Below are 57,671 nucleotides of genomic sequence, written 5' to 3'. Positions count from 1 at the left end.
ACAGCCCCGCAGGCCGATGGGCCGAGCCGCTCAGGCGGATGGTGTGCAGCACTTCACCGATGCGGTCCTTTTGCTCGCCGCTCAGTTTCGCGCGCAGGCTGGCCCATACCGACTTGTCGGTCTTTTGTGCCAGTTCCAGGTTTTCGAACACGCTCAGGGCTTCAAACACCGTAGGCTTCTGGAACTTGCGGCCGATACCGGCCTGGGCGATCTGCACTTCGCTCATCTGGCGCAGGTCGAGGGTTTCGCCAAACCAGGCCTGGCCTTCACTGGGCCGGGTCTTGCCGGTAATCACGTCCATCATGGTGGTCTTGCCCGCGCCATTGGGGCCGATGATGCAACGCAGTTCACCGACACCGATATACAGGTTGAGGTTGTTCAGGGCCTTGAAGCCATCGAAGCTGACGCTGATGTCTTCCAGGGTCAGGATGGTGCCGTGGCGGGTGTTCAGGCCCGGCCCGGCGGCTTGCCCCAGGCCGATGGCGTCACGACTGCTGCCAGCGTCCAGCACGGGTTCGAGCATGAATTCGGCGGTCGGTGTGATTCTCATTGTTCGCCTCTTTTTTTCAGCAGACCAATCACGCCTTTGGGCAGGTACAGGGTCACGACGATAAACAGCGCGCCCAGGAAGAACAGCCAGTATTCGGGGAAGGCCACGGTAAACCAGCTCTTCATGCCGTTGACCACACCGGCGCCCAGCAACGGCCCGATCAGGGTGCCGCGCCCGCCGAGGGCGACCCATACGGCGGCTTCGATGGAGTTGGTCGGCGACATTTCACCCGGGTTGATAATGCCCACCTGCGGCACATACAAGGCCCCGGCCAGACCGCACAACACCGCGCTCAATACCCACACGAACAGCTTGAAACCGCGCGGGTCGTAGCCGCAGAACATCAGGCGGTTTTCTGCGTCGCGCAGCGCCGTCAGCACTCGGCCGAACTTGCTGCGCGCCAGCCGCCAGCCAAGGAACAGGCTGGCCACCAACAACAGCACGGTGGCGAAAAACAGCGCGGCGCGGGTGCCCGGTTCGGTAATGCCAAAGCCCAGGATGCTGCGAAAGTTGGTAAAGCCGTTATTGCCGCCAAAGCCGGTTTCATTGCGAAAGAACAGCAGCATCCCGGCGAAGGTCAGGGCCTGGGTCATGATCGAGAAATACACGCCCTTGATCCGCGAGCGAAAGGCGAAAAAGCCGAACACCAGGGCCAGCAGGCCGGGAGCCAATACCACCAGGCACATGGCCCACCAAAAATGCTCGGTGCCGACCCAGTACCACGGTAATTCAGTCCACGATAAAAAGGTCATGAAGGCCGGCAGTTCATCGCCCGAGGCCTGGCGCATCAGGTACATGCCCATCGCGTAGCCGCCCAGGGCGAAGAACAGGCCGTGGCCGAGCGACAGTAGCCCGGCGTAACCCCAGACCAGATCCAGCGCCAGGGCGACAATGGCGTAGCAGAGGATCTTGCCCACCAGCGTCAGAGTGTAGGCCGAGACCTGTAACGGGCTGTCGGCGGGCAGCAGCGACAGCAGCGGCAGGGCCAGCAACACCAGCAACACCAACGCACCCGCCAGCGTAGTTACAGTGGGCCCGGCCTTTTGTGCAGCAGTGACCATCAGAGGCTGATTCATCAGTCGATCACCCGTCCTTTAAGCGCGAAGAGCCCCTGCGGACGCTTCTGGATAAACAGAATGATCAGTCCCAGAATCAGGATTTTGCCCAGTACGGCACCGATCTGCGGTTCAAGAATCTTGTTGGCAATGCCCAGGCCGAAGGCTGCATACACGGTGCCGGCCAATTGGCCGACGCCGCCCAGCACCACCACCAGAAACGAGTCGATGATGTAGCCCTGGCCCAGGTCCGGGCCGACGTTGCCGACCTGGCTCAGGGCCACGCCGCCGAGCCCGGCAATTCCCGAGCCGAGGCCAAAGGCGAGCATGTCCACGCGCCCGGTGGGCACGCCGCAGCAGGCGGCCATGTTGCGGTTCTGGGTAACGGCGCGCACGTTGAGGCCCAGGCGGGTCTTGTTCAGCAGCAGCCAGGTGAGCACCACCACGGCCAGGGCGAAGACGATGATCACCAGGCGGTTGTACGGCAGCACCAGGTTGGGCAGCACTTGCAGGCCGCCCGACAGCCAGGCCGGGTTGGCCACTTCGACGTTTTGCGCGCCGAACAACACACGCACCAGCTGGATCAGGATCAGGCTGATGCCCCAGGTGGCGAGCAGGGTTTCCAGCGGGCGGCCGTAGAGGTGGCGAATGATGGTGCGCTCCAGCAGCATGCCCACGGCTGCGGTGACGAAGAACGCTACCGGCAGGGCCAGCAGCGGGTAGAACTCGATGGCGCCGGGGGCAAAGCGCTGGAACAGCAACTGCACGCAGTAGGTGGAATAGGCGCCGAGCATCAGCATCTCGCCGTGGGCCATATTGATGACGCCCAGCAGGCCGAAGGTAATGGCCAGCCCCAGGGCCGCCAGCAGCAGGATCGAACCCAGGGACAAACCACTGAACGCCTGCCCCAGCAAATCGCCGATCAGCAGTTTGCGTTTGACTTGCACCAGGCTGGTTTCGGCGGCGGTGCGCACCCCAGCATCGGCTTCTGCGCCCAGTTGCAGCAGGTTTTCGAGACGGGTACGGGCCAGCGGCTCGCCGGTTTCACCCAGCAGGCGCACGGCTGCCAAACGCACGGCCGGGTCGGGGTCGACCAGTTGCAGATTGGCCAGCGCCAGGCTCAGGGCGCTGTGTACATCGCTGTCGGTTTCGCCGGCCAGTTGTCGGTCGAGGAAGTGGAGTTGTGCCGGTTTGGCGGATTTTTGCAGTTGCTGCGCGGCGCTTAAACGCAGTTTGGGATCGCTGGCGAGCAACTGATGGCTGGCCAGTGCCGTGTCAATCAGGCCGCGCAGGCGGTTGTTCAGGCGCAGGGTTTTAACCTGACCGTCTACTGTGACCTGGCCCTGTTGCAGGCTGTTGATCAGCTCTACGCGGGCGGGAACCGGTTGGGCCGCCCAGCTTTCCAGCAGTTGGGCCTGTGCGGAATTGTTGGCTGCTGCGAAGTCGCTGGCGTCATCGGCGAAGACGGCCAATGGCAGCAACAGCAGGCAACTGAGGATAAGACGGTAAAGGGCAGTGGGCATAATCATGGCCTTGCACAGATAGAAGCAATTCAACACACCTGTGGGAGCGTGCTTGCTCGCGATTCAGGCAACGCGGTCTTTCAGTGAAACCGTGTTGCCTGAATCGCGAGCAAGCCCGCTCCCACAAAAGCACAATGATGCGTCAGGCTTTAGTTACTCTTCACCGCGTAATCGGGCTTCTTGTCGTTACCCGGGATATAAGGGCTCCACGGCTGGGCGCGGATCGGCCCTTCGGTCTGCCACACCACGCTGAACTGCCCGTCGGGCTGGATCTCGCCGATCATCACCGGCTTGTGCAGGTGGTGGTTGGTCTTGTCCATCGTCAGGGTGTAGCCCGACGGTGCGGCAAAGGTCTGGCCAGCCAGCGCTTCGCGCACCTTGTCGACATCGGTGGACTTGGCTTTTTCCGCCGCCTGGGCCCACATGTGAATGCCCACATAGGTGGCCTCCATCGGGTCGTTGGTCACGGCCTTGTCAGCGCCCGGCAGGTTGTGGGCCTTGGCGTAGGCCTTCCAGTCGGCGACGAATTTGGCGTTGACCGGGTTTTCCACCGACTGGAAGTAGTTCCACGCCGCCAGGTTGCCCACCAGCGGTTTGGTGTCGATGCCGCGCAGTTCTTCCTCACCCACCGAGAATGCGATGACCGGCACGTCGGTCGCTTTCAGGCCCTGGTTGGCCAGCTCTTTATAGAAGGGCACGTTGGAGTCGCCGTTGACCGTGGAAATCACCGCGGTCTTGCCACCGGCCGAGAACTTTTTGATATTGGCCACGATGGTCTGGTAATCGCTGTGACCAAACGGGGTGTAGACCTCTTCGATGTCCTTGTCGGCGACACCCTTGGAATGCAGGAACGCCCGCAGGATCTTGTTGGTGGTGCGCGGGTACACGTAATCAGTGCCCAGCAGCACAAAGCGTTTGGCGCTGCCGCCATCTTCGCTCATCAGGTACTCCACCGCCGGGATCGCCTGCTGGTTCGGTGCGGCGCCGGTATAGAAAACGTTGGGCGACATCTCTTCGCCTTCGTATTGCACCGGGTAGAACAGCAAGCCGTTGAGTTCTTCAAACACGGGCAATACCGACTTGCGCGACACCGAGGTCCAGCAGCCGAACACCACGGCGACCTTGTCCTGGGTCAGCAACTGCCGGCCTTTTTCGGCAAACAGTGGCCAGTTGGAGGCCGGGTCCACGACCACCGCTTCAAGCATCTTGCCGTTGACGCCGCCCTTGGCATTGATCTCGTCGATGGTCATCAGCGCCATGTCTTTGAGCGAGGTTTCGGAAATGGCCATGGTCCCGGACAGCGAATGCAGAATCCCCACCTTGATGGTCTCGGCGGCTTGTACCGTCCAGGTCATACCCATGGCGGCAATGGAGGCAGAGAGGGTGAAAGCCTTGAGCAAGCTACGACGCTTCATGGTGCGATCTCCGGGAACATGATGTTTATCAGGGGCAGATACGAACGGTACCGGGGCTTTTGCAAGGGCTGTGCCGAGACTGCGCAACCGCTCTGTGTCGTGGCTTTGCGCGAAAATCTGGCGTTTTGATGCCCCAGTTTGGGGCTGCAGATGCCAGCAAGGTGCGTTGCGCGCTCCGCCGTGGTGCCGGGCACCTTTAAACAGGAAATATTTAAATACCGCAGCAGGCAGGGGGATCCGGGCAAGGATGCAGGCAGGCCATGTACCCGCCATTCCTTTTAACCGAACGAGATCACGCCCATGCAACAGCCACAAGCCACCCTGCAAGGCTGGGCCCAGCCCAATGTGTTCATTGAATTGCCCACCCTGAGCCCGGCGTTTTTGAGCGCGGACGATGCGGCGCGCTTTGCCCATGAGTTGATTGGCGATCACCGTGATGTGCAATACGGCGGGGCAATATTGAAAAACAATCTGGAGCAGTTTTTTGCCACGCGCCCGGTGACGGGGCATGGCGCGCTGTTCAGGCCCGAGCGGGTCATGTCGACCAATCAGTCAGGCACGTTCAAGCACCCGCCGGGCTACACCTGCGTTGCCTTTTATCACTCCCATGCCGATATCTATGAGCAGGTCCAGACCCTGTACGAAGGCTGGCCGAGCGAAAGCCTGTTTGCCCGGGTCAACCTGTTCTCGCCGATCGATATCTACACCATGATGCTTATGCAGCCATTTGTGGCGGTCAGCTATTTGTCGGGGCTCAATGGTTCGCTGATTAAATACGAGTGCAGTGGCTCGGATGAGGAAAAGCACTTCACCCAGTTGCTGGGCAACGCCAGGGAGCGCTCGGTGGAGACGATCGACTCCCCGCGCAAGGCTGCGCTGATCCTGATAAAGCTCGGCACGCTCAGCGTGATCCAGTCCAGTGAGTGCTGGGACAAAAAGGTCGGTGCGCTGGATGGCTCATTTACCCCCTGGACGCCCCAGAGCCTGCTGGATATCGAGCGCGTGATTATCCAGCGCCCGGCCTTCGGCCCGATTGTGAGCACTGAGGCGCTGGCCCTGCAATACGTGCGCAGCCGTACTGATCAGACGCCCGACGAGCATTACGGGGTGATCCTCAGGCACAACGAACGCGACGAGTTCGTGGTGTCCGAACCGATCACCACGCACATGGATTTCTCCCTGAACCGGGTTTTTCTCAAGTCCCGGGAAGGGGTGCCGGTGCTGCTGCCGGGCTATCAGCTGCATGCCTTGTATGGCTGTGATGGCGAATACCGAGACCCCACGCTGATCCCGGCCGAGCAGGCCTCGCTGTACAAGAACTTCCTGCACCCGCAATCCCTGGAGAACGGTATCGTGGTCGCCCAACTGCTGGGCAGACCAGCGCAACGCCAGGCTTTACCCCTGTTTATCGCGACCCGTGATGGCGCGATGCTCAAGTATGTGTCCCGTTACTCGGCCGATGAAAAGACCCTGTTTGCCAAGTTGTCCGAAGCCGAAGGCGGGGGCATGGAGCTGATCCGCAACTTGCTGGCCGATGTTGAGCCGACGCTGTCGTTTATTCATCGGGTGGCCCACTGCGGTGAGTTGAGTGTGGTGCATAGCAGTGAACTGTGGAGCCAGGTTGGGCGGGTGCAAACAGATTGGCAGCCGTATCGGGGGTTTGTGCGGCGCAACCTGGGTCCGACGTTTATCACCGCCGACGATGCGGCCCGCCATGCCCATGAATTGATCGCCGGGCGTGTCGATGCGGTCTATGGCGGGCTGATCTACCAGGACCTGAACCACAGGTTTTTCGCCACCGAACCGCTGGCCGTTCACACCGAGATCTTTCATCCGCAGCGGGTTATCCCTCCTGAGATGACGAATCTGGCACCGCCCGGGGCCAGCGTGGTCGCGGCGTATCAGAGCCATCGGGTGCAGCCGCTGCAACTGTGGCGCCCGGCTAGCGAGGAACAGTTGATCCGCAATGTGTTTGAGCCCCACGAGCTGTACATGGCCATTCAGGACCGGGTCGAAATTGCTTCGCGCTACCTCTCGACCCAGGATGGCGCGTTGCTCAAGCTCACACCTCAAGGTACGGCGGACGAGTTGACGTTTATGGCCAGCCTGGCACCCCCGGCCGAGCACCCCGAACAGGTGCGCAAAAATACCCTGCAAATGCAGCTGCGCGCCAATGCCCTGATGCCTAGCGAGTATGTCGCCCGGATCAGCAAGGCCTGCGGTCTTCATGTGGTGGTGGGCAGCGCACTGTGGGGCAACCCGGGGCAAGTGACGCCCAAGTGGAAACCCTGCGAAGTACGCGCCGGAATTTACGAGGTCAAGGTGCAGCCGCCATTGAGCCCGATTTTTGCCCAGGCCCAGGACGCCATGCGTTATGCCCACGAGCGGATGGGCGAGCGTAAATACCGTCAGTTCGGGGTCATTCTGAAAAAAACCGACCGTGATGAATTTGTCGTCACCCACCCGGTTGTTGCCGGGCGCCTGGGCATGCAACTGGGGCGTATTTTTCCTCATCCCTTTGGCCTGCTGGGGTACAGCCTGCCCCGGGGGTTCAGCTTCCACGCGGTGTATATCGCCGCGCCCAGTGTGGCGAAAGATCAGGTGCCCGGTTCCGTCTACGCTGACTTTATCGCCCCTGTAGACCTGTCCCAAAGTGCGGTGCTGATGAGTACGGTGCGCGACCAGATACCGGGAACGTCGGTGTATCCGCCACTGTTTATCTCGACCCGCGACGGCGCCCTGTTGAGCTATCGCACCTTGAGCCTGGGCAAGCTGCTGGATCTGGAGGGGCCGTTTTCGTCTCAGAGCTCGATGCTGACCGGGTTGCTCAACGGCAAGATCAGCCCCACCGAATATGTGCGGCATATTGCTGGCATTGGCCAACTGGAGGTGGTGCTCAAGAGCAGCAACTGGGCAACCCTGGGGCGGGTGACTGAACAATGGCGGCCGGATGCCTTTGATGCGCAGCCCGTGGCGCCTTTGCCCAACGTGGTAGCCCTGGGGCCGGAGTTCGTGCATATCGACGATGCGGCGCTGTATTTCCATCGCCGGCTGGCCCGGCCGCATGTGGCCGAGACCCTGGGGGTGATTTTCCGTCGCGACTATTACGGCCGTTTTGTGGTTCAGGAACCGCTGACCAATGGGGTTTACGCCACGGCCCAGGAGCAGGTGCTGATAAACCCCGACCTTGAGCACAGCAGCGGCCGCATGCGGCCTCAGCCCGTGCTGGCGCCCCAGAGCACACCGTGGGGCCTGTGTTTTGCCCATCGCCCCGAGCCCCCGATTCTGGTTCGCTCGCGCATTGGCCAATGGATCGACCATAGCTTCTGGCCAATGGACATCTGCTATGTCACCAAGGGCCTTGTCGGTTTGGGCTTTACGATGAACATTGCCTACCTGAGTGGCAATGACGGTGCGTTGCTCAAATATGTGCGCGGCTCGAGCCGGGAGCTGGGTGTGTTGTGCCAGGCCCTGGGCGGGGCCGACTACGACGAAGTGCGGCGTTTGAACCGGCAATGGATCGACAGCGGGCTCGACAACGAAAGCCAGCACACTGCCAGGTTGCTCAAGGCCGGTGAGCTGGTGGTGGTGCATACCAGCAGTAACTGGCCACGCACCGGGTGGGTGACGCCTGACTGGAAAAACCAGCAGCCCGTTACGCGGATGCCGGTATTGCCGTGGGCACCTTCACCTGCAACGCGGGACAGGGACGAGCTTTAGCCGACCCATAACTGTGCCCGCCAGGGTCAGCGCTTGCGCATCAGGCCGATAAAGAACAACCCGCCGATTGCCGCCGTGGCCACGCCGATGGGCAGGTCTTCGGGGGCGATCAGGGTGCGCGCCGCCACGTCGACCCACACCAGGAACACACTGCCCAGCAAGGCCGAGACCGGCAGCAGGCGCCGGTGCTCGGCCCCCACCAGGCGCCGGGCAATGTGCGGGATCATCAGGCCGACAAAGCCGATCGAGCCGCTGATGGCCACCAGCACGCCGGTCATCAGTGAGGCGATCAGAAACACCCGCAAGCGCACGTTGCGTGCATTCAAACCCAAGGTTACGGCGGTCTGTTCGCCGGCCATCAGGGCGTTTAACGGGCGGGCCATGCCCAGCAGCAACACCAGCCCCAGCAGCACGCTGGCGCTGGGGATGGCCAGCAGTTCCCAGCGTGCCAGCCCCAGGCCGCCGAGCATCCAGAACAGCACTGCAGAGCTGGCACGGTGGTCGCCCAGAAACAGCAGGGTATTGGCCACCGCCATCATCACAAATGACACGGCAACCCCGCATAACAGCAGGCGGTCACTGTCGAGGCGACCGTGGCGGCTGGCGATGGCCAGCACCAGGATCATGCTCAGCAGTGCACCGATAAAGGCGGCGATGGGCAAGGTCAACAGGCCGACGATTTCACCCACATGCAGCACCACAATCACTGCGCCCAGGGTGGCGCCGCTGGTCACGCCCAGCAGGTGCGGGTCTGCCAGGGGGTTGCGGGTTACCGCCTGCAACACCGCGCCGATCAGGGCCAGCCCGGCGCCCACCAATGCGCCGAGCAGCATGCGCGGCACGCGGATCAGCCACACGATGTGCTCTTGCCCGGCGCTCCAGTTCTTGTCACCGATGCCAAACAGCTTGTTCAGCAAAATCTGCCACACCACGTCCACCGGCACCCGCGCCGGGCCAAAACCCAGCGAAACCACGCACGACACCAGCAGCAGCGCGCCAAGGGCAATCAGCAACAGGGCATAGCGGCGGGCGATCATTGTGGGTGAAAGCCTTTGGCCAGGGTTTCGATGGCGAGCACGTTGTCGATACCCGGCGTGGCCTGCACATAAGGGATAACGATAAAGCGCTGGTTGCGGATCGCGTCTACCGATTGCAGCGCCGGGTTGTTCTCCAGGAAGCGCTGTTTTTGCTCGGCGCTTACTTCGCTGTAGTCGACGATCACGATCACTTCGGGGTTGCGCTCGACCACGGTTTCCCAGTTGATACGGGTCCAGCTGGCGTCGATATCGCTGAGGATGTCGTTGCCGCCGGCAGCTTCGATCAGGGCGTGGGGGATGCCCAGCTTGCCCGAGGTCATGGCCCGATCTTCGCCGCTGTCGTACAGGAATACACGGGGTTTGGCAGCGGGCAGGGTCTTTTGTACGTCGGCAATTTTTGCCTGCATTTGTGCGATCAGCGCATTGGCGCGGTCCTGCACGTCGAAGATTTTGCCCAGGTTGCGCAGGTCGTTGTAGGTGTCTTCCATGCTGGCGGGCGGGCGTTTCATGACAAATGCGCAGGACTCGGTCAGCTCATACACATTGATGCCCAGCGGCGTCAGGGTTTGGGGTGTGAGGTCACCGCCCACGCGCATGCCGTAATCCCAGCCGGCGAAGAAGAAGTCGACATTGGCGTTGAGCAGGGTTTCCACCGACGGGTACTTGCTTGCCAGCTCCGGCAGGCCCTCCAGGATGACCTTCATTTGCGGGGTGACAGCCTTCCAGCCGCTGATTCCGCTGTAGCCGGCCATATGTGGTTTGAGCCCCATGGCGAGCATCATCTGGGTCATGTTGATGTCATGGCTGACCGCGTGTTTTGGCGCTTCATTGAAGGTCACGGCGCGGTTGCAGCTCTGCACGGTCAACGGGTAATGAGTGCTCTCGGCAAAGGCCAGGGGCGAGGCGAGCACGGCGCACAGGCCGAGGGCAAAACGGATCAGGTTCATGCTTGGGTTATCCAGGTAATGCGTGGGTAGCCGGACAGCGGATGGTCGTCGATCAGGGCTGCCACACCAAACACATCGCGTAGCAATTCGACGGTCAGCACTTCGCGGGGCGTGCCGCTGGCGATGATCTTGCCGTGGTCGATCACATACAGGCGGTCGCAAAAGGCGGCAGCCAGGTTGAGGTCGTGGATGCTGGCCAGGGTGCCGATATTCAGGCGCTTGACCAGTTGCAGCAACTCCAGCTGATAACGCGGATCGAGGTGGTTGGTGGGCTCGTCGAGGATCAGCAGTTCGGGCTGCTGGGTCAGGGCGCGGGCCAGGATCACCCGTTGTTTTTCACCCCCCGAGAGGTTGGCGAAGGCGTGGTCTTCAAAGCCCTGCAGGCCGACGGAAGCGAGGGCGTTTTTGACCAGCTGGCGATCGGCGTCGGTGTCGCCGTCGAACAGGCCCTTGTGCGGCGTGCGACCCATGGCGACCACTTCGTCCACGGTCAGGCCGAAGGTGTCGGGGAATTCTTGCAACACCACAGCGATGCGTTGCGCGCACCAGCGGGGTGATTGCTGCCAGAGGTTGTGCGGCCCCAGGTGAACCTGGCCGGCCTCGGGCTTGCTGAAGCGGTAGGCACAACGCAGCAGGCTGGTCTTGCCGCTGCCGTTGGGGCCGATCAGCCCCACAAACTCACCCGCCGCGACATGCAGGTTGGCATCACGCAGCTGGAACTGGTGATGGCAATGGCCGTGACCCAGAGGGGTCCAGGCGAGTTGATTGAGGGTGAGGCGGGTCATAAAATCCGGTGCATTTCCAGTGTGTGGGAGCGGGCTTGCTCGCGATGACATCGCCGCAGTCTGCCTGACAGACCGCGCCGCCTGCATCGCGAGCAAGCCCGCTCCCACAGGGTTAGAAGGTGTAATCGGCAGTCACGAAAAACGAACGCGGTTCGCCCATGATCCATTGCTGGCCGCCATTGTATTGGGTTACGGCGTACTGGCGGTCGAACAAATTGTTCAAACGCAAACCCAGGGTGGTTTTGGGCAACGCTTTCCAGCTCACAGTGGCGTCGACCACGGTGTAGCTCGGCAGTTCGACGTTGTTGGCCATGTCGGCATATCGCGAGTCAACATAGCGCACGCCGGCACCGGCACTTACATCATCGGTGATGGCCTTGCTCAACCACAGGTTGGCGGTGCGACGCGGTACGTCGGTGGGGCGGTTGCCTTTGCGCGAGACGCCTTCGTCGTCGAATTTGTCGTACTGCGCACGCACCACCGAGGCGTTGGCCTGTAACGCCCAGCGTTGCGGCAGTTGCAGGTCGAGGCTGGCTTCCAGGCCGCTGGAAGACTGCTCGCCCACTTGCAGCGAATTGCCCGGGATATTCGGGTCGGAGGTCAGCAGGTCTTTTTTGACGATGTGATACGCCGCCAGGGTCCACTCGCCGCGCTGGTCCCAGAACATCTGCTTGAAGCCGATTTCGGTCTGCCGTGCATGGGCCAGCTCGAAGTTTTGCTGCTTCTCGCTCAGGCTGATCAAGCCGCCCACGCCATCCACGCTGGTGGCTTGCTGGGCATAAATCGACATGTCCGGGGTCAGCTCGTAGACCAGCCCGACTTTCCAGCTGTTGGCCGACAGGCTGCGGTCGCTACGGGTAGCGTCGCCATTGGCGGCAAAGTCATCGCGGTCCAGATGCACGATATCGCGGCGCACGCCGGTCACCAGCGACAGTTGATCGCTCAGCTCGGTGCGGTTTTCTGCGAACAGTGAAACCTGTTGCGTGGTGGTGGTGTATTGGTCGCGGTACGGCGACTGGCTTTCGAATTCGCCACGATCCGGGTGGTACAAGTCGATGGGCTGACCGCCGGTGTTCACATCGGTGTAGGGCGAGTTGCTGTGCAGATTGAAGTGGATACGGTTGTAGTCTGCACCCACCAGGGTTTTGCTTTTGAGGCCGAACAGGTCGTGGTTGAGGGTGAAGGTCTGGCGGTCGCCGACCTGTTCCTGTTCGTGCTTGATGCTGTAGTAGCCGCTGCGCAGCAAGGTCTGCTGGCTTTCACTCCAGGCGTGGTTTTCGGCGTTCTGCCAGCGGCGCTGGGCCTTGAGGTAATACAGCTCGTTGTTGGCACTGAGGTCGTCGTTGATCTGCCATTCAGTATTGAGGCGCGTCCACTGGTCGTTGTAATGCAGTTTTGCATCACGCACGTTGTAGTTCTTGTCGCGCAGGCTTTCGTGATACCGGCCATTGATCAGCGGCACGCCGAAGTCGTTTTGCGGCTGCTGGTCGCCGTAGTCGTGGCTGAGGGTGAACGCCAGGTCGTCGCTGGCCTGCCAGCGCAGGGCAGCGCTGACAAAGGTGTTTTCGGAGTCGCCGTGGTCGATCCAGCCGTTGCTCTGGACGTGGTTGATGTTCAAGCGGTAGCTCAGGGTGTCGGTCAGCGAACCGCCGCTGTCCAGCGCCTGCTGGCGGGTATCGTAGGAGCCGTAGCCCACCCGCAGGTGGTTTTCGATGGCGCCGGTAAAAGGCTTTTTCGGGATCACGTTGATCACCGCGCCGGTGGCGCCTTCGCCATACAGTACCGAGGCCGGGCCGCGCAGTACGTCGATGCGCTCCACCGACCAGTCGTCCACCGGGAAAGTCACGGTGCCCGCGCCGCTGTACATGCGCACGCCGTCATAAAGCTGCATCACCGAACCTTCACCGACGAAGCCCCGGGCCGAGTAGGCCGAGCCACCGTTGCCCGGCGTGCCGGTATTGCTGATGCCAGTGGTGCGGGTCACGGCGTCCTGCACGCTGCGGTCGCCCCGGGCGCGGATTTGCGCACCGGTCAGGCTTTCAACGCTGGCCGGGGTTTCCAGGCTGTTGAGGTTCAGGCGTGAGCCGGCGCTGGTGGCGGTCTTGAGGTCGATGCTTTCGATTTCGACTTCAGGGGCGGTGATGCTCGCGGCCGGCAGCATGAGGGACGGGGCGGTGTCATCGGCCTGGGCGCTGTTCAGCGCCAGCAGGCAGAGGCTGGACAAAAAGTACTTGTTCATCGGGGCAGTGAGTCGCTTATTTCAGAGGGTGTCCCCGCTGCCTCCTGGCGGCGGGTGATGGAGCTTAACTTGTTTTGTTATACAGTAACATTAATTTCGGGCGTGTTACTGGCGTGCCATTATAGCCAAGGCTCTAGAATGCGCCTCTCGGATGCCTAATGCTGATTATGAGAGGCGCTCATGTGGCCGCAGTTTGCGGATCATCAGCAGTAACCGGTCGAGCCCCCACACGGCGATCAACGAGGCGCCCACCAGCGGGAACGCGATGGCCAGGGCGAGCATGATGGCAACGCCGGTTTTCCAGGTCGGCAGGTCGTGACGCAGCGGCGGTACCCCCAAACCACCTTGCGGGCGACGCTTCCACCAGATCACCAGGCCGCTTACGGAACTGAGCAGGATCATCAGGCACACCAGCAGCATCACGATCTGGTTGAGTGGGCCGAACAGTTTGCCTTCGTGCAGCATCACGCCCATTTCAGTGGCGCGGGCGACGTTGCCGTAATGCTGCCAGCGCACGTCGGCCAGCACCGTGCCGGTGTATTGATCGACATGCAGGGTGGCGTCATTGCGCGGGTCGTCGGCGAACACGGCTATGGTAAACACGCCGCTGGCGGTGGTCGGCAGGGTGATGCTGTAGCCGGGTTCGACCTGGCGCGCGGTGGCGGTGTCGACCACGGCTTGCAGGGTGATGCCGGGGGCTGCGGGGCCTGAACTGTGGGCGGCGTGGGCCATATGTTCGGCGTGGGCGCCGGAGACCGGCATCGGTGTGTTTTCCATTGCCCAGGGTACGGTCTGGCGGGTGGCGTTGTTGAGGCTGCGGGCCTCGATATCGGACTTGGGCACGTCGTTCCACATGGCCACCGGGAAGCGGTTCCACAGGTCGGCGTATTGCTTGCCCCAAAAACCGGTCCAGGTCATGCCGCTGATCAGCATAAACAGCAGCAAGGCCGCGCCCCAGAACCCGGTGACAACGTGAAGGTCACGCCACAGCACACGCCCGCGCCGGTTCAGGCGCGGCCATAAGATACCGGCCGCCGACTGCCCGCGCGGCCACCACAGGAACAGGCCGGACACCACCAGCACCACGCCCCAGCCGGCGGCCAGTTCCACCAGCCGGTCACCGAGGGTGCCGATCATCAGCTCGCCGTGCAGGGCACGGGCTACGGCTTGCAGGTTGAGCTTGGCATCCTGCTCACCCAGCACCTGGCCGGTGTAGGGGTTGATAAACACATTTAGCTCGTGCCCGGCGTTATTGATCACGAACTGGCCGCTGCGTTCGCGGTTGATCGGCGGCAGGTACTGGCTGATATGGCCCTGGGGGTAAGCGGTTTGCACGCGGCTGAGTTGCTCGTCGGCGCTGAGGCCGTGATGGGCCGGGGTGACGGTGAGCAGGTGGTCGTAGAGCAGGGGGTCGAGCTGGGGCTTGAACAGGTAGATGATCCCGGTCAGGGCCAGCAGGATCATGAATGGGGCGACAAACAGCCCGGCGTAGAAATGCCAGCGCCAGGCCAGGTTGTAGAAAGACGGTGTTGGTCGGCTCATGTGAGCGGCTCCGCAAGGTAGCAAGGTTTAGTGTTTGTTGTTTTGAGTGGGAGCGGGCTTGCTCGCGATGCAGGCAGCTCGGTCTGTCTGGCCGAGCGCGCTGATGCAATCGCGAGCAAGCCCGCTCCCACAGGGGCGACTGGTGTCAGAAACTCACATCCACCTTGGTCCACAGCGTGCGGCCCGGTTCATTGATGGCGCGCGGGTCGTTGGCCGGGTAGCCGTAACCGGCGTTGCCCGCCATGTTCAGATGCTCGCTGTAGTTTTTGTCCAGCAGGTTGTCGACCCCGGCGCTGACCTTGAGGTTTTTGTTGATGCGGTACGCACCGTTTAACGAGAACACGCCAAAGCCGGCACTTTTGTCGAAGTCCTTGCCCACCACGTTGCCCGCGTTGCGGTCGATGCGGTCCTGGCGCGCCACGATGCGCCACAGGGCACCGGCACTCCAGTCGTCTTGGCTGTAGGTCAGGCCCAGGCGGGTGTCCAGTGGTGGCATTTGCGGCAAGGCTTTACCGTCGCTGGTGTTCTTGCCCCAGGCGTAAGCCAGGGTGGCATCGGCTTTCCAGTTGGAGGTCAACTGGTACGCCGCGCCCAGCTCGCCGCCCATGACCCGGGCGTTGATGTTTTGCGCTTGTGAGGAACCTTTGGCGTAATCGAAGAGGATGTAGTCGCGGATCTCACCGGCGTACACCGAGGCCCAGGCCTCCAGAGTGTCGGTTTTGTACTGCAGGCCCGCGTCCAGCTGGGTGGTTTTCTCCGGTTTGATGGCATCGAACGCATTCACCGAACCGGCCGGGCCGGAACTCGGCGAAAACAGCTCCCAGTAATCCGGGAAACGCTGGCTGTGGCCCAGGCCTGCGTACACCGTGGTCGGGCTGTCGCTCAGGTCATGCTCGTAGCGCACGAAACCGCTGGGCAGGGTATCGGCACGGGTCTTGTCCAGGGTCGGGTTGGGCTTGCTCATCATCCCCGAGCCAAGTCGGGCGCGGTAATCCTTGGCGGATGCGCGGTCCAGGCGGGCGCCGGTAATCAGCCGGTCACGCTCGGCGGCGTACCAGGTCAGCTCGCCAAAGGCTCCGTAGTTGTGGAAATCGGCGTCCTTGCTCCAGTTTTGATCCTTATAGGTATCGATGCCCATGCCCGAGCGTTTGCGGTGCTCATTGGTCTGGGCATCAATGCCGCTGATCAACTGGTAGTCGGCCCAGCGCCAGGTGGCCTTGACCCGTGCGCCGAGGGTGCGGCGGTCGACGTTGGAAGCCATTGGGCCAGCCATCATGCCGGTGCCCGACGGGGTGCGCAGGGTGTAGTTGTCCATCACATGGTCGGCGTAGTTGTAATAGACCTGTGCTTCGATCTTGTCGAGAACGTCGCCGATATTGGATTTTTCAAAACGCAGGCCCAGGCTTTCGCGCTTGTACTGGCTGCCGTCCATGCCGCGTCCGGCCGAGCGTGCTTCGCCGTCGCCCTTGCCGGCGGTGAGTTCCAGCAGGGTGTCGGCATCCGGGGTCCAGCCCAGGGCGATGTCGCCATTCCATTTGTCGTAGCGCGAGGGCACGGTGTCGCCGTTGCCGTCCTTGTAGTCATCGGCATGGGCGGTGTTGCCGATAACCCGCACGTAGCCCAGCGGGCCACCGGCGGCGGCATCGATGGTTTTGTCGAAACGGCCGTTGGAGCCCGCCAGCAAGCTGGCATTGACCCGGGTGCCCAGTTCGCCGAAGTGCTCGGGTTCGCGCTCGAAGAGGATGGTGCCCGCCGAGGCGCCCGGGCCCCAGAGCACGGTTTGTGGGCCTTTGATCACGGTGAGCTTGTCGTAGGTTTCCGGCGAGATGTAGGAGGTGGGTGCGTCCATGCGCCCGGGGCAGGCGCCGAGCATTTCGCCGCCGTTGGTGAGGATGTTCAGCCGCGAGCCGAACATGCCACGCAACACCGGGTCGCCATTGGTGCCGCCGTTGCGGATCAGGGCGAAGCCGGGGATGGTCTTGAGGTAGTCGCCGCCGTCACTGGCAGGCACGGGCTGGCGTGGGTCCTTGGGGTTGGTGACGATGGTCAGCGGTGAGCTGGGGGCGATGGCGGTGATCACCAGCGGGCTCAGTTCATTGCTGTGCGCGGCATGTTCGTCGGCCACGGCGGTGGTTGCCAGGACGGCGCAGCACAGGGTGCTGAGGGCAAAAGGCAAACGGGAGGCAGCAGTAAAGCGGGACATAGACATTCCAATAGTCAGGCGAATACAACGCGGCCACGCACCTGCGGCTGTCTAAAGCAGCGCATGCAGGTTGGCCAGGTGATGTGTTGTGTCGGTGCTTAAAGGAATGCGGGAGGTGCGCGGGAGCGTGCCCCGGGGAAGACCGGTTGCCGGGCGTGGCCCAGGCGGGGGTTGGCGGCCAGGTAACTGTTGAGTTTAGGCGCGCCGTAAAGGGTCAGGTTCGGGGTGCCGGGCAGCGCCGGGCAACTGAACAGCAGGGTGCAGTAGCCGCACTTTTCCCAGATGGCATGATGGTCGCTGGCGGGGTGTTCATGATCCGCGTGCGCCGGCATGTCCATGCCCATTTCCATCGACATGGGCATTGGCATGGAGGCGTGATGGTCCATCGGCATCGCCTGGGAAATCAGCGGGCCGATAAAGATCATCAACATGGCAAACAGGCTCAGCCAACTGCCGCGAATATGCGACATGGAGTGCCTGGCGCGTGGTGCGCGCACGGGGGTCAGCAACCTTGGCCGTTAGTGGGCGTGCATGTGTTCCATGCTGTCTTCAGGTGCCTGCTTCTGCACATTGACCTCAACCGGCACGGCGCCGGCTTTTTCAAAATGCAGGGTCAGCGGGAAGTGCTTGCCGTCCTGCAGCAGGCTGCGGTCCTTGAGGCCGAACATCATCACGTGGTACGCCATGGGCGCGAAGGTGACGGTACCACCAGGCGGCACTTCGACGCTGGCCACGGGCAGCATCTTCATCAAGTCGCCTTCCATGATGTGCTGGTGCAGTTCGGCCTTATCGGCAATCGGCGTGTCGACACTGACCAGGCGATCGGCCGTGTTGCCGGTGTTGTGAATGATGAAATACGCGGCCACGGTTGGCGCATTGGGCGGCAGTTCCTGGGACCACGGGTGGGCGATTTCGAGGTCGCCGCTTTTGTATTCGTGGGCGTTGGCAAAACAGGCAGGCAGCAACACAGCCGCCGCAATCACGACGTGCTTGAACAGGGAAAGGTTCAACATGGCAATTCTCCGGAACGATTCAAAACGCAAAGGGGTTGCGAGGAAGAATCAGACCAGGGGCGATGCGCGGGGGTTGAGGCTGGGCCATTGCTGGCGCGGGGTGGGGCGCTTGAGATGATCGGGGACCAGGCTGTGGCCCCGCTCGATGGCGGCAAAGTAGAGCTTGGGAATATGCGCGGGCAGCGCCACCACCGGCGCGGCGCCCGAGCAGCACCAGCAATGCTGCATGGTGGAATGATCGTCAGGCTGGCTGTCGGCGGGCTCGAACTTGCCCAGCGATACGGCGACCATCTTGGTGCCGGTGGAGGAGCAGAAGCTGCTCCACATGAATTGTTCGGTGGGGCCACGCTCAGCGGATTGGGTCGCCCCGGCCATCGACATGGCGAGCATGTTGAACAGCACTGCAAAGCAGGCGATCCAGGCAAATGCAAACCGTTGTCGGGACATGACGAATTCCGTGAGTGGAGCGATCAAGGGGCTATTTAGCCTGAATGCTCGGCGTAAGTAAAAAGTGCGGGTGTGGCGAAGTGTCGCGACAGGGAAAGCACATTAATGCGCGGGCACCGCATGCACCTCGATTTGTACTCCCAGATTAGCCCGGATTACAGCAAATATCGCCGCCAGATTGTCCATGCTTGGATTGCCGCTGACCGAGAGCATTCGGTGCAGGCTCTTACTGGGTTTCGCTGTTTCTTTGGCCAACCCTTCAAACCCTACGGTGGCATTTACCAGGTCGCGCAGGATGACGCGCGCCATCTCCGGTTCGCCATTGAGGAAGAGTGTCGCGGCCTCATCGAGCAGAGCTTGAGCAAATGCAGGATCGCGTTCGGCTCGCTCAGCAATCGTTTGCTTGAAACTTCTTGTGAGAGCCATAGGAACTACCTCGTGTGTTGCGTTGCGTTTTGCCGACGTTTGTACTCAGCAATGAGCTTTTTCGCTTGTTTGATATCGTGCTTCTGGCTGGATTTGTCGCCGCCGCCAAACAGGATGATCAAGCGTTTGCCCTCCTGTAACAAATAGATTCTATAGCCCGGGCCCCAATCGATGCGGTATTCCCCCAAGCCTTCAAACCACTTTATGTTTGAGGTGTTGCCCATCTCCATGCGCATGATTGCCGTGGATACCTTGGCTGCTGCCTGGGCATCCAATGACGAAAACCAGCGCTCGAAAGGGCTGGTTTGGTCTTGGCCGCAATATTCTTCTACGTTTATCGTCATGCGAACGAAGGTAACCAATAGGTTACCATATCGTAAAGCTGCTAAAAGTTACAGCGCATGAATTGCCTGCGAGGGCCTCACCGGGTTTTATCAGTAAGACCGCGCTGTTCCCATCGCAGGCAAGCCAGCTCCCACAGGTTGGGCACTGTTCACAACAAATAACGTTCCTGCGCCAAAGATTCCAGCAGGTCTTCGACTGTCGAGAACTCCCGATCCACCTGCGCCAGTGTCGGCCGTTTGAGGATCAACACCGGCACCCCGCGCTCGCGGGCCACTTCCAGTTTGGGTTCGGTGGCGCTGCTGCCGCTGTTTTTGCTGATCAATACGTCGATGCGCCGTTGTGCAAACAACTTGCGTTCGTCATCGATGAGGAACGGCCCGCGTGCGCCTATCACCTCACAGCGTACGTTGCCGGGGTAAACGTCCAGGGCGCGCAGGGTCCAGAACTGCTCTGGCGGGATTTCGTGCAGGTGCTCCAGCGGCTCACGGCCCAAGGTGAACAAGGGGCGCTGGAAGGTGGCGAGCGCTTCGACCAGTTCGCTCCAATCTGCCACTTCGCGCCAGTCATCATCCGGTTGCGCAACCCACGCAGGGCGGCGCAGGGCCCAGCACGGAATATTGCTGGCGGCCGCGGCGAGAGCAGCGTTCTGGCTGATTTGCGCAGCGTAGGGGTGGGTGGCGTCCAGCAGCAAATCGATACCCTCGTCGCGAATGTATCGAGCCAGACCTTCAGCACCGCCATAACCGCCCACCCGTACCTCGCAGGTCAGGTCCGTCGGCACCCGGCCCACCCCGGCCAGGCTGTAGACATGCTGCGGGCCCAGGGTACGGGCGATGGCCAGCGCTTCGGTGACGCCGCCCAATAACAAGATACGCTTCATGCAAAGGCTCCCGCGTGGCCGACGATCCCGCCCTGGCGGTCGATGGCAAACACTTCAACCTGCACCTGGGCTGGCACCACGCTGCGGGCAAAGTCCAGCGCGTGCTGGCACACCGCATCGCCCAGCGCGACACCCGCCGCACTGGCCATCGCCAGCGCCTGCTGGCTGGTGTTGGCCTGGCGGATGGCTTCCTGCAACTGGCTGTCGGCACCGATGGCGGCGGCCCACTCAGCCAGTTGCGGCAGGTCGATGCTGGAGTGGCGACTGTGCAAGTCCATATGGCCTGCGGCCAGTTTGCTGATCTTGCCGAAGCCGCCGCAAATGCTCAATTTATCCACAGGCACTTTGCGCAGGTGCTTGAGCACTGCGCCGACAAAGTCGCCCATTTCGATCAGGGCGATTTCCGGCAGGTTGTAGACCCGGCGCATGGTGTCTTCGCTGGCGTTGCCGGTGCAGGCGGCGATATGCAGGTAGCCGTTGGTCTTGGCCACGTCGATGCCCTGGTGAATCGAGGCGATATAGGCCGCGCAGGAGAACGGCCGCACGATGCCGCTGGTGCCCAGGATCGACAGCCCGCCGAGGATCCCCAGGCGCGGGTTCATGGTTTTCAGGGCCAGGGCTTCGCCGTCCTGCACATTGACGGTCACTTCAAAACCGCCGCCGTAACCCAGTTCGGTTGCCAGTTGCTGCAAGTGGTCAGTGATCATCTTGCGCGGCACCGGGTTGATTGCCGGTTCGCCCACGTTCAGCACCAGCCCCGGGCGGGTCACGGTGCCGACGCCTTGCCCGGCGACAAAGCCAATGCCCGCCTCGGCCCGCAGGCGTACCCGTGAGTAGAGGAGCGCACCGTGGGTCACGTCGGGGTCGTCGCCGGCGTCCTTGATCGTGCCCGCTTCGGCACCGTCTTGCCACAGGCGGCAGAACTCCAGGCGCATCTGCACCTGCTTGCCCTTGGGCAAGGTGATTTGCACTGCGTCGTTAAACACGCCGCCCAGCAGCAGGCGCGCAGCCGCCAGGCTGGTGGCGGTGGCGCAGCTGCCGGTGGTCAGGCCGCTGCGCAGGGGGGCGGGTTGTTCGGCGGTTTCGTCACGCATCGAGGGGCTTGGTCACGTCCAGAAGGGTAATGGGCAACGCCTGGCGCCAGGTGTCGAATTCACCCAGGGGCTGGGCCTGGGCGATATGGATGCGGGTCAGCTCGCCGCCGTGGCGTTCGCGCCAGCTCATCAGCAGCATTTCGCTTTGCAGGGTGACGGCATTGGCCACCAGCCGCCCGCCGGGCTTGAGCTGTTGCCAGCAGGTATCGAGCACGCCTTCGCGGGTGACGCCGCCACCGATGAAAATCGCATCCGGGCGCTCCAGCCCGGCAAGGGCTTGTGGCGCCTTGCCGCGAATCAGTTGCAGGCCGGGCACGCCCAGGGCATCGCGGTTGCGTTCGATCAGTTGCTGGCGCCCTTCATCGGCTTCAATCGCCAATGTGCGGCAACTGGGCCAGGTGCGCATCCACTCGATGCCGATCGAGCCGCTGCCCGCGCCCACGTCCCACAGCAACTGGCCGGGCAGCGGGGCGAGGCGGGCGAGGGTGACGGCGCGCACATCGCGTTTGGTCAACTGGCCGTCATGCTCGAACGCGCTGTCGGGCAGCCCGCCAATGCGTGACAGCGGCCGCGCACTGGCGTCGGCCAGGCAGTCGATGGCGATCAGGTTGAGGGCGGCGACGGGCGGGTCCTTCCAGTCGCTGGCGCTGGCCTCCACCCGCCGCTCCGCCGGGCCGCCGAGATGCTCCAGCACCGTCAGGCGGCTGGGGCCAAAGCCCTGTTCGCGCAACAGCCGGGCGATGATGGCCGGGCTGCTGGCATCGTTGCTCAGCACCAGCAGGCGTACGCCGCTGTGCAGGTGGGCATTGAGCGCGGCGACGGGGCGTGCCACCACCGACAGCGTGACCACGTCCTGCAGGGGCCAGCCCATCCGCGCGGCCGCCAGGGAAAACGACGAAGGCGCCGGCAGTACCTGCATGTCTTCCCGCGCCACTACCCGCGCCAGGCTGGCGCCGACGCCAAACAGCATGGGGTCGCCGCTGGCCAGTACGCAGGTCGGCGTGTTGCCCTCGGCCAGCACCGGCGCCAGGGCAAACGGCCTGGGCCAGGTCTGGCGCTCGGCGCGGATGCAGGCGGGCAGCAGGTCGAGCTGGCGCTGGCTGCCAATCACCCGGCTCGCGCCCAACAAGGCGCGGCGCGCATTCTTGCCCAGCCCGGCAAAGCCGTCCTCACCTATTCCCACAACTGTTAGCCAGGGCGACATGCCGATCCTCTTGATAAACGCCAGGTTGTTCCCCCGCTGCCGGGCGAACGCCCTGCGGAGACAGGTGAGCATGATAACGCGCCTTGCCCTGCACCAGAGTCGATCTTTACGGGTGGTAGCCGGGTAGTGCCTGTGGACGCAAGATCCGGGGCAACCAGATCCGCGAGTACCTCAGCCCGCAGGTGATGTTCAATCAGGCACAGGCGCGCTCACCCGCTTCGGCTATTTCAAGCCCGGGCCGGCACATCGGTTTGATCCGCCGTTTGTACCTGCATATCTATGTAGTGCCTTGGCGGCGCGGGCTTGCTATAGCGTGTCGGGCATTGTTCGGGGTCCCGGAGGGATGACTCATGAAAACCAGTGATAGTGCATTTTATTCAGAGCCCGCCCTGCGCGAGGTGTTTACCGCCTGCCTGGCGCGCGCCGGGCAAGCGGGTGAAGTCGGCGAGCTTGAAACCAAGGGTCTGCGGGCGATTCTTCTGGGTCTGCCGTCGCCGGTGCAGGCCTGCCAGCTGTTTCTGGCGCGCAATGGCAGCCGTCTTGTGCTGTGGGCGGGTGCCTTGCTGTGCAGGGCCGACGGCCCCGACCTGTTCCTGTTCAGGCTGCCGGGCAGCCTTGAGCGCTTTGCCAGCCTGGACGCATTGCGCCAGGGCCTCGAACAGTTGCTGGATTCCCCGGCCGAGCGCCACCGGCTGCTGCGATTTACCCCGCTGGATGTGCGCCAACGCCTGAGCGCGGCCGGTTCGCTGCTGGTTCAGGTACAGCCAGTGGCTTCTTCGGCCCTGGCTGGGGTCAGCCGGCAAGTCGGCGATTTTGTGCAGCGCTGTCAGGAAACGACCTTGGCCAGCCTGGTGTCGGCACCCTCGTTGCACGCGGTTGTCGAGGCCCGGGAGCTTGCCGCCCTGGCGCGTAAAACGGTCGGGCAAGCGCCTGCCCCTGACGACTTGCAACTGATGGAACAGATACAGCAGCGCATGCAGGCCGCATTGCAGCAATGGTGGCACACACCCTTGGGGCCTGGCTCCAGCCCCTATGCCTGTTGCGTGGCGCTGCAAGGCGACCGTTATTACCAGCAGTGCCTGCAGGCCCTTTACGACAGGCAGGTCACCCCGGTGCAGTTCGATCTGCTGGAAAGCGTGGTTTCCGCTGCCGGGGGTGGTGGGCAGATGCATGTCTTACGCCTGTCGGTATTTGATCCAAACAACGGCGCGGTAAACCTGGCAGGGTTGCTGGGGGTGTTTTTTGTGCAACAGGACGGGCCGGTATTTCTGTTTGGCGGGCCGCACGGGCTGCAGCAGTATTCATCGAAGTCACGGCTCAAGGCGCGGCTGCTTTCGGCCTTGCGGGCACCGCCGACGTTTGAACACCTGGCCCGGCATGTGGCGCTGGCGCAACAGGGGTTTCTGCTCGAAAGGGTCGAGTTGGACCTGAGCGTCGAGCACCTGTCCTCTGATCCTTTTGCGGCCAATATTGACTCGATTCAGAGCAAGCAAGTTGATGATTTCGCCTATCTGTTGCGCACGTTACCGGCCCGGGGAGTAGCCCTGGCGGCAGCGGATCACGGGCTGGATGTGCGCCTGCTGGTGGACGGGCGTTTGCTGGCGCTCGACAGTGGCGGACGCTGGAGCAGCCGCTACGAACCCCGCGCCCGTCCTCCTGTGGCTCCGGTCAATGGCTGGCCGATCGACAGGCTGGCGGCGAGGTTGGCGAGTGTCGCTGCCCAGCGTGACGAGCTGTTGCGGGCGTGGCCTGCGCCGTTGTCGTATGCGCGCTTGCGCCTGCTCGAAGCGCTGGCCCGGGCCGGCCATGAGGCGCTGGATATCGAGCGCATCCTGCTGCGCCACCCCGGTGCCCGGGAGCCGGTCACGCTGGTCGCGGGGCTGCTGCAGCATGCTACCGGGTACCTGCCGCTGCCGCGTGATCCGCAGCAGATCGAAGCGGGCCTGTACGGCCATGAGAGCGGTGACTGGAAACCACAGAGATCGCTGTCGGGAACCAAGCTGCTCAACCTGCTGGAGCACGCGGCGTCGGATTTCTTTCCGGGGTTTGTTGCCCATCTCAGCGAGTTTTTCCATGCTTCGCTGGCCCTGTCGCGGCCCGATACCCGGATCGACAGGCTGGGCACCCTGAGGCTTGCGCTGCTGCGTGCCCAGTTGCACTTGCGGCAACAGGATCATCCGCTTGAGGCGACGGACATGGCGGTGCTCACCACCGTGCTCGGGCAGCCGGTCAGCGCCCGGCGACCTGCCTGGCAACATTTTGTACCCGACGTGTTCGGTGTTGCGCTGTTGATCCCCGGGGTCCAGGGGGCGGTGGATATGGTCAATTGCCTGCTGTTTACCCAGCGCGGCGGGCTGGAGTCGGTAAACGCCGGGCGCGCCATCTTCTGGAGCCCCGGCTCAGGTTTTGAAGGTTTCGCCTCGCTGGACGCATGCCGGACCTGGTTGCAAGCGCGCCTTATGGACAAGGCACTGCGCTGGGAGCTGCTGGCCCACGTCAGCCTGGCTGCGCAGCCGCAGACGAGCGCCTGGCTGGACAGCATGCCCGGAGAGCATAACCGATGGCTGTTTTTTGAGCGCTACGAGCACGACTTCACCCGCGAGGCCCAGCAGCGGGTGATTGCCAAAGTGCTGGCCGACGCTGGTGAGGCTTGTCGTCAGGCCCGGGCCATACCCTTGTCAGCGCAGGCGTTTGAGAACCTGGTGCAGAGTGCGCTGGTTCATGGCCACGCCGGAGTGACGCCGGAGCCTGTGCTTGAAGCGGTTCACCTGCAACGGTTCGAGGCCTCGTTGGCGCCCTGGCTGAAAAGCGCCCCGGCCGCCGATCAACTGGCCTACGCCGGCCTGCTGCAACGCTATCAGCATGCCGGGCAGGCAGCGCAGAACTACCTGCATGACATCCCGCCCATCATCGACTATGCCCGCAGCATGCTGACGCTGCGTCTGGAACTCGACTTCCCGGGCCTGGTGCCTGGCCCGGACGCCATTGAGGTGGTGATCGATACCTACCTGGCCTCGACGGTACCGGTGGGCAACACGCCCTCATATTTACCGGCGGCAACCACCCGCACAGTCCAGACCCTGACGCAGTTTTCGCTCAATGGCTTCTATCGGCTCAATGACGGGGCCCTCTCGCTGCGGGCCAGCAACGCTACTCCGTTGCCCGAGGCCCTCAACGCCACCTATGTGCGGCGAGTCACGCGCCAGCTGGATATCGGCGCGCATTACCGGGCCTTGTTGCAGGACAAGCTGACCCCCGGTAACACGGAGGTTGCCGAGCGCCAACAGCAGTTTTCCGAACTGTTATCGGTTCAGGTCATGGAGCAGGTGCTGCGGGAAAAACTGATGGAGCCGGGCAAGGAGGTGGCCTGTGGTTATGTGAAACATGTGATCAGCATGCCCGATGGTGCGGCCCGGCTGCCATTGAACGGGCAGGCCATCATTGTCCGCCCGTTTGAGCTGCTGGCCGAACCGGATGCCGCCCCCGATCGTGCCCGGGGCCTGTATCTCATTGGCCCGGCGCACTCCGGCGGCGGGCCGCAGGTGCTGTGGGTCAGCTACAGCGAGCACTATACGTTCAGGACCTATAGCGATGAACCTGCCTTGCTCGAAGACTTGCGCGTCTCGACCCCGTTTCAGGCCCTGGTGCTGCAGCGCCTTGAGCCCGAGGCACGCAAAACCTACAACTACGGCGGTTTTACCGAACCCCATGTGCCCCGTTATGTCGATGCTTCGCCAGGTGGCTATGTGCCCAGGCCTGCACCCCCAACCCTGGGCCTATCGCCGATCGCGGGTAATCTGTTCGAGCAGTTGTACACCGACAACTACCATCTGTTGCTCGATATGGCCGCTGCACAGTCCAGGACCACGGCCGAGACCGACTGGGAGTCGTTCAAGTACCTGTTCTCGCTGATTGCGTCGACGGCGCTGATGTTCCTGCCTGCAAAGTTGAGTATCCCACTTGTGGTTTGGCAGTCGTTGAGCAGCCTGCAACAGGGGGTTGAGTCTGCGCTAAAGGGCGATTGGGGGGAGGCCGTGGCCGGCTTTGCGTCGTCACTGGCGCAGATCGGAACAGGTTATCGCACGCCGCGCATCGAGCCTGCAGCCCTGCACCAGCCTGAAGTACGGTCCCGGGTACGGCTTACACCTGAGCAGGAGGCCGGACTGCAGCCCTTTCAAACCCATGATGTGGCCTTGCAGGATCTGGATCTGGCCCCTTCGACCCGGCTGTACCTTCACCCCGGCACGGGCCGCCAGTATGTGCTGCTGGCGGGGCATGTATTTCGGGTACAGGCATGGCGTGAGCGCTGGCGGATTTATCTCGGCGAGCTGCGTGAAGGGCCGTTGGTCAGGCTCAATGAGGACGGGCAGTGGGCCCTCGACCTCAAGGAGCCGCTGCTGGGAGGCGGCCCGGTGCTGTCGGTCACGGCGCGGGTGGCCGACCACTTGACCCATGAAATCCAGGCTGTGGGCATGGTCAACATCGAGCGACGCTTTCCCGACAAGGCGCTGGCCATTCGCGAGGCCCATGCACAGGCCGTGACCTACCTGCAGCGCTGCCAGAGTGCCCTGCATGGGCTGCTTGGACCCGGCCCTGAAAATGCCCGCAACCGGGCGCTCGTCGCCGGGTTTTTTGATGTGGAGGAGGTCAGCCAGCCCTTGCTGGAGCGTTTGGGCGAAACGGTCGAGCCACTGCTGACCCAGCTCCTGCATCCCGACCTGTCACCTCAGACATCGGGCAAGTATGTGGTGTGTCGTGCCCGCTACAGGGACAACGCCGTTGCCTGGATACACCGCTGGGACACGGGCAGGCGTGTGTACCTGAGCGACCGTTTTTTCAGCACGATCTTTGACACGCCCTATGCCTTGAGCCAGTCGTTTGTGATAACCGTGCAGCCACCCTTCAGGACCAACGTGCATTATCGGGCAACGTTCCTGTTGCACGAGCTGACCCATCAGGTACTGAGCACCGAAGACATCAACTACCTGAACCCCGGCTTTCCCTATGAGGACCTGCTCGATGACAGCACCCCGCTGGGCAGCCATATCAAGTCATTCAACCGGATTGTCCAGAGGTGCCACTCACCGCAAATACCGACAGAGCACCTGTTCCAGGAATTCGACCCTGAAGCTCAAACCTGGGCGGATATGCCCGCCAGCCCCGGCAAGGCAAAAGTCAAAGCCATTGCCGGTGTAAAGACCCTGGACCAGGCGCGGCGGATCTTCAGGAATGATCCGCGTAAACGCATTGATATGATGCTGGCCAGTGCTGATACCGTGGTGTTGTTGCTCACCCGACTGGGCCGGGTTGAGCCTGCGCTGCCGCAGGAGAGGGTGAGCGAGTAGTCATTCCGTCCGGCAGGCTTTTCATGCGCTCGCCCAAAGCAGGCATAATGCGCCACCTGCAATAGCGAATTGCCTGCCCTGGATAGCCCCTTGACCTTGCCACCTGAACTTTCTGTCACGACGCCTGTGCGCCCTTCGGCTTGCCCGGGGTTACTGCGTATCGTCCAGGCGATGGATGGCGGGATCTGCCGGGTCAAGCTGGACGGTGGCTCGATAACGGCCCTGCAGGCGCGTGCGGTGGCCGATGTGGCTCATCGCTATGCCAGTGGCGTGATCGAGGCGACCAACCGTGGCAACCTGCAGATCCGTGGTGTCGGGCCACAGCATCGGGCGCTGATTGAGCCGTTGCTGGCGGCCGGGCTCGGGCCTGCCACGGCGGCCAGTGACGATGTGCGCAACTTGATGCTCAGCCCGAGTGCCGGCATCGACCCGCAGATGCATATCGATACCTGGCCGCTTGCCCGGCAGATACTGGCCAGCCTGCAAAGCACGCCGCGGTTCGCCGAGCTGTCGGCCAAGTTCGCCGTGCAACTGGACGGCGGCGAAGCCCTGTCCATGCTGGAACATCCGCACGACCTGTGGTTGTCGGCGTTCCGGCGCGATGGCCAGACGCTGCTGGCCTTTGGCCTGGCCGGGTGCCCCGCGCACGATCCGGCACTGGCTGCCGTGCCTGCCGAATACGGGCATGAACTGGTGATGGCGGTGCTGATGCAGTTTCTGGATCTGGCCCGGCCTGAGCACATCCGTATGCGCCATCTGCTGCAAGAAGTCAGCGCAGCGTCGTTTGTCGGGCAGTTGGGGCAGCGGCTCAGCGTGCCACTGCTGCCTGTTCGCGACTGGCAACGGGGTGCCGCTTCGGCGTCCATGCACCTCGGCATTTGGCCGCAGCATGCCTCTGGCCGGGTTTATGTCGGCGCCGCCCCGCCGCTGGGGCGGCTGGATGCAACGATGCTCGCGGGGTTGGCCGGGCTGGCCGAGCGCTTCGGCGACGGCACTCTGCGTTTCACCGCGTGGCAGAGCGTATTGCTGCCCAACGTCGCGACGGCTCAGGCCAGCGCGTTGATGGGCGACTTGATAGCGCTCGGCTTGATCTGCGACGCAGGCAGCCCGCTGGCGCACCTGGTCGCCTGTACCGGCTCCAGTGCCTGTGCCAAAGGGCTGGCGGACACCAAGCAGGATGCTCGTCAGTTGGCCTCGTTGCTGCCAAAACCCATGACTATTCACCTGACCGGCTGCCAGCGCTCCTGCGCGGCAGCCCATGTTGCGCCGGTCACCTTGCTGGCCGTGGCGCCCGGTCACTACGACCTCTATTTACGCAGCCCTGAACATGCCGGTTTCGGTGTTCTGCGCGAGCGCAATCTTACAATTGAAGCGGCGAGTGCCTGGTTTGAGGCCCGCCAATGGAGCAACACCGATGATTGATTACATCCGCGATGGTCAAGAGATCTATCGCAATTCCTTCGCCATTATTCGTGCCGAGGCCAACCTCGACAGCATCCCGGCGGACCTGGAAAAACTCGCTGTACGCGTGATCCACGCCTGCGGCATGGTCGATGCCATCGAAGACCTGCGCTTTTCGCCGGGTGCCGGCAAGGCCGGGCGCGACGCTCTGGCGGCAGGTGCGGCGATTTTGTGTGATGCGCGCATGGTGTCCGAAGGCGTGACCCGTACCCGTTTGCCAGCCAACAACCCGGTGATCTGTACCCTGCGTGAAGAGGGCGTACCCGAATTGGCGCTGGAGAAAGGCAACACCCGTTCGGCGGTGGCCCTTGAGCATTGGCGCCCGTACCTGGAAGGCAGTGTGGTGGTGATCGGCAACGCGCCTACCGCGTTGTTCTATCTGCTGGAAATGATCGATGCTGGCGCGCCAAAACCGGCGTTGATTCTGGGCTTCCCGGTAGGCTTTGTCGGCGCTGCCGAATCCAAGGCCATGCTCGCGGCAGACAGCCGTGGTGTACCGTTTGTGATCATGCAAGGCCGCCGTGGCGGTAGCGCGATGGCGGCAGCCGCCGTCAACGCCCTGGCCACGGAGATCGAATAATGGCGCAACCAGGACGTTTGATCGGTCTGGGCGTAGGCCCCGGCGACCCCGAGCTGATCACGGTTAAAGCCCTGCGCCTGCTGCGTGAATCGCCGGTGGTGGCGTATTTCGTGGCCAAGGGCAAGAAGGGCAATGCGTTCGGCATCATCGAGGCCCATCTGCAAGATGCGCAAACCCAGATGCCGCTGGTGTACCCGGTGACCACCGAGGTGTTGCCAGAACCCTTGTCGTACGAACAGGTGATCAGCGACTTCTACGATCAGGCTGCCGTTGAAGTCGCTGTGCATCTGGACGCCGGTCGCGATGTGGCGGTGATCTGCGAAGGTGATCCGTTCTTCTACGGCTCCTATATGTACCTGCACGACCGTCTGGCCCAGCGTTTTGAAGCGCAAGTGGTACCAGGTGTGTGCTCGATGCTGGGCGGCGCTTCGGTGCTGGGCGTGCCGTTGGTGTATCGCAACCAGAGCCTGTCGGTGCTCTCGGGTGTGCTGCCCCACGAGGAACTCAAGTCGCGCCTGGCAGTTGCCGATGCGGCGGTGATCATGAAGCTGGGGCGCAACTTTCATAAAGTGCGCGAGGTGCTGAGCGAGCTGGGGCTGGCCGAGCGGGCGTTGTATGTCGAGCGCGCCACCATGAGCAATCAGAAGATCGTGCCGCTCAATGAAGTGGAACCGATGTCTTCACCCTATTTCTCGCTGATTATCGTCCCTGGCGAACGGTGGCAGGGTTGAGTCGCCCGGCACCGGCCATTGTCATTCTGGGCAATGGCAGCCTGGACACCGCACGCCGTATCCAGCAGTTGCTGCCCGGCGCTTCGGTCCTTGGGCTGGCAGGGCGGGTAGACGGCGCGGATCGTAGTTACAGCGATTTCGGCGACACTATGCGTCAGCTATATCAGCAGGACACGCCGATTATTGCGCTGTGCGCTGCGGGTATTGTGATCCGCACGTTGGCGCCGTTGTTGCTGGAAAAAGGCGCCGAGCCGCCGGTACTGGCGGTTGCCGAAGACGCCAGCGCGGTGGTGCCGTTGCTGGGCGGGCTGGGCGGGGTGAATGATCTGGCGCGGGTCATTGCGGCGGGTCTGGGGATTGCTCCGGCGATCACCACCAGCGGCGAACTGCGCTTTGGTACGTGCCTGCTGAACCCGCCTGCGGGCTATGCCCTGGGCGATCTGGAACTGGGCAAGCGCTTTGTTTCGGACCTGCTGGCCGGCGAATCAGTGCGTATCGAAGGCGATGCACCGTGGCTGGCGCGGGCGCAGTTGCCCGAACATGCACAGGCGCGTCTGGCAATTCATGTGGGCAACGCCGAGCGTGCGCCTGCCGCTGACGAGTTATTGATTTATCCGCGCAATGTACTGGCACAGGTGTGTGCCGAGGTTTCGCCGCAGACGATCCTCGAAGCATTGCAGCAGGCTGGGCTGGCTCGCCAGTCCTTGGCTTGCGTGGTTGCGCCCGATACCTTGATGGCCAGTGCGCCGTTGCGTGAAACGGCCCTTGAACTGGCGGTGCCGCTGCGGTTTGTCGGCGGCGATGATGCGCTGCTGCCCGTAGCCTGGCGTGAGCCGGGCAATGGCGTGGCGCTGGGCGTGGCCTCCACGCCATTGGCGCCTGAGCAGATTGGCCGGGCCCGTGGTCGCCTGGCCGTGATCGGCCTGGGCCCCGGTGCTGCCGAGCTGATGGTGCCTGCGGTCAAGGCCGAACTGGCACGGGCCAATGATGTACTGGGTTACGAAACCTATGTGCGCATGGCCGGCCCGTTCCGCGACGATCAGGTGATGCATTGCACCGATAACCGCGAAGAGATGCAGCGCGCCCGTCACGCCTTCGAGCTGGCGGCGCAAGGTCGCTCGGTGGTGGTGGTGTCTTCGGGGGACCCTGGAGTTTTTGCCATGGCCGCCGCCGTACTCGAAGCGTTGCATGAGTCTGTGGACCCGCAGTGGCACAGTGTCGATCTGGAAATCCTGCCGGGTGTGTCGGCCTCGCTGGCAACCGCCGCGCAGGCCGGGGCGCCGCTGGGACATGACTTCTGCGTGATGTCGCTGTCGGACAACCTCAAGCCGTGGAGTATCATTGAAAAGCGTCTGGACCTGGCTTGCGAAGCGGATCTGGCGCTGGCGTTCTATAACCCGATTTCCCGCTCAAGGCCGTGGCAACTGGGCGTTGCGCTGGATATCGTCAGGCGTCATCGCACGCCGCAAACACCGGTGGTGCTGGGTCGTGACATTGGCCGTCCGGGCCAGACCCTGCGCACCCTGACCCTGGGTGATTTGACCCCGGAGCAGGTGGATATGCGCACCATGGTGCTGGTGGGGTCGTCGACCACATGCACCTTCCCGCGTGTCGACGGGACTCAATGGGTGTACACGCCGCGCTGGTATGGCGAAAAGCCTTGAGCCCTGACTGTTGGGGGAGCTGGCTTGCCAGCTGCTGATTTCAGGGAGTGCACATGGCCTGTGGGAGCAGGCTTGCCTGCGAAGGCATCGCCGCAGTCAGGCAGGCAAACCGCATCGCCTGTATCGCGAGCAAGCCCGCTCCCACACAGGCCTGCCAGCCGCAGTTGTTGATCAGGGGATCAGATAGCCCCTGATCCCGGTAAAGATAATCTGCGCTGCAAGGGCGCAGACAAACAGACCCATCAGGCGGCTGACGATCTGCAAACCCTGCTCGCCGAGAATCCGCTCAATGCGGTTGGACAGGTAAAGCACCACGCCCACCGTCAGGCTGGCCAGGGCAATACTCACAATCGCCATCAGCTTGTCATCCCAGTGCGGCTGGCTGACGCCCATGACCAGCAACGCACCGATGGTGCCGGGGCCTACAGTCAGGGGAATGGTCAGCGGCACGATGGTCACGTCCTGCTGCACATTGTCGGTTTGCACCGCAGATTTGCCCTGGGCCATGCCCAGCGCCGAGATAAACAGCACGCTGCCGGCACCGATGCGGAACGCATCGACGGTGATGCCGAAGACGCTGAAAATCATGCGCCCGAACAGGTACAGCAACACGCTGGAGATCAGCGTGGCAAGGGCCACTTTCCAGGCCAGGCGGCGGCGTTCCTTGTTCGAGTAACCCCGGGTCAGGCTGATAAAGCACGACAGCACGAAAAACGGGCTGTAGAGCACCAGCATCTTCAAGTACACACTGAACAGCATATGGAGCATGGTCTGAGCTCACATCGAGGGAGGCGCCGAAAGTCTATCAGGGGGATTGGCGGTCTGTTAGGACAGTTGTGTCCTGGATTGACGCAACTCACGTTGTTCGACCCAATATTCCACCAGCTCACGCAGTTGTGACAGCTCCACGGGTTTGGACATATGCCCGTCCATACCGGCCTGCCGCGCACGTTCCTTGTGTTCGGTGAGGATATGCGCGGTCAACGCGACCACCGGAGTGCGCACGCGCTGATGGCTGACTTCCCAGGCGCGCAGTTGCTCGGTGGCGGAAAACCCGTCGAGTACTGGCATCTCACAGTCCATCAGCACCAGGTCGTAACGCTGGGCTTTCATCGCCTTGAGCGCTTCGGCGCCATTGCAGGCGGTGTCCGGGTGCAAATTGAGCTTGCCCAGCATGCCGCGAATCACCTTGGTCGAGATGTTGTTGTCTTCGGCCACCAGAATGCGGAAGTCGCCCGGCACTGACACCGGCACGACGGCGGGGCCATTGGCCGAGGTGTGTGCAGTGGCATGGCCCTTGTTACGTTGGGTCAGCTCGTCGGCCAGGGTGGTCTTGAGGGTGTAGCCGGCCACCGGCTTGGCGAGGATGCGCTTGATGCCGCAATTGCGCGCAATGATCTTGCTCGGCGCGTTGCTGATGCCGGTGAGCATCACCAGCAGGATGTCGTGGTTCAGGCTCGGGTCTTCCTTGATCTTGGCGGCCAGTTGCATGCCGGTCATGCCGGGCATGTTCTGGTCCAGCAACACGATGTCGAAGTAGTCACGCAAGTGCGCCTTGGTACGCAGCAGGGCCAGGGCTTCCTTGCCCGAGGCGGCGGCGCTGACGTTCAAGCCCCAGGCGGAGCATTGCTGCACCAGCACTTTGCGGCAGGTGTCGTTGTCGTCGACCACCAGCACCCGTGCGCCTTTGAGCGGGCTGTCCAGGTCCGAGGTCGGGTGTTCCAGGTGCTGCGGGTCCAGGGGTAGGGTCAGCCACAGGTTGCTACCGGTGGTTTGCCCCGGCTTTATGCCGAATTCGCCGCCCATCAGCATGATCAGCTGGCGGGCAATCACCAGGCCCAAATGGCCGCCAAGGCGGGTGGCGGCGAGGAAGTTCTTGCTGTGCAGTTCGGCATGCAACAGGGCGTCGCGCTCCTGTTCGTCCATCGGCTGGCCGGAGTCCTGGATGGCAATGCGCAGGCGCGGCGGGCCACTGCGTTCCTCAAGGGCCACGACAATCAGGATCTCGCCCTCGTCGGTCTTTTTCAGGGAGCTTTCAAGCAGGCTCAGCAGGGTCTGGCGCAAGCGGGTCGGGTCACCGCTGATCACCCGCGGTACTTGCGGCTGGATAAAGCTGATGAGTTCGACGTTTTGCTGTTCGGCCTTGGTGCGGAAGATGCTCAGGCAATCCTCGATCAGGGCATTGAGGTCGAACTGCACGTCATCCAGCTCGATTTGCCCGGATTCAAGCTTGGAAATGTCGAGAATTTCGTTGATCAGGGTCAGCAGTTCATTGCCCGCGCTGTGAATGGTCTGCACATAGTCGCGCTGCTTGACCGACAGCGGCGTGCCCAGCAGCAATTCGGTCATGCCCAGCACACCGTTCATGGGGGTGCGGATTTCGTGGCTGATCTTGGCCAGGAACTCGGCCTTGGCATTGACCTCGGCCGTGCTGGCCGCCAGCTCGCGGCTGATGCTGAACTGCGCCTGGGTGATGCTGCGGTTGCGCTCGCTCAGGGCAAAGCTCATCAGCAAGCCGCTGATACACACCACACACATCAGCGCCAGCACCAGTTCCTGTGGCGCGATCAGGGTCAGGCCCAGCAGTGCCGGGAGAATCACCAGGGTACCGATATTGAAAATCACCATCGCCATGACAAACATGCGCGCCGGCTTGTAGCCCTTTTGCCAGTGGTAGACCGATACGGCCAGGATGCTGACGCTTGCCAGCCCGACCAGGGCGTAGGTGATGAGGTTCAGCGGCAAGTTGTCGATAAACAGCAGCAACAGGCCGCCAAGGCCGATGATCAGGATGTCCAGCAACAGCAGTTTGAGCAGCCGATGGGCGCCGCGACTGGCGAAAAAGGTATAGGTGAACATCAGCCCGCACGGCGCGGTCAGCAGCAGGGTCAGGTAGGCCCCCGGGGTTTGCATGCCGTGCCACTGGCCCAGCCAGGGGTCGAGCAGATTCAGGAACAGCACTGAACTGGCCATCAGCAGGGCTTCGCAGATCGCTAGCCACAGGCTGCTGGGCGAACGGCTAAAGGCAAAGCGTACGAGGTTGTGCAGCAACAGCATCGTCATGCAGCCCAGCAACAGGCCATAGAGCAGGGGTTTACTCTGGCTGGCGGCCAGCATCACGGCTGTGTCGAGGGTAATGTGCGGGCGCAGTTGGTGGTCAGAGACCATGCGCAGGTAAACATCCAGCGGTTTGCCGCTTTGGGGCAGGGGTAGCAGGTAGTCACTGCTGGGCACCGGTTTGTTATTGGTGGGTAATGCTGAGCCGGTGTTGATTTCGCTGATCAGTTTTTGATCATCGAACACATACATGTCCAGGCGCGCCAGGTCGGGGGCGAACAGCCGCAGTACCTGCTCGTGCTTGTCGGGTTGCAGGTGTACTCGCAACCACAGGGCCTCGCCGGGTTCAGCAGCCCCTATGCGGCCAAGGTCGACCGGGCTGAACTGGCTGGACAGGCGGGGGGAACGGACATCACTCAGTTCCAGCGTGGCCTGCGGGTCTGACAAGACCGACCAACTGGTAGACGGAGCGGCTTGCGCAGGCATCATGCCAAGCACAGTGGCCAGTAAGGCAGCGGTAAAAGCTATGGCGATCCTGAGCCAGCGCACGGCGAAATCCCTTCGTAAAGTGAAGCCTGAGGTTAACTATGCGCGGGCCTGGAATAATTAGGCAAGGCCCGAGGGGCCCCGCCTATCCGTGTGGAGTACTTATTCCTGGTTATCACCGCGTTCGCGTGCAATGGCGCGGTAACCAATGTCGTTACGGTAGAAGCAACCGTCCCATTCAATCGCCTTGGCCAGCTCGTAAGCCTTGTGCTGAGCCGCTTCAACGGTGTCGCCCATAGCGGTTGCGCACAGCACGCGGCCACCAGAGGTAACGACTTCACCCGCGGCGTTGAGTGCGGTACCTGCGTGGAACACCTTGCCTTCCAGCTTGGCCGCTGCATCCAGGCCGTGGATCACCGCGCCTTTGGCGTAGTCGCCAGGGTAGCCACCGGCGGCCAGGACAATGCCCAGGCTCGGGCGTGGGTCCCATTGCGCTTCAACCTTGTCCAGCGCTTGAGCCAATGCGGCTTCAACCAGCAGCACCAGGCTCGATTGCAGACGCAGCATCACCGGTTGGGTTTCCGGGTCGCCAAAGCGGCAGTTGAACTCGATGACCTTCGGGTTGCCGGCCTTGTCGATCATCAGCCCTGCGTACAGGAAGCCGGTGTAGACGTTGCCTTCTTCAGCCATGCCGCGCACGGTTGGCCAGATCACCAGGTCCATCACGCGCTGGTGAACGTCAGCGGTGACCACCGGAGCAGGGGAGTAAGCACCCATGCCGCCGGTGTTCGGGCCGCTATCGCCGTCGCCGACGCGCTTGTGGTCCTGGCTGGTAGCCATCGGCAATACGTTCTTGCCGTCGACCATCACGATAAAGCTGGCTTCTTCGCCGTCGAGGAACTCTTCGATCACCACGCGCGAACCGGCTTCGCCAAAGGCATTGCCTGCGAGCATGTCACGCACGGCGTCTTCGGCTTCGGCCAGGGTCATGGCGACAATTACGCCTTTGCCGGCAGCCAGGCCATCAGCCTTGATCACGATCGGCGCGCCGACTTTCTGCAGGTAAGCCAGGGCCGGTTCGATTTCGGTGAAGTTCTGGTAGTCGGCGGTCGGGATCTTGTGACGCGCCAGGAAGTCCTTGGTGAACGCCTTGGAGCCTTCCAGCTGGGCGGCGCCAGCGGTCGGGCCGAAGCAGTCCAGGCCACGGGCGCGGAACAGGTCAACCACACCGGCAACCAGCGGCACTTCCGGGCCGACGATGGTCAGGGAAACGTTCTTCTCGGCGAAGTCCGCCAGTTGCTCAAGGGCCAGCACGTCGATGGCGACGTTTTCGCACTTGGCTTCAATGGCGGTGCCGGCGTTGCCCGGGGCAACGAATACTTTGGCGACACGTGGGTCCTGAGCTACTTTCCAGGCCAGTGCGTGTTCGCGGCCACCGCTGCCAATGATCAAAACATTCATTTCAAAAACCTCGGATGACGCTGAATTCTGATAAGCACCGCTGAGGTGCCTGAAGGCCGGGCTTTTGTGGGAGCCGGGCTTGCCCGCGATACAGGCACCTCGGGGTTTCATACCTACCGAAGTGTTGCTGTCGCAGGCAAGCCAGCTCCCACAAAAGCCGGTGCCTACATGGGATCGTGCAGTTAGTGACGGAAGTGGCGCATGCCGGTGAACACCATCGCAATGCCGGCTTCGTCAGCGGCAGCAATCACTTCGTTGTCACGCATCGAGCCGCCCGGCTGGATCACGGCAGTGATACCTGCCTTGGCCGCGTTATCGATACCGTCACGGAACGGGAAAAATGCGTCCGATGCCATCACAGCGCCCTGCACTTGCAGGCCGGCGTGTTCAGCCTTGATCGCAGCGATACGGGCCGAGTTTACGCGGCTCATCTGGCCTGCGCCGACACCGATGGTCTGACGGCCCTTGGCGTAGACAATGGCGTTGGACTTGACGTACTTGGCCACTTTCCAGGCAAAGATCAGGTCGTTGATCTCTTGCTCGGTCGGGGCACGCTTGGTCACGACTTTGAGGTCTTCGCTGCCGATCATTTCGATGTCGCGGCTTTGAACCAGCAAACCGCCATTAACGCGTTTGAAGTCCCAGGCCGGGGTGCGCTCTGCGCTCCACTCGCCACAGGCCAGCAGGCGCACATTGGCTTTGGCAGCCACAATGGCGCGAGCTTCTTCGCTAACCGATGGGGCGATGATCACTTCAACGAACTGGCGCTCAACGATGGCCTTGGCCGTTTCGGCGTCCAGTTCACGGTTGAAGGCGATGATGCCGCCGAATGCCGATTCGGTATCAGTGGCGTACGCCAGCTCGTAGGCCTGGCGGATGCCGCCTTCGGCGTCCGGGCTTACGGCCACGCCGCACGGGTTAGCGTGCTTGACGATGACGCAGGCTGGCTTGACGAAGCTTTTTACGCATTCCAGCGCGGCGTCGGTGTCGGCCACGTTGTTGAACGACAGTTCCTTGCCTTGCAGCTGGGTTGCCGTTGCGATGCTGACTTCGGTCGGCTTGGCTTCAACATAGAACGCCGCTTTCTGGTGCGGGTTCTCGCCGTAGCGCATTTCCTGGGCCTTGATGAACTGGCTGTTGAAGGTGCGCGGGAACAAGCCGCGGTCTTCGGTGCTCAGTGTTTCAGCAGCCTGGTTCACGGTGCCCAGGTAGTTGGCGATCATGCCGTCGTAGGCGGCGGTGTGTTCAAACGCCTTGAGCATCAGGTCGAAACGCTGTGCGTAGGTCAGGCCACCGGCCTTGAGGTTTTCCAGCACGTTGGCGTAATCGCTGGCATTGACCACGATGGCCACGTCTTTGTGGTTTTTCGCTGCCGAGCGAACCATGGTCGGGCCGCCGATATCGATGTTCTCGATGGCGGTCGGCAGGTCGCAGCCCGGCTTGGAGATGGTGGCTTCGAACGGGTAGAGGTTAACCGCGACCAGATCGATCGGCTTGATGCCGTGCTCGCTCATGATGTCATCGTCAATGCCGCGACGGCCCAGGATGCCACCGTGGATTTTCGGGTGCAGGGTTTTCACCCGACCGTCCATCATTTCTGCAAAGCCGGTGTAGTCCGCGACTTCAACAGCGGCAACGCCGTTGTCTTGCAGCAGCTTGAACGTACCGCCAGTGGACAGGATCTCGACGCCGAGGGCTTCCAGTTCACGGGCGAAATCAAGGATTCCGGTTTTGTCGGAAACGCTGATTAGAGCGCGGCGGATCGGCAGGCGGGTAGTCTGATCGGTCATCTCGATTTCCATCAAAAGCAAAGGAGTCAGCAAAAAAGGCGGCCCGTTTTACCAGGACGCCTTTCAGGTTTGATTGAATGCTTACAGCAGATCGTACTGTTTGAGCTTTTTGCGCAAGGTGCCGCGATTGAGGCCCAGCAGCTCGGAGGCCTTGGTCTGGTTGCCCTTGACGTAGTTCATGACGCACTCGAGAAGGGGAGCCTCGACTTCGGAAAGTACCAGGTTGTAGACGTCCGTGACTTCAGCGCCCTCCAGGTGGGCGAAATAATTGTGCAGCGCCTTTTCGACACTCCCGCGAAGGGTCTGACCTTCTTCGCTCGGTGTATTGAGGTGCTGTTTCAAGTTGACGTTGTCGCTCACGGGCGTTGTTCCACTCACTAATGTCTCGGTCATCATCGTCATGCGGCCACCCATCCTTCGTCCCCTGTTACCAGGCTCTTGTGTCGTTCGGCGAAAAACGCCTGAACGTTGGCGCATTGTGCTTCCGTATCTTCTAAACGATTGAAGTGGGCGCGAAACTCCTTGGCGCCCGGCAAGGTTGCCAGATACCACCCGACATGCTTGCGGGCAATGCGTACGCCCAGTACCTCCCCATAGAAGGTATGCAATGCAGCCAGATGCTCTAGCAGAATACGTTCCACTTCGACCATCTCCGGTGCCGGCAACAGCTGCCCGGTACGCAGAAAGTGATCGACTTCGCGGAAAATCCAGGGCCGCCCCTGGGCCGCCCTGCCAATCAACAGCCCGTCGGCCCCGGTCGCGTTCAGCACGTGCAGGGCCTTGTGGGGTGAATCGATATCGCCGTTGGCAAACACCGGTATCGACACGGCCTGCTTGATCGCGGCAATGGTGTCGTACTCGGCTTCACCGGTGTACAGGTCGGCGCGGGTTCTGCCGTGCACCGCCAGGGCGGTAATCCCGGCTTGTTCGGCGATCTTTGCCACCGTGATGCCGTTCTTGTTGTCCCGGTCCCAGCCGGTGCGGATCTTCAGGGTAACCGGCACATCAACCGCAGCCACGACGGCCTGCAGGATCTCGTTTACCAGTGCTTCGTCTTTCAGCAACGCGGAGCCGGCGGCCTTGTTGCAGACCTTCTTTGCCGGGCACCCCATGTTGATATCAATAATCTGTGCGCCCAGTTCCACATTGGCCCTGGCGGCGTCTGCCAGCATTTGCGCATCGCCTCCGGCGATCTGTACCGAGCGTGGCTCGGGATCACCGTCGTGAATCATGCGCAGGCGCGATTTGCGGCTGTTCCAGAGACTCATGTCACTGGTGACCATTTCCGAAACAACCAGGCCTGCGCCCATGCGTCGGCAAAGCTGACGAAAGGGCTGGTCGGTGACACCCGCCATAGGGGCGAGAATCAAACCGTTGTGCAATGTATATGGGCCGATGCGTACCGCCGACATAGGACTTCCCTGTTGTGGGGCCGGATCTGGGGAGTTCGAAAAAGGGTTGGCATGATACCCGCTCTCGATGACTGGTTAAAGTCGCAATTGGATGATTTTTGAACAATTGAGGCTTGCAGTCAGTTGCAAGTGCCATGCGACAAGCTGCAGAGCGCAAAAAAGCTGCGTTTAGCGGCCAACGTGTCGCTAAAGCGTAGCGCGCTTATTCAGGAGAATGAAAACTCAGGCTGTAGTTCACGGCCTTCGGGCCTGGGTCGAGGATGTCCAGGGCTATATGGATAGGGGTTTGCGGCGGCATTTCGGCTTTGGCCATATCGCCGCTGAGGTATTCGCCGGGTTTGAACCGACGACTGGCGATCATTTTGCCGTTGAGGTCGGCAAAGCGCAGTTCCAGTAGCGGAAAGGGCTGGGAGAACGGCGCGCGGTTGTAGAGGATGGCATCCACCACCAGCGCTCCGGCAAATTCGGGGTGGCTGCGCACCACCAGGTTGCTGCTCTTGATCCGGTCGATATCAACCTTGGACGGCACCGTACAGCCGATCTGCGGGCATAACTGCTGGAAGATCGGGCGGTACTGGTCCTGGCGCGCCAGCTCATCGAAGTGATTGGCGATGTACTGCCCGGCCAGGGCTGCGGCGGCCAGCAGCACCAGCAGCGTCCAGAGCAGGCGCTTGCCCCAGGGGGTGCGGCGTTTTTGCCAGTCCAGTTGCAGCGGGTCGTCCACCAGATCCAGCAGCGGGTCTTCGCGCATGGCCGGCTCGCTGCGCTTGCGCCTGTCCTTGCTCACGGGCGCAAGCTCAGGGAGTTCGTCGTCCTCGTCATCGGTGGCAGACAGGCGTTCGCCCGCCAGCGGTGGTTCGAGGTCGTCGTCCAGGGACAGCTGGAGCGGCGGGGTGTCGTCCGGTTCGTCGAGGTCCAGTGACAGCGACGGCTCGGTACGCCCGGTTTCAGCCAGCTCGGTAGCGCTTTCGGCAACCTTGGCGTGTTCGGCGCGGTCTGCGGCAGAGTCACTGAACAGGCTGTCAGACCATTCACCTTCTTCGGCATCAGAGGTTTCGCGTCGAGCGCTCAGGGACGTGCTTTTGGGCGTGTGCGGTTGGCCGAAGCTTTTGCTGGGCTGGATTTCTCGCTCTTCGAGCTTGGCCAGTTCTTCGTCCAGATCCAGATGGTCGAGGTCGATCGTGTGTGCCTGCCACGCTGGCGGGCTGACCGGTACGGCCGGGGCGGTTGCCTCGACGGGTGCCGGTTCGCTCGCTTCGGGCGTGGTGACGGCAGGCGCCTCCACGGCGGGCGGATGCCCTGTTTCAGTGCTCTGGTTCAGCAGTTGCTGGGCGGCATTGAACACTTGCAGGCAGGCGCCACAGCGCACCACGCCGCGTGCCATGCCCAACTGGGCGTGGCTGACGCGAAAGCTGGTTTGGCAATGTGGGCACTGGGTAACGAAGCTATCGCTCATGCGGCCATCCGGATTGGGCATGGTTTTATTCTAGCGCCGACGGCCGCTGATGCGTACCCAGCCATCGCGATTGGCAATCGGGTCCAGATCGAAGTCCTGGGCGTAAGCTGCCGCCACTTCTTCGCCCTGTTCGGCGAGGATGCCCGACAGTGCCAGGCGACCACCCGGCTTGACCAGGCTGGACAGTTGCGGGGCCAGGGAAACCAGCGGGCCGGCGAGGATGTTGGCGACTACGACGTCGGCCTGCACTTGTGGCATGTCTTCAGGCAAGTACAGCGGGAACAGCTGCGGATCGACGCCGTTGCGGTTGGCGTTGTCGCGCGAGGCTTCCAGCGCCTGGACGTCGATGTCGGTGCCCACGGCGTGCTTGGCGCCAAGCAGCATGGCGGCGATGGCCAGAATGCCCGAGCCGCAGCCGAAGTCCAGCACGGTGCAGTCTTTCAGGTCCTGGCCGTCCAGCCATTCCAGGCATAGTGCGGTGGTCGGGTGAGTGCCGGTGCCGAAGGCCAGGCCCGGGTCCAGCAGCAGGTTGACGGCATCCGGCTCGGGCGCTGCGTGCCAGCTTGGCACGATCCACAGGCGCTGGCCGAAACGCATCGGGTGGAAGTTGTCCATCCAGCTGCGTTCCCAATCCTGGTCTTCGATCACTTCGGCATGATGTTCAGGCAGTGGCGAACCGGTCAGCAGTTCCAGATGGGACAGTACGAGTTCGGCTTCGGTGCCGCCTTCGAACAGTGCCAGCAAGTGGGTGTGCGACCACAGCGGGGTGGTGTTGAGTTCAGGTTCGAAGATCGGTTGGTCTTCGGCGTCCATGAACGTAACCGAGACAGCACCGACTTCGAGGAACGCGTCTTCGTAGGTTTCGGCTTGTTCCGGGCTGATGGCGAGGCGTACTTGCAGCCAAGGCATGGCGGGCACCTTTGAAAAATAGGAGTGTGCAGCCGAGGGGGGCTGCGAGAAGCGCGCAAGTTTACGCGAGCAGGGGCTTGGCGGGTAATCAAAAAGCGATGAATGCAACGGATCCCTGGTGGGAGCGGGCTTGCTCGCGATACAGGCGACCTGGTCTGGCAGGTTGGCCCGTGTGATGCCATCGCGAGCAAGCCCGCTCCCACAAGGGCAGTTGCCTGGCTTGCAGAAACAACAAAGCCGCTCGAAAGCGGCTTTGTTGACGGAATTACAAACTTACTTGTTAGCCAGTTTGTGTTCCAGGTAGTGAATGTTGACGCCGCCTTCGCAGAAGCCTTCGTCATTCACCAGGTCGCGGTGCAGCGGGATGTTGGTCTTGATGCCGTCGACCACGATTTCGTCCAGGGCATTGCGCATGCGCGCCATGGCTTCGTCACGGGTCGAACCCCAGGTGATCAGCTTGCCGATCAGGGAGTCGTAGTTGGACGGAACCTTGTAGCCGCTGTACAGGTGCGAATCGACGCGAACGCCGTTGCCGCCCGGAGCGTGGAAGTGCTTGACCATGCCAGGGCTTGGCATGAACGTCGCCGGGTCTTCAGCGTTGATCCGGCACTCCAGCGAGTGACCGTGAATGTTCACGTCCGCCTGGGTGAAGGACAGCTTGTTGCCGGCGGCAATGCTCAACATCTCTTTGAGGATGTCGATGCCAGTGACCATCTCGGATACCGGGTGCTCTACCTGCACACGAGTGTTCATCTCGATGAAGTAGAAGCGACCGTTCTCGTACAGGAACTCGAAAGTACCCGCGCCGCGGTAGTTGATGTCCACGCAGGCCTGTACGCAACGGGCCAGAACTTCGGCGCGTGCGGTTTCGTCGATGCCCGGTGCTGGCGCTTCTTCCAGTACTTTCTGGTGACGACGTTGCAGCGAGCAGTCGCGGTCGCCCAGATGGATCGCATTGCCCTGGCCGTCGGAAAGAACCTGAACTTCCACATGGCGCGGGTTGGTCAGGTATTTTTCCAGGTAGACCATCGGGTTGCTGAACCAGGCGCCGGCTTCTTCGCGGGTCTGCTTGGCAGCTTCGATCAGGTCTTCTTCACGGTTGACCACGCGCATGCCGCGACCACCGCCGCCGCCAGCGGCCTTGATGATCACCGGGTAGCCGACTTCACGGCCAATGCGCAGGGCGGTTTCAGGATCTTCCGGCAGCGGGCCGTCAGAACCTGGAACGGTCGGAACACCAGCCGCGATCATGGCGTGCTTGGCCGAAACCTTGTCGCCCATCAGGCGAATGGTGTCAGCTTTCGGGCCGATGAAGGCAAAACCGGATTTTTCGACCTGTTCGGCGAAATCGGCGTTTTCAGCCAAAAAGCCGTAGCCCGGGTGAATCGCCGTGGCACCGGTCACTTCCGCGGCCGCGATGATGGCCGGAATGTGCAGGTAAGACAGGTTGGCCGGTGCCGGACCGATGCAGACGGTTTCGTCTGCCAGGCCCAGGTGCATCAGCTCTTTGTCGGCAGTGGAGTACACCGCGACAGTCTTGATCCCCATTTCCTTGCACGCCCGCAGGATGCGCAAAGCAATCTCGCCACGGTTGGCGATCAGGACTTTTTCCAGCTTCTGAGGCTTCAACATCGTTGGCTCCCCGTGGTTCAAACGATGGTGAACAGCGGTTGGTCGAATTCAACCGGCTGACCGTTTTCTACCAGGATGGATTCGATAACACCGGCTTTTTCGGCCGTGATGTGGTTCATCATTTTCATCGCTTCAACGATGCAAATGGTGTCGCCGACCTTGACGCTCTGGCCCACTTCAACGAAGGCAGGCGAAGTTGGCGACGGAGTGCGGTAGAACGTACCGACCATTGGCGACTTGACAACAAAACCGTTCAGTTTTGGCGCGGCAGGCGCTTCGGTCACAGTGGCAACCGGAGCAACAGCAACCGGCGCTGCAGCAGGCGCTTGCATCGGCGCTGGTGCGTAGTACTGCTGGGCAGGCGTCTTGCTGTGGCGGCTGATGCGTACGGACTCTTCGCCTTCCTTGATTTCCAGCTCGTCGATGCCGGACTCTTCCAGCAGTTCGATCAGTTTCTTAACTTTACGGATATCCATGAATCGTCAACTCCCAATGGGTCTGTCAGGGGCGTTTAGCTTGTAGTTCAAGCTGTTCCAGGGCGGCCTCCAAGGCCAGTCGATAACCGCTGGCGCCAAGGCCGCAGATCACGCCTACCGCAACGTCGGAGAAGTAGGAGTGATGGCGGAAAGGTTCGCGTTTGTACACGTTAGACAAATGCACTTCGATGAATGGGATGCTCACCGCGAGCAACGCGTCACGCAATGCCACGCTGGTATGAGTAAAAGCCGCCGGGTTGATCAGAATAAAATCCACCCCTTCGTTGCGGGCGGCGTGTACGCGGTCGATCAATTCATACTCGGCATTGCTTTGCAGGTAGAGCAAATGGTGGCCGGCATCGCGGGCTCTTTGTTCCAGGTCCTGATTGATTTGCGCCAGGGTTGTTGCGCCGTAGACGCCCGGCTCGCGGGTGCCGAGCAGGTTCAGGTTGGGGCCGTGCAGTACCAGGAAAGTCGCCATCTGCTGTTCCTTATTATCTGTGTGCAGTTGTCAGTGCCGGGCGACTATGCCGAAAAGCGGATTCGCTGTCCAGTTAACTGCAATAGCCAGCACGATGACCGATGTTCGCGAAAAGTTTGTGACTGGTGCTCTAGATCTGGTCATTCGCGATGGCGACACGTTCGGCGAAGTCCGTTGCATTGATCTCGCCGATGACCCGTTGGTCACTTATTTCGCTGCCGTTTTTGCCGAAGAACATCAGGGCTGGCGGGCCGAACAATTTGTACTGATCGAGCAGGGCACGTTGCTCGGCATTGCTGGCCGTGATGTCGAAGCGCACCAGCCGGTAACCCTTGAGCAACTCCAGCACGCGGGGGTTGTTCAGGACTTCGTGCTCGATCACTTTGCAACTGATGCACCAGTCGGCGTACCAGTCCAGCAACAGTGGCTGGCCAGCAGCCCTGGCCTGGGCCAGTGCGCTGTCCAGTTCGGCCGGGGTGCTGACGGTGAGCCACTGGCCTGCCGGTTGTGCGTTGCCGGTTACTGCGCTGGCAGCCGGTTGTGCGTGGCCGATGGGGTTGAACGGATCGCTTTGCCCGCTCAGGGCGCCGTACCAGCAGGCCAGCGCGTAGACCAGCAAAAACAGGCCCAGCAGCTGAGCCAGACGCTGGCGCGGGGCTTTGTGGGTGAACTCCAGGGTGCCCAGGAACAGGCTTACGCCTGCGGCCAGTGCGCCGATCAACAGCAGGGTGACCGGGCCGGGCAGCACGCGGCTAAGCAGGCCGATGGCCAGGCCGAGCAGCAGCACGCCGATGGCATTTTTTACACTGACCAGCCACGGCCCGCTTTTCGGCAGCCAGGCCGCGCCACCAGTGGCCACCAGCAACAGCGGCGCACCCATGCCCAGGCCCAGGGCGAACAGCTTCAAGCCGCCACCCAACGCATCGCCACTGGCGCTGATATACAGCAACGCCCCGGCCAGCGGCGCGGATACGCAAGGTGATACCAGCAAACTGGAAACCACCCCCAGCACTGCGGCGCCCCACAACGAGCCGCCCTGGGTGCGGTTGGCGACACGATCCAGGCGATTGCTGATGGCTTGCGGCAGTTTCAGCTCAAATACACCGAACATGGCCAGGGCGAAAATCCCGAAAAACAGCGCGAAGGGCACCAGCACCCACACCGACTGCAGGCGCGCCTGCAGATTGAGCTGGGCACCGAACATGCCCATCAATGCGCCCAGCAGGGCAAAGCACGCCGCCATTGGCAGCACATAGGCCAGCGACAGGCTGAACCCCCGCAGCCCACCCACCTGGCCGCGCAACACCACGCCCGAGAGGATCGGCAGCATCGGCAATACGCAAGGGGTAAAGGTCAGGCCCAGGCCTGCGAGGAAAAACAGCGCCAGTTCGCGCCAGTTCCACGCTTTAGCCGGCGTGCCTGTGCTGGTAACGGTGCTGCCATCAATGCTCAGGCGTTCGGTTTCAGGCGGGTAGCACAGGCCCTTGTCGGCGCAGCCCTGGTAGCTGACCACCAGGGTGAAGGGGCGCGAATCGTTGACCGGGCGCGGGATATCTACGTCGAGAATGCCGTGATAGACCTCGACATCGCCGAAGTACTCATCGTGCTTGGCTTCGCCGGGGGGCAGTTGCGCGGTGCCCAGGGCGATGTCGGCGGGTTCGGTCTTGAAGGCGAACCGGTGCCGATACAGGTAATAGCCTTCGGTGGGCACAAAACGCAGCTTGATTGACTCGGGAGTGCTGCTGATCAGGTTGAGCTTGAACGCTTCGCGTACCGGTAAAAAGTCGCTGCTGTTATTGATTGCGCCCAGGGTTGCACTGGGTCGGTTATCCAGCAACCCCGCGCCCAGGGCAGGCATGGCAAACAGCAAACACAGGAGCAGAAACAGGCGGCGCATAGGAATCTCGCAAAGCAAACGTGCGGGCATGATAGCGGAGTTAGCCGCTCAAAAAACCCGTAGCAGCTGCCGAGGAACGAGGCTGCGTTCGGCGGCGCAGCCGTCGTGAAACCTGAACACTCAATTTGTCTGACACGCCGAGGCGCCTGATTTTACGACGGCTGCGCCGCCGAACGCAGCCTCGTTCCTTCGGCAGCTGCTACAAATTTGGCCGGTGAGGTTACACCCGGAAGGCCTGTACCGCGGTGTTGAGCTGCGAGCCCAGTTCCAGCAGTTGCTGGCTTTGGTCGCGGGCAATGCCGATGCGTTGCAGGTTTTCGTCGCCCAGCACATGGATGCGTTCGCTGTGGTCGCGAATCTCGCTCACCGCCCCGGTCTGCTGCGCGGTCACATCGGCGATGCGCACGGCGGTATCGGAGATGGTGGCAATGGCGCCGACAATTTCATCCAGCGCGCCATCGGCATCCTGGGCTTGCTGGGCGGTGGCCTGGGCGTGGGTCACTTGCGCGCGAATGCCTTCCACCGATTGGCGGGCGGCCAGTTGCAGCCCGCCGATCAGGGTCTGGATCTCGTTTGTGGCCCCTGCAGTACGCTGGGCCAGCGAGCGTACTTCTTCGGCCACCACGGCAAAGCCACGGCCCATTTCGCCGGCACGGGCGGCTTCGATGGCGGCGTTGAGCGCCAACAGGTTGGTCTGGTCGGCAATGGAGCGAATCACCGTAAGCACACCACCGATGGTGGCCGACTCTTCGGCCAGGCGTTCGATGGTCTGTGCGTTGCCCTGCACTTCACCCACCAGGGCATGCAGCCCGGTCAGGCTCTGGCCGATCACCCGTTGCCCCTGGGCCACCGCCAGCCCGGCGCTGCGGCTGGCATCGGCGGCCTGGCTGGCATCGCCCGCCACTTGCGAGATGGTCGCTTCCAGTTCACCCAGGGCGTCGCGGATTTGCGCGGTATCCCCGGCCTGGCGTTCCGCACCACCGTGCAGGCCAGTGCTCAGCTCGGCCAGGGTCTGGCTGCTGCCGGCCACTTGTTCGGCATTCAGGCGCAGGGTGCCTACCAGGTTCACCAGATAGCTGCGCAGGCGGTTAAGCGAGGACTCGATGTCACGCAATTCGCGATTGGTCTTGCCCAGCTGGATATCGCGGCTGAAGTCGCCTTCGGCCCAGGTCGACAGCAGCGGCGCCAGGTAGGTCAGCACCCGCGCCAGCTTGCGCTGCAGGGTATCGATCAACAGCGCGATGAGCAGGATCAGGCCAATCATCAGGCCCTGGATCAGCCGCACTTCATTCTGGATGTGCGCGTGCTCGGCGCGTACCACCGGCTCCAGTTCGGCGATGGCCTGCTGCACGGCATCGAGCTTGAGGTGGGTGGCGGCGCTGAGCTGGCTGCGTTGTTCGATCTGGTTCTGGGTGCGCTTGAGTTCGGCGGGGTAGCGGCTGAGCAGGCTGTTGAGTTCGCGCTTGAGGCCAATTCCAGCATCTTCGGCCTTGGCGGTGTCGGTGGCATCAAGGCCCATCATCGCGGCAAAATCGTCAGTGCCCGAGGCGCTTGTGCTGTTCACGCCGAGCAGGGGCAGGGCGTCGATTTGCCTGGCCTGAAGCGCAATGCTGTCCAGTTCGCGCTCGACGTCGCCGGCCAGTTCACTGCGCCCGCTGCTCACCAGTTTGTCCCGGGCCAGGGACAGCTTGGCCAGGTGTTGCGAGGCGCTGAGCAGCAAGGGCAGGTAGGCGCCGGCCTCGTTGGAAGAGGCGTCGCTGGCGTATTGGCCCAGTTGTTCCAGGCTGGCACCCAGCTCGCGCTCGGCCTGCAGCAGCAAGGCCTGGGGGTCGCCGGCCAGTTTGCCGGCGGCCAGCAGTTCGGTATTGCTGTAGGTGCTCAGGTTTTCCAGGCTGGGGCGCAGCGTATCGGCCAGTGCGGGCGGCAAAGGGCCTAGTTCGCTTTTGAGGCTGTCCAGCGCACTGTTGGCATCGCTCAGGCGCAGGGCGTCGCCACTGGCGAGATAGTCCTCGATATTGCGCGCCACGTTGTTCTGGAACTGCTGCGACAGGCTCAAGTAGCGCTCCATCAACAGAAACGGCCGCTCCAGGGCTTGTTGCGACCACCACAGGGTTGCCCCCAGGGCCAGGCACACGGCGACCAGCAACAGGGTGTTGAGGTTGGTTAGCAGCTTCAGGCGCATGTGGGATTTTGCCTACTACACAGTCAGAAGCGGCAAAAGTTATTGCACTTAAGTTACAGCGGTGTGACGGAAAGACGGGTTACGAACAAATAGTGGCAATTGGCCTTGTCTGGTGAAAGCCGTGTACCTGATTACGCCCGTTGTTCTTGGCGCGGTACAGGGCTTCGTCGGCCTGGGAGGCCATCAACAGACTGTCGGCATCGCCGTGCATCTGCACCACGCCCGCGCTGAAGGAGCACGACAGGTCCACGGGTTGTGCCGGGTAGTGGATTTCGGCAAAGCGCTGACGAATCTGATTGAGCACCTTGTGGGCCGACTCCTGGTCGGTGTCGGGCATGACAATGGCAAATTCTTCACCGCCGTAGCGGCCAATAAAGTCGGTTTTGCGCAGGCGTTGCTTGAGGAACAGCGCCAGGCTCTTGATCACCCGGTCGCCCATCGGGTGACCATAGCCATCATTGACGTGCTTGAAGTGATCGAGGTCGAGCATGGCAAAGCTCAGGGGGCGGTTCTCGCGGCGGGCGCGAAAGGTGCAGTCTTCGAGCAATTGCAGGATATGGGTGTGGTTGTACAGCCCGGTCAGGCTGTCACGCACCATCCGCGCCTTGAGATGGCGGGCGCGGGCTGCACGATTGCGCACGGTGGTGATCAGGTGGCGCGGCTGGATCGGCTTGGTGAGGAAGTCATCGCCGCCCTCGCTCATGGCATCGAGCTGCTTGTCCATATCGTCTTCGGCCGACAGGTAAATGATCGGCACGCTGACATAGCGGTCGTTGTGGCGGATCACCTTGGCCAGCTCGGTGCCGGTGCAGCCTGGCATATACATGTCGAGGATAATCAGGTCGGGCTGGAATTCCGCCAGCTCGGTCATGGCCTGAATCGGGTCGATCAGGGTGCGGGTGACAATCCCGGCGCCATTGAGCAGGCGCTCGGCATGCAGGGCCTGGGCCCGGGAGTCGTCAATGATCAGCACTTTGAAGGGTTCGTACTGGGCGACACAGGTCAGCACCTCGATTTTTTCCATCAGGCTTGAGGCTTCGAGGGTGCCGGTCAAAAAACCTTGCCCGCCTGCGCGCACGGCCGCCAGCCGGGTAGGGGTATCGGCCTCATGGAGGCTGAAAAACAGCAGCGGCAGTTTTTGCTCAAGACCGATCTGGGCTTCTGCGGCCAGCGTCAGGCCAACGCCGGCCCCGGCGAAGTCCACGTCCATGACAATGGCGGCCGGGTGGCGCTCGGTCATGGCCAGGCGAAACTCGGCAGGGCTGCTGAAGGCCTGGGCGCTGAGCTCGAAAAACTCCAGCTGGCGGGCCAGCCGGTCGGCGCGCTCCAGGTCCTGGAGCAGGATATACACCGGCTTGCGCAGGGGGGGCAGGCTGATATTGGCTGCCATGTCACCCTGGCGCAGACCGGTGCGTGACAGGCGCTGCATCAGGCGGTTGAGTTCAGTGATGATCGGGCTGTTCAAGCGGCTCTGGTTGGCGGCCATGTCGCGTAGCGTCAGGTCGATGGCCCGCGCCAGCTCGGAGTGCTCCGGCTGCTCGAAGCGCTCGGCAAAACGCAGCAGGCGCAGGTTGGCGTCATCAAGCTCGGCCAGGCCGGCAGGCGACCATTGATTGGCCTGCAGGCGCTGCCAGATCTCAAGAATCTGGCGAGCCTGGTGGGTGACACGCTGGGCAAAGTGGTTTTTCAGGCGCTCGCGACTGGGGTCTTCTTGCTCGGTCATAACCTGGCTGCTGGGTAGTGAGGCATGCTGAAGTCGAATGATGGCTCTATGCTAGCAGCTCATTGCAAATGTACGAGTTTCTCCTTGAAATTAACTGTGGGGCAGCCATATTGCCCATCACCTGCGCGCTTGTTCTATAGTGCCGGGCGTAGTGGCCCCCCGAGATAAAAAGCGTGCATGCAAGGCACGATGGGTTAGGGTTGTGGTCGAACCGTTGAATCAAGCAGATGAAAGGATATAGCCATGCTGGACTGGAAAAAACGTGAGGGCACAGCCCGCGAATCGGTCAAAGAGCCCAAAACACAGTCGCGTGGCTATTTCAAAAGCATCCTGCTGAGCCGCTCCATCGCGGTGCTGGTGGCGATTTTTATCGTGGTCAACCTGGGCCTGGGCTGGTACTGGAGCCAGGAACCTGACCTGTTCCCGGTGCAGCAAAACGCACAATTGGCGGCTGAAAAAGATGGCAAGCAAATGGTGCCGGGCTTCACCACCGTCGAAACCCTCAAGACCGTGGCCGGTACCTTGCTCAACAAGCCGGGCGGCTACCTGTCCAATGACCGTTTTCCGCCGGGCATCTTCCTGGACAACATCCCGAGCTGGGAATACGGCGTGCTGGTACAGGTGCGCGACCTGACCCGTGCCCTGCGCAAAGACTTCGCCCGTTCGCAGTCACAGTCGGCTGAAGATGCCGATCTGGCCAAGGCCGAACCGCGTTTCAACTTCGACAACAAGAGCTGGATGCTGCCGTCCAGCGAATCTGAATACCAGGAAGGCATCAATTCCCTGAGTCGTTATCAGGCGCGCCTGTCTGACCCGAATCAGAAAAACGCCCTGTTCTATGCCCGCGCCGATAACCTGAACAACTGGCTGGGCGATGTGGGCACCCGTCTGGGCTCACTGTCGCAACGCCTGTCGGCCAGCGTGGGCCGGGTCAAGCTCAACAGCGCGCTGAAAACCGAAAGCCTGCAACCGGGCCAGGTGCCGGTGGTGGACGAGGAAGTGGTCGAAACCCCGTGGATGCAGATCGACAACGTGTTCTATGAAGCACGCGGTCAGGCCTGGGCTCTGTCGCACCTGCTGCGTGCCATCGAAGTGGATTTTGCCGATGTACTGGCCAAGAAAAACGCCACGGTCAGCGTGCGTCAGATCATTCGCGAGCTGGAAGCAGCGCAGGAACCGGTCTGGAGCCCGATGATCCTCAATGGCAGCGGCTATGGCGTGCTGGCCAACCACTCGCTGGTCATGGCCAACTACATTTCCCGCGCCAACGCCGCGGTCATGGACCTGCGCCAACTGCTGTCGCAAGGCTAAGCGATGGCTATTTCAGCTTTGGAGGCCGCACACCGTGCGGCCTCTGATGTCGAACAAGTTGCCTGGGTCGATCGCGATGATCGCTTGCTGGGCGGCCTGCCCCGCCATGAACTGCGCGAGCGCGGCCTGATCGGGCGCGGCACTTTCATTTTATTGTTCAACTCTGCCGGGGAGCTGTGCGTGCATCAACGCACCCTGAGCAAAGCGCTGTACCCGGGGTTCTGGGATGTAGCGGCGGGCGGCATGGTCGGGGTGAATGAAACCTACGCCGAATCGGCGGCCCGTGAGTTGGCCGAAGAACTGGGTGTGAGTGGTGTGCCGCTGACGGCCCATGAGCGCTTTTACTTTGAGGCTCCGCAAAACCATCTGTGGTGCGCAGTGTTTTCAGCGGTGTGGGACGGCCCGTTGCAGGTGCAACCTGAAGAAGTCCAGCAAGCGTGTTTTATGCCGGTGGCCGAGGCGCTGCGCCTGAGTATGCAGCGGGACTACTGCCCTGACTCACTGGATGCGCTCAAGCGCTATCTGGCCCAGGGCTGACGTTGATTCCCCCTGTGGGAGCGGGCTTGCTCGCGATTCAGGCGACCCGGTTTTTCAGTTGCACCGCTGCGATCCCATCGCGAGCAAGCCCGCTCCCACAAGTTCGTGGCTGGCGCTTTAGAAAATGCCGCCGATTGGCTATTGGGATGCAGCGATTTTGTCGTTACACTGCGCGACCTTTTTCAGGCTCAGGCGGGTTTCCACCCTGAGTTGCGCTGCCCCTGCCAGAGTGGGGCTTCGCGGTCGGTACACCTTGGCGCAACAGCGTCAGGCACCGGCCAATTATTTGTCCTCCGAATGAGGATTGCCGGTGGCCAAAAAAGCCGCATCCTTCGCCGCCCTGGGTGGCCTGGTATTTTCCACCGACGCAGGTCGTCACTGTCCGGACTGTCGCCAGCCGGTGGACGCCTGTACCTGCAAACAAACCCTGATCCCCGAAGGTGATGGCATCGCCCGCGTGCGTCGCGAAAGCAAAGGCCGTGGCGGCAAGACGGTGACCACCATCACCGGCGTGCCGCTGGCTGAAGACGCACTCAAGGAACTGGCCACGACGTTGAAAAAACGCTGTGGCACCGGTGGCGCGTTGAAAGACGGCATCATCGAGATTCAGGGCGATCACGTCGAGCTGCTGCTGGCCGAACTGGTCAAGCACGGTTTCAAGGCCAAGAAGTCCGGCGGCTAGCAGCCTCTGTGAAAGCCACCGCAACGCCGCTCCGGCGCCCCTCGTGGGCTGGCCAGGGCGCGCTTGCCATGGTTTTCACAGAGCCTGTTATCACCGGTTTCTAAACTCGGCGCTGTTGTCAGGGTCTGACTAATCGTCACTTTCACACTTTAGACTGCGCCAGCCTGCTTTCAGGCTGGGCTATTTGACTTATTTATAGGGGACTTCGATGTCCGTACGACGCACACGCAAAGACGATGGCAGCCAATGGACAGTTGCGGACAGCCGCAGTGTTTACGGGATTCGCCATTGGGGGGCCGGGTATTTCGCGATCAATGAAGCCGGTCGCGTAGAAGTCCGTCCGAACGGCCCGAACAGCTCGCCCATCGATCTGTACGAGCAGGTCGACGAACTGCGCAAGACCAGCGGTTTGTCCTTGCCGTTGCTGGTGCGTTTCCCGGATATCCTGCAAGACCGTGTACGCCAGTTGACCGGCGCGTTCGATGCCAACATCGCGCGCCTGGACTACCAGAGCCAGTACACCGCCCTGTACCCGATCAAGGTCAACCAGCAGGAAGCGGTGATCGAAAACATCATCGCCACCAAGAACGTGTCGATCGGTCTTGAAGCCGGTTCCAAGCCCGAGCTGCTGGCCGTACTGGCCCTGGCACCCAAGGGCGGCACCATTGTCTGCAACGGTTACAAGGACCGCGAGTTTATCCGCCTGGCGCTGATGGGCCAGAAGCTGGGTCACAACGTCTTTATCGTGATCGAGAAAGAATCCGAAGTAGACCTGGTGATCGAAGAAGCGGCCTCGCTCAAGGTCAAGCCGCAGGTCGGCCTGCGCGTGCGCCTGTCGTCCCTGGCGTCGAGCAAGTGGGCTGACACCGGCGGTGAAAAATCCAAGTTCGGTCTGTCGGCCGCGCAACTGCTGTCGGTGGTTGAGCGCTTCCGTGCGGCGGGCCTGGATCAGGGCATCCGCCTGCTGCACTTCCATATGGGCTCGCAGATCGCCAACCTGGCGGACTACCAGCACGGCTTCAAGGAAGCGATCCGCTACTACGGCGAACTGCGCAACCTCGGCCTGCCGGTTGACCATATCGACGTGGGCGGCGGCCTGGGTGTGGACTACGATGGTACCCACTCGCGCAACGCCAGTTCGATCAACTACGACATGGACGACTACGCCGGTGTGGTTGTGGGCATGCTCAAGGAATTCTGCGACGCGCAGAGCCTGCCGCACCCGCATATCTTCTCCGAAAGCGGCCGTTCCCTGACCGCGCACCACGCCATGCTGGTGGTGCAAGTGACTGACGTCGAGAAACACAACGACGACGTGCCGGTCATCGAAAACAAGGAAAGCCTGCCAGAAACCGTGCAGTGGCTGGTGGACCTGCTGGGCCCGACCGACATTGAGATGGTCACCGAAACCTACTGGCGCGCCACGCACTACATGAGCGATATCGCTGCCCAGTACGCCGATGGCAAAATCACCCTGGCGGAAAAAGCCCTGGCCGAACAGTGCTACTTTGCCGTGTGCCGTCGCCTGCACAACTCGCTGAAAGCGCGTCAGCGCTCTCATCGTCAGGTGCTGGACGAGCTCAACGACAAGCTGGCCGACAAGTACATCTGCAACTTCTCGGTATTCCAGAGCCTGCCGGACACCTGGGCGATTGGCCAGGTACTGCCGATCCTGCCGCTGCATCGTCTCAACGAAGAGCCGCTGCGTCGTGCCGTGCTGCAAGACCTGACCTGCGACTCCGACGGCAAGATCAAGCAATACGTGGATGAGCAGAGCATCGAGACCAGCCTGCCGGTTCACGGGCTTAACGAAGGCGAAGACTACCTGCTGGGTATCTTCCTGGTGGGCGCGTACCAGGAAATCCTCGGTGACATGCACAACCTGTTCGGTGACACCGACTCGGTGAACATCTACCAGAACGAAGACGGCAGCGTGTACCACGCCGGTATCGAGACCCACGACACCATCGAAGACATGCTGCGCTACGTGCACTTGTCGCCCGAGGAGTTGATGAACCACTACCGTGACAAAGTGGCCAGCGCCAGCATCAGTGCCAAGGAGCGTACCCAGTACCTCGACGCACTGCGCCTGGGCCTGACCCGCTCGTCGTACCTGTCGAGCCACTGATCGCCTCCGGGCCTCAGTGCTGACTGAAAAACGCCGGCGCGTGCATTGCACGCGCCGGCGTTTTTTTTGGCCGCAGGATCAGGCGCCGAACCACTGGTCCTTGCGCTGCATGCGCCATGCATACACGGCCAGGGTCAGGCTGCGCAGCACCATAAACAGCAGGAAACTTATCCACAGGCCGTGGTTGCCATAGCCGTGCAGGGCCCAGGCGGCGGGGAAGGCGATGACCACGCTGATGACCATCGCATCGCGCATTTCCCGGGCGCGGGTGGCACCGATAAACAGGCCGTCGAGCAAGTAGCTCCACACCGCAATCAGCGGCAGCAGGGCCAGATACGGCAGGTACTGGAATGCGGTTTCGCGCACGCTGGGGATATCGGTCTGCATTTGTACAAACAGATGCCCGCCGAACATGAACAACAACGCAAACCCCAGGCTGGCCAGCAGCGACCAGCCGCAGGCCACGACCATCGAACGGCGCAAGGCCTGACGGTCACGGGCGCCAATGGCATGCCCGCACAGCGCCTCGACAGCATGGGCCAGACCGTCCAGGGCATGGGCCGCCAGTAGCAGGCCGTTGAGCAACAGCGCATTGGCCGCCACCGTGGCATCGCCCAGGCGGGCGCCTTGCAGGGTGATGGAGAAAAACACCAACTGCAGCATCAGGCTGCGGATAAAAATATCGCGATTGACCCCCAGTAGCGGCTGCCAGTTATGCCAGGCGCGCAAGGCGGCCCACACCAGTGTGCCGGGGAATCGGCGCAGCGCACCGCGGGTCAGCCACAGGCCGAGCAGGGCGCCGCTCCACTCGGCAATCACCGAGGCCCGGGCCGAGCCGGCCACGCCCCAGTCCAGGCCGAGGACGAACCACAGGTTCAGGGCGATATTGACCAGATTGGTGGTGAGCAAAATCGCCAGCGGCGCGCGTGCGTTTTGTGTGCCCAGAAACCAGCCCACCAGTGCGTAGCTGGCCAGGGCGGCGGGCAGGCCGAACAGCCGGATGTGGAAGAACTCCAGAGTCAAGGCATGCAGTTCGGTGGAAGGCTGCATCAGGCTCAGGGCCACGCCGCTGAAAGGAATCGCGATGGCCCCCAGCAGCATCGATAGCAGCACGCTGAGCAACAGGCCCTGCAGGAGAATCTGGCGCAGAGCGGTGCCATCACCGCGCCCGGCAGCTTGCGCGGCGAAGCCGGTGGTGCCCATGCGCAAAAAGCCCATCATCCAGGCCAGGAAGATATACAGGCTGGCGCCCACGGCAACGGCACCCAACTGGTGGGCATGGGGCAAATGGCCGATGACGGTACTGTCGACCAACGCGACTAGCGGCACGGAGATATTGGACAGGATCATGGGCGCCGCCAGCGCCCATACCCGGCGATGGGTTGGGCGATCGCGCCAGTCGGCTAGAAGGGAAGATGACATGCAGGCTCCTTTGGGGAGCGCGATTGTAGCCGCAAAGCCTGCCCTCACCCCAACCCTCTCCCGAAGGGCGAGGGGGCTGGCCGAGTCGATCCTGGGTTCAGCTCAATACTTTCAGATTGCAGAGATTCTAAAATTTCCCCCAATCAGTCCCCTCTCCCTCCGGGAGAGGGCTAGGGTGAGGGGGGCTTTCTGACCAGTGCGCCTGTGGTCCGCCACCGGCTGTTATATAGTCGCCCTTATCTGCCCAGTAAACGAGTACACCATGCTGAACAAAGGACTGCTTCTGGCCTGCACACTGGCGCTGCTGAGCGCTTGTGATTCTTCCAGCGTCGACAAACCCGCCGCGCCACAAGTTACCGCCACCCAGCCCGCCAAGCCGGTACAGGACGTCAAGGTGCTGGCCGAGCGTTATGCCGGGCGCGA

General features: G+C 62.1%; 44 protein-coding genes (2 of these 44 only partly in view). 11 read left to right on the top strand and 33 right to left on the bottom strand.

What is annotated here, in order from left to right:
• The 4 genes from urtD to urtA all read right to left on the bottom strand — a co-directional run.
• Positions 1–550: the 5' portion of an urea ABC transporter ATP-binding protein UrtD gene (gene urtD / locus AB3G35_RS00490; RefSeq protein ID WP_086799003.1), read on the bottom strand. Its footprint begins 299 nt before the window's first position; the window shows 550 of its 849 coding nt (coding positions 1–550); the start codon lies at positions 548–550; the stop codon falls past the left edge of the window.
• A complete protein-coding gene (gene urtC / locus AB3G35_RS00485) occupies positions 547–1,626 on the bottom strand; it encodes an urea ABC transporter permease subunit UrtC (RefSeq protein WP_016783359.1) in 1,080 nt (359 codons plus the stop codon). The genes urtD and urtC overlap by 4 nt, the downstream gene beginning before the upstream one ends.
• Positions 1,626–3,128: an urea ABC transporter permease subunit UrtB gene (gene urtB, locus AB3G35_RS00480; protein ID WP_369782217.1), complete on the bottom strand. Its 1,503-nt coding sequence runs from the start codon at positions 3,126–3,128 to the stop codon at positions 1,626–1,628. The genes urtC and urtB overlap by 1 nt, the downstream gene beginning before the upstream one ends.
• Positions 3,129–3,277: 149 nt before the next feature.
• On the bottom strand, positions 3,278–4,543 hold the full coding sequence (gene urtA, locus AB3G35_RS00475; RefSeq protein ID WP_016783361.1) for an urea ABC transporter substrate-binding protein: 1,266 nt from the start codon (positions 4,541–4,543) through the stop codon (positions 3,278–3,280).
• A 300-nt stretch (positions 4,544–4,843) separates the two neighbouring features.
• On the opposite strand from urtA, the gene AB3G35_RS00470 reads away from it, so the two are divergent.
• Positions 4,844–8,263 (top strand): hypothetical protein, encoded by a 3,420-nt coding sequence (locus AB3G35_RS00470; RefSeq protein ID WP_369782216.1) that lies wholly within the window; start codon positions 4,844–4,846, stop codon positions 8,261–8,263.
• Positions 8,264–8,289: 26 nt separating this feature from the next.
• Here the strand turns inward: AB3G35_RS00470 and AB3G35_RS00465 are convergent, their stop codons facing one another.
• The 14 genes from AB3G35_RS00465 to AB3G35_RS00400 all read right to left on the bottom strand — a co-directional run bounded on the left by AB3G35_RS00465 (position 8,290) and on the right by AB3G35_RS00400 (position 22,425).
• Positions 8,290–9,300, bottom strand: coding sequence for an iron ABC transporter permease (locus AB3G35_RS00465; protein ID WP_016783363.1), 1,011 nt, complete (start codon positions 9,298–9,300; stop codon positions 8,290–8,292).
• On the bottom strand, positions 9,297–10,247 hold the full coding sequence (locus AB3G35_RS00460; RefSeq protein ID WP_106115424.1) for an ABC transporter substrate-binding protein: 951 nt from the start codon (positions 10,245–10,247) through the stop codon (positions 9,297–9,299). Before AB3G35_RS00460 ends, AB3G35_RS00465 begins: the two co-directional genes overlap by 4 nt.
• Positions 10,244–11,032, bottom strand: coding sequence for an ABC transporter ATP-binding protein (locus tag AB3G35_RS00455; RefSeq protein WP_134050968.1), 789 nt, complete (start codon positions 11,030–11,032; stop codon positions 10,244–10,246). The genes AB3G35_RS00460 and AB3G35_RS00455 overlap by 4 nt, the downstream gene beginning before the upstream one ends.
• Positions 11,033–11,144: 112 nt before the next feature.
• Entirely contained in the window at positions 11,145–13,271 is a 2,127-nt protein-coding gene (locus AB3G35_RS00450; RefSeq protein WP_369782215.1) for a TonB-dependent receptor, read from the bottom strand.
• A 165-nt stretch (positions 13,272–13,436) separates the two neighbouring features.
• Positions 13,437–14,813 (bottom strand): PepSY-associated TM helix domain-containing protein, encoded by a 1,377-nt coding sequence (locus AB3G35_RS00445; RefSeq protein ID WP_369782214.1) that lies wholly within the window; start codon positions 14,811–14,813, stop codon positions 13,437–13,439.
• A 145-nt stretch (positions 14,814–14,958) separates the two neighbouring features.
• The gene (locus tag AB3G35_RS00440) at positions 14,959–17,016 is read right to left on the bottom strand and encodes a TonB-dependent copper receptor (RefSeq protein ID WP_369782213.1); all 2,058 of its coding nucleotides are present in this window, start codon (positions 17,014–17,016) and stop codon (positions 14,959–14,961) included.
• 98 nt (positions 17,017–17,114) lie between these two features.
• The gene (locus AB3G35_RS00435) at positions 17,115–17,486 is read right to left on the bottom strand and encodes a DUF2946 domain-containing protein (protein ID WP_169846109.1); all 372 of its coding nucleotides are present in this window, start codon (positions 17,484–17,486) and stop codon (positions 17,115–17,117) included.
• A gap of 48 nt (positions 17,487–17,534) precedes the next feature.
• Positions 17,535–18,029 (bottom strand): copper chaperone PCu(A)C, encoded by a 495-nt coding sequence (locus AB3G35_RS00430; RefSeq protein WP_016783370.1) that lies wholly within the window; start codon positions 18,027–18,029, stop codon positions 17,535–17,537.
• A 48-nt stretch (positions 18,030–18,077) separates the two neighbouring features.
• A complete protein-coding gene (locus AB3G35_RS00425; protein WP_095040704.1) occupies positions 18,078–18,476 on the bottom strand; it encodes a DUF2946 domain-containing protein in 399 nt (132 codons plus the stop codon).
• Between the two features lie 102 nt (positions 18,477–18,578).
• On the bottom strand, positions 18,579–18,902 hold the full coding sequence (locus tag AB3G35_RS00420; protein WP_086798987.1) for a DNA-binding protein: 324 nt from the start codon (positions 18,900–18,902) through the stop codon (positions 18,579–18,581).
• A 5-nt stretch (positions 18,903–18,907) separates the two neighbouring features.
• Positions 18,908–19,246, bottom strand: a complete 339-nt coding sequence (locus AB3G35_RS00415) for a type II toxin-antitoxin system RelE/ParE family toxin (protein WP_086798985.1) — start codon at positions 19,244–19,246, stop codon at positions 18,908–18,910.
• 149 nt (positions 19,247–19,395) lie between these two features.
• On the bottom strand, positions 19,396–20,127 hold the full coding sequence (locus tag AB3G35_RS00410; protein ID WP_106115418.1) for a cobalt-precorrin-6A reductase: 732 nt from the start codon (positions 20,125–20,127) through the stop codon (positions 19,396–19,398).
• Positions 20,124–21,221, bottom strand: a complete 1,098-nt coding sequence (locus AB3G35_RS00405) for a cobalt-precorrin-5B (C(1))-methyltransferase (protein ID WP_134050979.1) — start codon at positions 21,219–21,221, stop codon at positions 20,124–20,126. The genes AB3G35_RS00410 and AB3G35_RS00405 overlap by 4 nt, the downstream gene beginning before the upstream one ends.
• On the bottom strand, positions 21,214–22,425 hold the full coding sequence (locus AB3G35_RS00400) for a bifunctional cobalt-precorrin-7 (C(5))-methyltransferase/cobalt-precorrin-6B (C(15))-methyltransferase (RefSeq protein ID WP_029611713.1): 1,212 nt from the start codon (positions 22,423–22,425) through the stop codon (positions 21,214–21,216). Before AB3G35_RS00400 ends, AB3G35_RS00405 begins: the two co-directional genes overlap by 8 nt.
• A 350-nt stretch (positions 22,426–22,775) precedes the next feature.
• Between AB3G35_RS00400 and AB3G35_RS00395 the strand changes: the two genes are divergently transcribed.
• The 5 genes from AB3G35_RS00395 to cobJ all read left to right on the top strand — a co-directional run bounded on the left by AB3G35_RS00395 (position 22,776) and on the right by cobJ (position 32,206).
• Positions 22,776–27,770 carry a dermonecrotic toxin domain-containing protein gene (locus AB3G35_RS00395; RefSeq protein WP_369782212.1) on the top strand — a complete coding sequence of 1,665 codons (4,995 nt, stop codon included), beginning with the start codon at positions 22,776–22,778 and terminating at the stop codon, positions 27,768–27,770.
• 90 nt (positions 27,771–27,860) lie between these two features.
• The gene (gene cobG / locus AB3G35_RS00390; RefSeq protein ID WP_369782211.1) at positions 27,861–29,192 is read left to right on the top strand and encodes a precorrin-3B synthase; all 1,332 of its coding nucleotides are present in this window, start codon (positions 27,861–27,863) and stop codon (positions 29,190–29,192) included.
• Positions 29,185–29,811, top strand: coding sequence for a precorrin-8X methylmutase (locus AB3G35_RS00385; RefSeq protein ID WP_016783380.1), 627 nt, complete (start codon positions 29,185–29,187; stop codon positions 29,809–29,811). Before cobG ends, AB3G35_RS00385 begins: the two co-directional genes overlap by 8 nt.
• Complete coding sequence (locus tag AB3G35_RS00380) at positions 29,811–30,542, top strand: precorrin-2 C(20)-methyltransferase (protein ID WP_369782210.1); 732 nt, start codon at positions 29,811–29,813, stop codon at positions 30,540–30,542. Before AB3G35_RS00385 ends, AB3G35_RS00380 begins: the two co-directional genes overlap by 1 nt.
• Positions 30,539–32,206 carry a precorrin-3B C(17)-methyltransferase gene (cobJ, locus tag AB3G35_RS00375; protein ID WP_369782209.1) on the top strand — a complete coding sequence of 556 codons (1,668 nt, stop codon included), beginning with the start codon at positions 30,539–30,541 and terminating at the stop codon, positions 32,204–32,206. Before AB3G35_RS00380 ends, cobJ begins: the two co-directional genes overlap by 4 nt.
• Before the next feature lie 171 nt (positions 32,207–32,377).
• Here the strand turns inward: cobJ and AB3G35_RS00370 are convergent, their stop codons facing one another.
• The 14 genes from AB3G35_RS00370 to AB3G35_RS00305 all read right to left on the bottom strand — a co-directional run bounded on the left by AB3G35_RS00370 (position 32,378) and on the right by AB3G35_RS00305 (position 51,168).
• Positions 32,378–32,974: a MarC family protein gene (locus AB3G35_RS00370; protein ID WP_016783383.1), complete on the bottom strand. Its 597-nt coding sequence runs from the start codon at positions 32,972–32,974 to the stop codon at positions 32,378–32,380.
• Between the two features lie 57 nt (positions 32,975–33,031).
• Positions 33,032–35,812 carry a hybrid sensor histidine kinase/response regulator gene (locus AB3G35_RS00365; protein ID WP_106115413.1) on the bottom strand — a complete coding sequence of 927 codons (2,781 nt, stop codon included), beginning with the start codon at positions 35,810–35,812 and terminating at the stop codon, positions 33,032–33,034.
• Between the two features lie 99 nt (positions 35,813–35,911).
• A complete protein-coding gene (purD, locus tag AB3G35_RS00360) occupies positions 35,912–37,210 on the bottom strand; it encodes a phosphoribosylamine--glycine ligase (protein WP_086798969.1) in 1,299 nt (432 codons plus the stop codon).
• A 182-nt stretch (positions 37,211–37,392) separates the two neighbouring features.
• Entirely contained in the window at positions 37,393–39,000 is a 1,608-nt protein-coding gene (purH, locus tag AB3G35_RS00355; RefSeq protein ID WP_016783386.1) for a bifunctional phosphoribosylaminoimidazolecarboxamide formyltransferase/IMP cyclohydrolase, read from the bottom strand.
• A gap of 81 nt (positions 39,001–39,081) precedes the next feature.
• Entirely contained in the window at positions 39,082–39,402 is a 321-nt protein-coding gene (gene fis, locus AB3G35_RS00350; RefSeq protein WP_003439210.1) for a DNA-binding transcriptional regulator Fis, read from the bottom strand.
• On the bottom strand, positions 39,399–40,412 hold the full coding sequence (gene dusB / locus AB3G35_RS00345; RefSeq protein WP_016783388.1) for a tRNA dihydrouridine synthase DusB: 1,014 nt from the start codon (positions 40,410–40,412) through the stop codon (positions 39,399–39,401). Before dusB ends, fis begins: the two co-directional genes overlap by 4 nt.
• 202 nt (positions 40,413–40,614) lie before the next feature.
• A complete protein-coding gene (locus AB3G35_RS00340; protein ID WP_134050987.1) occupies positions 40,615–41,868 on the bottom strand; it encodes a DUF3426 domain-containing protein in 1,254 nt (417 codons plus the stop codon).
• 30 nt (positions 41,869–41,898) lie between these two features.
• A complete protein-coding gene (gene prmA, locus AB3G35_RS00335; RefSeq protein WP_016783390.1) occupies positions 41,899–42,777 on the bottom strand; it encodes a 50S ribosomal protein L11 methyltransferase in 879 nt (292 codons plus the stop codon).
• Positions 42,778–43,050: 273 nt separating this feature from the next.
• Positions 43,051–44,409 (bottom strand): acetyl-CoA carboxylase biotin carboxylase subunit, encoded by a 1,359-nt coding sequence (gene accC / locus AB3G35_RS00330; RefSeq protein WP_016783391.1) that lies wholly within the window; start codon positions 44,407–44,409, stop codon positions 43,051–43,053.
• 17 nt (positions 44,410–44,426) lie between these two features.
• A complete protein-coding gene (gene accB / locus AB3G35_RS00325) occupies positions 44,427–44,885 on the bottom strand; it encodes an acetyl-CoA carboxylase biotin carboxyl carrier protein (RefSeq protein ID WP_016783392.1) in 459 nt (152 codons plus the stop codon).
• Positions 44,886–44,910: 25 nt separating this feature from the next.
• Positions 44,911–45,366 carry a type II 3-dehydroquinate dehydratase gene (gene aroQ, locus AB3G35_RS00320; RefSeq protein WP_016783393.1) on the bottom strand — a complete coding sequence of 152 codons (456 nt, stop codon included), beginning with the start codon at positions 45,364–45,366 and terminating at the stop codon, positions 44,911–44,913.
• Between the two features lie 130 nt (positions 45,367–45,496).
• Positions 45,497–47,263 (bottom strand): protein-disulfide reductase DsbD, encoded by a 1,767-nt coding sequence (locus AB3G35_RS00315; protein ID WP_086798965.1) that lies wholly within the window; start codon positions 47,261–47,263, stop codon positions 45,497–45,499.
• A 220-nt stretch (positions 47,264–47,483) separates the two neighbouring features.
• Complete coding sequence (locus AB3G35_RS00310) at positions 47,484–48,527, bottom strand: methyl-accepting chemotaxis protein (protein WP_369782709.1); 1,044 nt, start codon at positions 48,525–48,527, stop codon at positions 47,484–47,486.
• A gap of 997 nt (positions 48,528–49,524) precedes the next feature.
• Positions 49,525–51,168 carry a diguanylate cyclase gene (locus tag AB3G35_RS00305; RefSeq protein WP_369782208.1) on the bottom strand — a complete coding sequence of 548 codons (1,644 nt, stop codon included), beginning with the start codon at positions 51,166–51,168 and terminating at the stop codon, positions 49,525–49,527.
• A gap of 243 nt (positions 51,169–51,411) precedes the next feature.
• Here AB3G35_RS00305 and AB3G35_RS00300 point away from each other — a divergent pair, with 243 nt between their 5' ends.
• From AB3G35_RS00300 to speA, 4 genes are all read left to right on the top strand, one after another.
• On the top strand, positions 51,412–52,479 hold the full coding sequence (locus AB3G35_RS00300; protein ID WP_315249381.1) for a DUF2333 family protein: 1,068 nt from the start codon (positions 51,412–51,414) through the stop codon (positions 52,477–52,479).
• A 3-nt stretch (positions 52,480–52,482) separates the two neighbouring features.
• A complete protein-coding gene (locus AB3G35_RS00295; protein WP_134050991.1) occupies positions 52,483–53,016 on the top strand; it encodes an NUDIX hydrolase in 534 nt (177 codons plus the stop codon).
• 310 nt (positions 53,017–53,326) lie between these two features.
• Positions 53,327–53,698: a translation initiation factor Sui1 gene (locus tag AB3G35_RS00290; protein WP_016783399.1), complete on the top strand. Its 372-nt coding sequence runs from the start codon at positions 53,327–53,329 to the stop codon at positions 53,696–53,698.
• Between the two features lie 208 nt (positions 53,699–53,906).
• Positions 53,907–55,826 (top strand): arginine decarboxylase, encoded by a 1,920-nt coding sequence (gene speA / locus AB3G35_RS00285; protein ID WP_016783400.1) that lies wholly within the window; start codon positions 53,907–53,909, stop codon positions 55,824–55,826.
• A gap of 78 nt (positions 55,827–55,904) precedes the next feature.
• Here the strand turns inward: speA and AB3G35_RS00280 are convergent, their stop codons facing one another.
• Entirely contained in the window at positions 55,905–57,248 is a 1,344-nt protein-coding gene (locus AB3G35_RS00280) for an MATE family efflux transporter (protein WP_169869364.1), read from the bottom strand.
• Between the two features lie 262 nt (positions 57,249–57,510).
• Between AB3G35_RS00280 and AB3G35_RS00275 the strand changes: the two genes are divergently transcribed.
• Positions 57,511–57,671: the 5' portion of an alpha-2-macroglobulin gene (locus tag AB3G35_RS00275; protein ID WP_369782207.1), read on the top strand. Its footprint extends 4,729 nt past the window's final position; the window shows 161 of its 4,890 coding nt (coding positions 1–161); the start codon lies at positions 57,511–57,513; the stop codon falls past the right edge of the window.

Source organism: Pseudomonas sp. WC2401, from assembly GCF_041200115.1.
GTDB classification, from domain to species: Bacteria; Pseudomonadota; Gammaproteobacteria; order Pseudomonadales; family Pseudomonadaceae; genus Aquipseudomonas; species Aquipseudomonas fragi.
The sequence above is the reverse complement of the archived record's forward strand: the minus strand, read 5'-3'. Positions and strand labels throughout refer to the sequence as shown.

Excerpts from the sequence above, each read along its gene's own strand:
- urtC (WP_016783359.1), bottom strand. The coding sequence starts at position 1,626 with ATGAATCAGCCTCTGATGGTCACTGCTGCACAAAAGGCCGGGCCCACT.
- urtB (WP_369782217.1), bottom strand. The coding sequence starts at position 3,128 with ATGCCCACTGCCCTTTACCGTCTTATCCTCAGTTGCCTGCTGTTGCTG.
- urtA (WP_016783361.1), bottom strand. The coding sequence starts at position 4,543 with ATGAAGCGTCGTAGCTTGCTCAAGGCTTTCACCCTCTCTGCCTCCATT.
- AB3G35_RS00470 (WP_369782216.1), top strand. The coding sequence starts at position 4,844 with ATGCAACAGCCACAAGCCACCCTGCAAGGCTGGGCCCAGCCCAATGTG.
- AB3G35_RS00465 (WP_016783363.1), bottom strand. The coding sequence starts at position 9,300 with ATGATCGCCCGCCGCTATGCCCTGTTGCTGATTGCCCTTGGCGCGCTG.
- AB3G35_RS00460 (WP_106115424.1), bottom strand. The coding sequence starts at position 10,247 with ATGAACCTGATCCGTTTTGCCCTCGGCCTGTGCGCCGTGCTCGCCTCG.
- AB3G35_RS00455 (WP_134050968.1), bottom strand. The coding sequence starts at position 11,032 with ATGACCCGCCTCACCCTCAATCAACTCGCCTGGACCCCTCTGGGTCAC.
- AB3G35_RS00450 (WP_369782215.1), bottom strand. The coding sequence starts at position 13,271 with ATGAACAAGTACTTTTTGTCCAGCCTCTGCCTGCTGGCGCTGAACAGC.
- AB3G35_RS00445 (WP_369782214.1), bottom strand. The coding sequence starts at position 14,813 with ATGAGCCGACCAACACCGTCTTTCTACAACCTGGCCTGGCGCTGGCAT.
- AB3G35_RS00440 (WP_369782213.1), bottom strand. The coding sequence starts at position 17,016 with ATGTCCCGCTTTACTGCTGCCTCCCGTTTGCCTTTTGCCCTCAGCACC.
- AB3G35_RS00435 (WP_169846109.1), bottom strand. The coding sequence starts at position 17,486 with ATGTCGCATATTCGCGGCAGTTGGCTGAGCCTGTTTGCCATGTTGATG.
- AB3G35_RS00430 (WP_016783370.1), bottom strand. The coding sequence starts at position 18,029 with ATGTTGAACCTTTCCCTGTTCAAGCACGTCGTGATTGCGGCGGCTGTG.
- AB3G35_RS00425 (WP_095040704.1), bottom strand. The coding sequence starts at position 18,476 with ATGTCCCGACAACGGTTTGCATTTGCCTGGATCGCCTGCTTTGCAGTG.
- AB3G35_RS00420 (WP_086798987.1), bottom strand. The coding sequence starts at position 18,902 with ATGGCTCTCACAAGAAGTTTCAAGCAAACGATTGCTGAGCGAGCCGAA.
- AB3G35_RS00415 (WP_086798985.1), bottom strand. The coding sequence starts at position 19,246 with ATGACGATAAACGTAGAAGAATATTGCGGCCAAGACCAAACCAGCCCT.
- AB3G35_RS00410 (WP_106115418.1), bottom strand. The coding sequence starts at position 20,127 with ATGAAGCGTATCTTGTTATTGGGCGGCGTCACCGAAGCGCTGGCCATC.
- AB3G35_RS00405 (WP_134050979.1), bottom strand. The coding sequence starts at position 21,221 with ATGCGTGACGAAACCGCCGAACAACCCGCCCCCCTGCGCAGCGGCCTG.
- AB3G35_RS00400 (WP_029611713.1), bottom strand. The coding sequence starts at position 22,425 with ATGTCGCCCTGGCTAACAGTTGTGGGAATAGGTGAGGACGGCTTTGCC.
- AB3G35_RS00395 (WP_369782212.1), top strand. The coding sequence starts at position 22,776 with ATGAAAACCAGTGATAGTGCATTTTATTCAGAGCCCGCCCTGCGCGAG.
- AB3G35_RS00385 (WP_016783380.1), top strand. The coding sequence starts at position 29,185 with ATGATTGATTACATCCGCGATGGTCAAGAGATCTATCGCAATTCCTTC.
- AB3G35_RS00380 (WP_369782210.1), top strand. The coding sequence starts at position 29,811 with ATGGCGCAACCAGGACGTTTGATCGGTCTGGGCGTAGGCCCCGGCGAC.
- AB3G35_RS00370 (WP_016783383.1), bottom strand. The coding sequence starts at position 32,974 with ATGCTCCATATGCTGTTCAGTGTGTACTTGAAGATGCTGGTGCTCTAC.
- purD (WP_086798969.1), bottom strand. The coding sequence starts at position 37,210 with ATGAATGTTTTGATCATTGGCAGCGGTGGCCGCGAACACGCACTGGCC.
- purH (WP_016783386.1), bottom strand. The coding sequence starts at position 39,000 with ATGACCGATCAGACTACCCGCCTGCCGATCCGCCGCGCTCTAATCAGC.
- fis (WP_003439210.1), bottom strand. The coding sequence starts at position 39,402 with ATGACGATGATGACCGAGACATTAGTGAGTGGAACAACGCCCGTGAGC.
- dusB (WP_016783388.1), bottom strand. The coding sequence starts at position 40,412 with ATGTCGGCGGTACGCATCGGCCCATATACATTGCACAACGGTTTGATT.
- AB3G35_RS00340 (WP_134050987.1), bottom strand. The coding sequence starts at position 41,868 with ATGAGCGATAGCTTCGTTACCCAGTGCCCACATTGCCAAACCAGCTTT.
- prmA (WP_016783390.1), bottom strand. The coding sequence starts at position 42,777 with ATGCCTTGGCTGCAAGTACGCCTCGCCATCAGCCCGGAACAAGCCGAA.
- accC (WP_016783391.1), bottom strand. The coding sequence starts at position 44,409 with ATGTTGAAGCCTCAGAAGCTGGAAAAAGTCCTGATCGCCAACCGTGGC.
- accB (WP_016783392.1), bottom strand. The coding sequence starts at position 44,885 with ATGGATATCCGTAAAGTTAAGAAACTGATCGAACTGCTGGAAGAGTCC.
- aroQ (WP_016783393.1), bottom strand. The coding sequence starts at position 45,366 with ATGGCGACTTTCCTGGTACTGCACGGCCCCAACCTGAACCTGCTCGGC.
- AB3G35_RS00315 (WP_086798965.1), bottom strand. The coding sequence starts at position 47,263 with ATGCGCCGCCTGTTTCTGCTCCTGTGTTTGCTGTTTGCCATGCCTGCC.
- AB3G35_RS00310 (WP_369782709.1), bottom strand. The coding sequence starts at position 48,527 with ATGATTGGCCTGATCCTGCTCATCGCGCTGTTGATCGATACCCTGCAG.
- AB3G35_RS00305 (WP_369782208.1), bottom strand. The coding sequence starts at position 51,168 with ATGACCGAGCAAGAAGACCCCAGTCGCGAGCGCCTGAAAAACCACTTT.
- AB3G35_RS00300 (WP_315249381.1), top strand. The coding sequence starts at position 51,412 with ATGCTGGACTGGAAAAAACGTGAGGGCACAGCCCGCGAATCGGTCAAA.
- AB3G35_RS00295 (WP_134050991.1), top strand. The coding sequence starts at position 52,483 with ATGGCTATTTCAGCTTTGGAGGCCGCACACCGTGCGGCCTCTGATGTC.
- speA (WP_016783400.1), top strand. The coding sequence starts at position 53,907 with ATGTCCGTACGACGCACACGCAAAGACGATGGCAGCCAATGGACAGTT.
- AB3G35_RS00280 (WP_169869364.1), bottom strand. The coding sequence starts at position 57,248 with ATGTCATCTTCCCTTCTAGCCGACTGGCGCGATCGCCCAACCCATCGC.